This window comes from Arthrobacter sp. R4, assembly GCF_051365025.1.
Lineage (GTDB): Bacteria > Actinomycetota > Actinomycetes > Actinomycetales > Micrococcaceae > Arthrobacter.
On record NZ_JBLWIJ010000043.1, the window covers coordinates 1 to 55821 of the forward strand.

Below are 55821 nucleotides of genomic sequence, written 5' to 3' on the forward strand. Positions count from 1 at the left end.
TCTTCTTCTCCCGGTGCCAGCGGCGGAAGTAGTCCGCGCCGTGGACCGTGTCCAGGACCCAGCTGAAGTCAATGGAGGTGACCTTGCCGATCACGCCGCTCTGGATGATCTCCTTCAGGGCGCTGTTGCGCGGTGAGTAACGGTAGTTGAACGTGACCACCACGTTCCGGCCCGTCTCCTCCACGGCTTTGGTGATCCTGCGGCAGCCTTCGGCGTCGATGGTCAGGGGCTTTTCGACGACGACGTCGGCGCCCGCCTCGAGTGCCTCCACGATGTAGTCCGCGTGGGTGTAGTCCGGCGTGGTCACTACCACGCGGTCGATGTTGTTGGCCTGGATGAAAGCGGTCAGCCCCGCGGGATCGAAGGAGGCAACCGGCCCCGGTGCACCGAGTTCCTGGATGAGCTTCTGGTAGAACTCCACCCGGCCGGGGTTGACGTCGGAGAACGCTACGAGTTCCGCGGTGTCCGAGTGCTTGCCAAAGATCGCGCGGATATACATCTCGGAGCGGCCACCGGTGCCGATCAGGGCAATGCGCGCCTTGGTTCCCACACCGGGCTCCTGGGCAAGTGGCTCCCCGGCAAGTGATTCCTGGGCGGCGACGGCGGCGGTGCCGGACAGCGGGGCGGCGGTAGCAGAACTCGATTCGGCTGTGTTGACCATGAGGGTCCCTTTCAAAGGCTCAATACCCGGCCGGAGGCCGGCCGTTCGTGTGACGCAGTGTGCCGCTTGCTGGACAGTACCGAGAAAGCGTTTTCTCAGAAGCGTTATATGATTTGTACCAAGAGCAACCCGCTTACGTCAACCATTATCCTCCCTACGGGAAAGCGTTTTCTAGGTGGCAGCCCCGTTCGGCGCCTCCGCGGCTTTCCCGGATCGTCCAGCTCAGCAGAGAAATCGCTTTCCGGATGCGTTATATGCTTTTTCTGACGACACCGCCATCTGCCGGAAACATCGCCCGCCCTCGGGCGGCAGAATGGCCCGAGGGACCTACGAAAGGCAGACCATGGTCAGGAGATCGGCAACCGGCAGGATCGGCATCGCGGATGTTGCCGTCAAGGCCGGCGTTTCGCATGCCACGGTTTCGCGGGTGATGAACGGCAACTTCACCGTCGACCCGGAGATTGCAGCCCGCGTGCGGGCCGCAGCAGCGGAACTGAAGTACCAGCCAAACCCGGTCGGCCGCAGTCTTGCCCTGGGAAAGACGGACACCATTGGCATAGTGGTCCCGGACCTCGCCAACCCCACGTTCCAGGCCATCCTGCGCGGGCTCAGCCGAGCCGCGGCACAGGACGGCTACCGCGTCCTGATCGCTGATTCCTTCGAAGTCTCCAGCGAGGAAGCAATCCTGGCCGGAGAGGCCCGACGTCGGTGTGACGGCCTGGTGCTGTGCGCGCCGCGCATGAGCGACGCCGAACTGGAGGAGTTAGTGCCTTCGCTGCACCCGCTGGTGCTGATCAACAGGACTACGGCCGCCGCAGGCGTTCCCAGCCTGGTGGTGGACTACGGGCAGGGCGTCCAGGACCTCGCCGGGCACCTGGTGGAACTCGGCCATACGCGCCTGGCGTTCCTTGCGGGTCCGCCGCGCAGCGCATCCAACGGGCTCAGGCTCCAGGGCCTGGAAGCCTTTAAGGCCGCCCATCCCCATGTGGAGGTCCTGATGCTCGAAGGCGGCTCCGACTTCGATACCGGGCACGGAGCAGTTGACGCCGTGCTGGAAAGCGGCGCCACGGGCATTCTGGCGTTCAACGACCTCGTTGCCATGGGTCTCATGAGCGGACTCCACGAGCGCGGAGTGGACGTGCCCGGCGATATCTCGGTCACGGGCTTCGACGACATCCCGTTCGCCCGGTACACCACCCCCACCCTCACCACCGCCGCAGTGCCCATCACCGAGCTTGGCCAGCACGCCTGGCAGCAGATGCGTGCGCTCATCCGCAAGGAAGAAAACGACGCGCCGGGCAGCCGCTACCAGCCGCGGCTTGAAATCCGGGCCAGCAGCGGGCCGGCCAAAGCTCCACGCACCGCAGCGCACGGCTGAGGTAGTTTAGGAGCGCCTGACCCCGGCTTCGCGGTAGTAGCCCTCGATATGGGCAGCCACAAGCTTTGCCGCCCGTTCGCCGTCGTTATTCCGGATAGCATCCAGGATTTCGCGATGCTCCGTCCGCAGCCGCTTCGCAGTGGCATCCCAGTCAGGCAGGTTGCCCGTGAGCTGTGACGCGTAGCCAGTAATGGATTCGCGCAGGGAACCCATCATGGCGCTGACCACTGCGTTACCTGCGGCATCGGCCAGGGCAAGGTGGAAGCGGACGTCCAGGGCGAGGAAGTCATCCACGGCCATGCCGTCGACATCCATTTCCTCCAGGAGGCGGGCCGCCCCGGTAAGCTCCGGAGATTCCGGGTGGGCATGTGATGCAGCCCAGGATTCCAGCAGGACACGGGTCTGGACAATGTCGGATACCGGCAGGTGCTGCGTGGCCACGTGAAGCCGAAGAGCCGAGCCGAGTGCCGCCGTCGGATCCGAGATCACCACGGTGCCGGCCTCCGGACCGGAACCGACGCCGGCGCGGACTACGCCCATGGCCTCCAGGATGCGGATCGCCTCGCGCACCGAGGTGCGGGAGACCTGCAGCTGCTCGGCGAGGGTCCGTTCAGCGGGCAGCCGCCCGCCCACGGCCAGTTTGCCTTCGGAGAGCTGGCCCTCGATCCAGTGCAGGACAAGCTGGTGGGTACGCATACCGCCATCCTACTTGATGTGGTTGGACCACATGCCCTAGAGTGTGGTTAGACCACACGCGCGTGACCATGAATGCATGTCCGCGAGCTGTCCGGCCCACCAACGGAGGAAGCCATGACCCACACGATCCAGCCGAACAATCCCGAGACCACCCCCGCCCCGGACGCCACCGATACCCCGGCTGCATCCACACCTCGTCCCGCAGCACCGTCGGCTGTACCGGCAGCACTGAAGCGCCGTATTCCGAAATACTCGGACCTGGCGCCGCTGATGCAGTTCAAGAAGCCCGAGTTCAGCAAGGAAGCCCGGCTCAAGCGCGCCAGCACTATCTGGGAACTGCGCGACATCGCCAAACGCCGCACCCCGCAGGCGCCCTTCGACTACACCGACGGTGCCGCCGAAGCCGAGATCACCCTGCGCCGCGCCCGCGAAGCTTTCCTGGACATCGAGTTCCGGCCCGGCATCCTGCGGAACGTCTCCAGGATCGACCTGAGCACCGAAATCCTGGGCAAGTCCTCCCGGCTTCCCGTAGGCATCGCCCCCACCGGCTTCACCCGCATGATGCAGTCCGAAGGCGAATACGCGGGCTCCCAGGCAGCAGAAGCCGCCGGCATCCCCTACACTCTTTCCACCATGGGCACGGCCTCCATCGAGGACGTGGCCGCCGCCGCCCCGAACGGCCGCAACTGGTTCCAGCTGTACCTGTGGACGGACCGTGACCGCTCGCTGGAACTGCTCGAGCGCGCCGCCAAGGCGGGCAACGACACACTCATGGTCACCGTGGATACCGCCGTCGCCGGCGCCCGCCTGCGCGACGTCCGCAACGGCATGACCATCCCACCGGCACTGACAATCAAGACGGTCCTGGACGCGTCCTACCGCCCCGCCTGGTGGTTCAACTTCCTCACGCATGAGCCGCTGACCTTCGCCTCACTGTCCCGCTACACCGGCACTGTGGCGGACCTCATCAACTCGATGTTCGACCCCACCCTGACATTCGAGGACCTGGACTGGCTGCGTGAGACCTGGAAGGGCAAACTCGTGGTCAAGGGCATCCAGACCGTTGAGGACGCCCGCAAGGTGGTGGACCACGGCGCCGACGGCGTGGTGCTCTCCAACCATGGCGGCCGCCAGCTGGACCGCGCGCCCATCCCGTTCCACCTGCTGCCCGGCGTGAAGGAAGCCTTCACGAAGGACAACTCGGATGCGGCCATCATGCTGGACACCGGCATCATGAGCGGTGCGGACATCATCGCGGCCCTGGCCCTGGGCGCGGACTTCACGTTGATCGGCCGGGCGTACCTTTACGGCCTGATGGCCGGCGGCCGGGCCGGCGTGGACCGTGCCCTCCAGATCCTGGAGAAGGACATGGCCCGCACCATGGCCCTGCTGGGTGTCAGCAAGATCTCGGAGCTGACCCCAGACCACGTGCGCCTGCTCAACAAGTAGCCCTCCCGCCCAACTAGGTAGCAGCAGGTGTCGTTTTGAGCCCTCATAACGACATCTGCTGCTACCTAGTTGGGGTTGAAGGGGCTACTTCTTGCGGCCGAACTTCGGGAGGTTCGGCAGGTTTGCCAGCAGGTCGGCGGCCTTGGTGGCGGCGCGGCCCACAGTCCGGCCGATCTGCTGCGGGACGGTGTCGTCGCTGAGCGGGGCTGCGGTACCGCCCGGAATGACGACGGCGGGGCTCAGCTCGGCGTCCTCGCGCGCCAGGACAGCCGCCACGGCTTCATTGTCCGGCACCGGTGTAGCGGCAGCATGCTGTTTGCCGGCTTCCGAAGCCGGCACCTCAGGCGATTTTGAAGCGGCGGCTGCCGGACCGATGTTGAACGTTTCCAGCCAGCTGACGATTCCCTCAAGGGGCTTGGGGTTCAGCGCGTAATAACGCTTCTGGCCCTGCGCGCGCATGCTGACAAGCTGGGCCTCACGGAGGACCTTCAGGTGCTTGGAAATGGTGGGCTGGCTCGCGTCCAGTTCCTCCACCAACTCCCCTACGGCCTTATCCCCGGCACGCAAGGATACGAGGATGTCGCGCCGGGTTGCTTCCGCAATGACGGCAAATACGTCGTCTGTCACCATGCCTCCCACCCTAGCGACATATACGCCGGAAGGCATCAACTATTTCGGCCCGTATCCGAACGCCATTGCCCAAGCTCCCATGCGGTGCTACAACGGTTCCACGGTTGCCCCCGACCAAACAGGGGCAGCCGCTCAGGGATGAGGAGTGGGTGGCTATGGATTTCCTGCGCCAGCAGCTGTTCAACATCATCGCGTTTGTTTTTCTGGGCCTCTTTGTGGCGGTTTGGGGCACCGTTTTGCTGCGCGTCGGGTTCTGGATACCGGACGGCAGGACCGTGGCACCGCCCCTGAATGGAGCGCTGGTCACGGCAGCCGGCGTGCTGGCCACGTCGCTGAGTTCGCTGACGGCGTCGGCGCTGGGATTCACCATCGCCGAAGTCCGCCGCGACGAGCGCGAGCAGGAAGCCCGACGGCCTTCGGGACCCGGGGCTCCCGGCGGCGCCATGGCCTTCAATCCGTCCGAAGTCACCGCCCGGCTGTCCGGACGGATCGTCGCAGCCGTTGTGGTCTACCTCGCGGTGGGACTGCTGGTCCTGCTGCTCTGGCTGATCAAGGGAACGGCGTCCACGGACCTGATCGGGGCATTCGCGCTGTCGCTGCTCGGCTGGCTGATCGGCGCCGCCGGCGTGGTTTTCCAGACGGAGAAGCCAACTACCTGACCAAAGCCGGCGTCAGTCGAACCAGGGGTCCAGGCCGTGCAGCGGGAAAACGGCCTTGCGGGTGGCCATGACCGAGCGGTCCACGGCGTCGTTGGGATCGAATCCTACTTCCCAGGAACGCCACCAGACTTCCACGTCATCCCCCATGAGTCCCGGCGTTGCGGCGCCGAACTTCTCATCAACATAAGTGCGCCAGTCCTCCGGCACGGGCGTCCGCAGCGGCACCGGACGGCCGGCGGCGATGGCGATCAGGTGGCTCCAGGACCGGGGCACCACATCCGTGACGTTGTACCCACCGCCGCCGGTGGCGATCCAGCGGTTGCCGCAGTAGCGCGCGGCGAGATTTCCGACGGCGGTCGCGGCCTCGCGCTGGCCGTCCACGCTGAGGTTGAGGTGGGTCAGCGGATCCGTGCGGTGCGAATCGCAACCGTGCTGGCTCACGATCACTTCGGGTTCGAAGGCCCCCACCAGTTGTGGCACAACGGCATGGAACGCCCGCAGCCAACCGGCGTCTCCGGTGCCTGAGGGCAGCGCAACGTTGACGGCGCTCCCCTCCGCTTGCGGGCCGCCGACCTCGTTCGCGAAGCCGGTTCCCGGGAACAGCGTGAGTCCGCTTTCGTGAAGCGAGATGGTGAGCACCCGGGGGTCGTCCCAGAAGATGCTTTCCGTCCCGTCACCATGGTGGGCATCGACGTCGATATATGCCACGCGCCGGATCCCGCCGTCGAGCAGCCTTTGGACGGCAAGGGCTGAGTCGTTATAGATGCAGAAGCCGCTCGCCCGGTCGCGGGCGGCGTGGTGCAGGCCGCCACCGAAGTTCACCGCGTGAAGCGAGGATCCGTCCAGGATGGCCGTTGCCGCGAGCAGCGAGCCGCCAGCCAAACGCGCAGCAGCCTCGTGCATGCCCGCAAAGGCGGGATCGTCCTCGGTGCCCAGTCCCCTGGATTCGTCCGGCAAGGATGGATCGTCACTGACCCTGTGCACGGCCGCCACGAAGTCCGGGGCGTGGACGGTCTCCAGCTCGGCGTCGGACGCCACTTCCGGGGCCGCCACCGAAACGTGCGGGAGGTCCAGCAAGCCCAGGCTCCGCGCCAGGCGGGCGGTCAGGTCCATCCGTTCGGGAGCCATGGGGTGCCCCGGGCCAAAGTTGTAGGCGGTCATGGCGGAATTCCACACCACCGTCGTTGGCGGCGCGGGCTGGCTAAGACCGGGCAGGTATGTCATCAATCACAGGCTACCTGAGCATGCCGCCCCTCCAGCCCGGCCATTACGCGAGCTTTAGTGGTTTACTACTGGAGGAAACAGTTTCAACCGAGGAAAAGCAACCCATGACGCAACGCCAGTCGAGGCCCCGGAACCCGGCCAGCTGGCACCCCGCCACACCGGAGCGCGAAGGCCTCTGGATCTTCACCCAGCTGCGCGACTTCATTGACGACATCGCCAACACCTCCCCTGCCCGGCTTGCCCTGAGCGCGTTCGCGGCTGTCTGCCTGGTCTTCACGTTCCTCCTGTCACTGCCCATCTCCTCAGCCACCGGCTCGGCCACCCCGTTGCATCAGGCCATGTTCACCGCGGTGTCAGCCGTGTGCGTCACCGGACTGACGGTGGTTTCGACGGCGGTGCACTGGTCCTTCTTCGGCCAACTGGTCATCTTGGTGGGCATCTTCGTGGGCGGCCTGGGAACACTGACCCTCGCCTCGCTGCTGGCCCTGATGGTGAGCAAGAAGCTGGGTGTCCGGGGAAAGCTGATCGCCCAGGAAGCCATGAACAACGCCGGCCGCCTGGGCGAGGTGGGTACGCTGCTTCGGATCGTCATTACTACCTCGGTGGTGATCGAGGGTGTCCTTGCCCTGGCGCTGATTCCCAGGTTCATGACACTCGGTGAACCGTTCTGGCAGTCGGTGTGGCACGGCATCTTCTACGCGATCTCTTCCTTCAACAACGCGGGCTTCACCCCGCACTCGGACGGCATCGTTCCCTACGAGACGGATCTGTGGATCCTGGTTCCCCTGATGCTTGGCGTCTTCCTGGGCAGCCTGGGATTCCCCGTGGTGATGGTGCTGCAGCAGAACGGGCTCAACTGGAAGAAATGGAACCTGCACACCAAGCTGACCATCCAGGTGTCCTTTATCCTGCTGGCCGCCGGAACCGTGCTGTGGGGTCTGATGGAGTGGGACAACGCCCGGACCATCGGCCACATGGACCTCGGCGACAAGATCACGCACTCGCTGTTCGCTTCCGTCATGACCAGGTCCGGCGGCTTCAACCTCGTGGACCAGAACCACATGGAGTCCACCACCATGCTGCTGACGGACGCGCTGATGTTCGCCGGCGGCGGCTCGGCCTCCACGGCTGGCGGCATTAAGGTCACCACGATCGCCGTGATGTTCCTTGCCATCATCGCCGAGGCCCGCGGCGACGCCGACGTCAAGGTCTACGGGCGGACCATCCCCCAGGGCACCATGCGGGTGGCCATCTCGGTGATCGTCGCCGGCGCGACGCTGGTGTCGGTCTCCGCGTTCCTGCTCCTGCAGATCAGCGGAGCATCCCTGGACCGAGTGCTGTTCGAGACCATTTCAGCCTTCGCCACCGTGGGGCTGAGCACCAACCTCAGTGCCGAGCTGCCGCCGTCGGGCGTTTATGTCCTGACTGCCCTGATGTTCGCAGGCCGCGTGGGCACCGTTACGCTTGCAGCTGGCCTGGCCCTGCGCCAGCGCAGCCAGCTGTACCACTACCCGGAAGAGAGGCCCATCATTGGCTAATTCCTCAGGCGCGCCCAACCGGCCCGCGCACAACGCTCCGGTCCTGGTGATCGGCCTGGGCCGCTTCGGCTCCTCCACGGCCGAGCAGCTGGTCAAGCAGGGCCGCGAAGTGCTCGCCATTGAACGCGACCGCAGCCTGGTCCAGAAATGGGCGCCGCTGCTCACGCACGTGGTGGAGGCTGACGCGACCAACATCGATGCGCTGCGGCAGCTGGGCGCGCAGGAGTTCAGCTCTGCCGTGGTGGGTGTGGGAACGTCCATCGAGTCCTCGGTGCTGATCACCGTGAACCTGGTGGACCTGGGCATCGAGCACCTGTGGGTCAAGGCGATCACGCCCTCGCACGGCAAGATCCTTACCAGGATCGGCGCCAACCACGTGATCTACCCCGAGGCCGACGCCGGCGTCCGCGCCGCGCACCTGGTCTCCGGCCGGATGCTGGACTTCATCGAGTTCGACGACGACTTCGCCATCGTCAAGATGTACCCGCCGCGCGAAACAGTCGGCTTCACCCTGGATGAGTCCAAGGTCCGGTCCAAGTATGGGGTCACGATCGTTGGCGTGAAGTCGCCGGGCGAGGACTTCACCTATGCCCGGCCTGAGACCAAGGTTTCCGCCCGCGACATGCTGATCGTGTCCGGCCACGTGGACCTGCTGGAACGGTTCGCCGCGCGGCCTTAATCCCCAACCGCTCACTATCCTCGCAAGCTCGGCTAGGGAACCCTGCGGGTGGGGACTAGCTGAGTTGTCTGGTGATCTCCGCGGCGCGGTCCGCGGCTGCGCGGGCACCGGCGGCGATGATTTCCGGAATGCCGCGCTCGTCAAAAGTGGCAATGGCACGTTCGGTGGTGCCGTTGGGGCTGGTCACAGACTTACGCAGGGCTGAGGGATCAGCGCCAGGCTCGGCAAGCATAAAACCGGCGCCTGCCACGGTCTCCCGGGCCAGCAGCAAGGACAGCTCCGGATCCAGGCCCAGCTCCACCCCGGCAGCGGCCATGGCTTCGGCCAGGTAGAAAGCATACGCAGGGCCGGAGCCGCTGATCGCCGACAATGCATCCACCTGCTCCTCGGGCACCTCTACAACGGTGCCGGCCGGCTTGAGGATCTCCTTAGCCAGCTGGAGCTGCTCTGGTGAGCAGTTGGTTCCCGCGGACACCGACACCACACCGCGCCCCAACTTGGCAGGAACGTTGGGCATGGTCCGGATGACCGGCTGCCCCGCAGGCAGCGCCGCTTCCAGCTGCGCCAGGGATACGCCGGCTGCCACGCTGACCACGATGGTCTGTGGCGACAGCGAGCCGCTGATCTCCCGTGCGAGGTCGGCGATGCCCACCGGCTTGGTGCCCAGGATAACGACGTCGGACCTCTTCGCAGCCTGCTTGTTGTTCTCCGGTTCCTCTTCGCCGGCGATGGCGGTGATTCCATGGTGGCGGGCCGCCAGTTCGGCCGCCCGTTCAGCCCGCCGGACGGTGGCCACAATGTCGGCGGGGTCGGTGCCGCCGTCAATCAGGCCACCCAGGATGGCTTCGTTCATGGACCCACAGCCAAGGAATGCGATTCGGTTGCTCATGGATCCATCATTGCAGTTCGAGCCCTGCGCTGCCGAAACTCCAAGTGAACGGACGACGGCGGAACTCGCCCTCGGCGATTCACAGGCGGCTCCCATGTTCGGCGCAGGAACTTCACAAGTTGGCGCCCTAACGTAGTTATTACCTCATTGAGGGTGCGAGTGATGCGGCAAGCATGGGGATGTTTGCCCGAGGCACCGGTGGTCCGCAGCAGGTTTTCCCCCATTTTCCTGCTGCGGGCGCCGGTGCTTTCGCGTTAAGCGGCGTTCAAGCCCTAAGTCGTCTGCCTGGGGCGCCAGAGCACACTCAGAGGGGCACAGCTGCCTGCGGATCCCCGATGTACGGGGCTCCTACCTGGGGCGCGCTGACGTGCGGTGCCGGCTCCAGCGGCCCGGCAAACACCAGCTGGTCCAGCCGCCGCAGGATCAGACCTTCACGCAAGGCCCACGGGCAGATCCGAATCTTCTTGAATTTGAACAGTTCCAGCGCGGCCTCCGCCACGAGCGCCCCGGCGAGCAACTGGTTGGCCCGGGCCTCGGAGACGCCAGGCAGGTGCAGCCGGTCCTCGGTTTTCATGGCCGAGATGCGCTGCGCCCAGACGCCAAGGTCCGTCCCGTTGAGTTCGCGTTTGACGTAGGGGCCGGCGATGCTGGGCGCCGCACCGGCAATCCTGGCCAGTGACCGGAAGGTCTTGGATGTCCCCGCGACGAGATTGGCACGCCCCAGTCCGTCGAACTGGCGGACCGCTGGCTTGAGGGTTGCACGGATGTACCGGCGCAGTTCCTTCACGCTCTTGGCCGACGGCGGATCCTCAGCCAGCCAATCCCGCGTAAGCCTGCTGGCCCCCAAGGGTACGGAGGTGGCCATCTCCGGCAGCTCATCCTGACCGAAGGCCATTTCGAAGGAGCCACCGCCGATGTCAAGGTTCAGGATTGGTCCGGCTCCCCAGCCGTACCAGCGGCGGACAGCGAAAAACGTCATGGACGCCTCTTCACTGCCCGTCAGTTCCTCCAGGGTCACTGTGGTTTCGTGCTTGACCCGGGCCAGTACTTCCGGGCCGTTGGTGGCTTCGCGGATGGCCGACGTACAAAAGGCCAGCAGGTCCTCGGCCTTGTGCTTGGCCGCAAACTCCCAGGCTTCCAGCACAAACTCGGTCAGTTCGTGCTGGCCGGCATCGGTGATGTTGCCATTGGCATCCAGGTACTGGACCAGGGAGAGCGGCCGCTTGTGCGAAGCAAAAGGTACGGGGCGCGCGCCGGGGTGTGCGTCGACCAAAAGGAGGTGGACAGTGTTGGACCCGATATCGAGGACGCCTAGCCGCATCCTGCCATTATTCACCCGCACTGCCCGTCGGTTATAAACGGCGCGGGAACATGTCAGTTGGCGCTGGGATCCGCCGGGGCGCCGTCCGGGAGCTCATCGGCCCGCTTGAAGTCGCGCTTGATGTTGGCCACACCCTCGGGGTTGATCTCGAAGCCGAATGCAGCGCCGGGGTTGATGACCATTCCCAGTTCCTCGCCGATGTTGGCGATGATGGCCGCGCCCTGGGTTCCGAGGATATTCGGGGCCGCAGCCAGGTACTGCTCGTCTACCCTGCTGGGGTGGGAGAAGACCGCCAGGACGGGGTCGCCGTCGGCATTGGCCAGCACGAGGGGCTCCACCTGGGAATCCTCTCCTTCGATGCCCTCGGTGCTGACAACGTAGACCTCGCTGTTGAGGAACGACAGGATAACGTCCACCGGGCTGGCCTCGGGCTGTCCGCCCTGGGCGAGCTTCTCTTCGAGGTCGTTCAGGGGCGTGGTGTCGGCGGTGCCGGGCTGTTCAGTCATGTATCTACTCGACCACGTTGTGCCCGGCACCGCAAACCACCGATTGCTACTTCTTGGCGGCGGCCTTCTTCTTCGCCGGGGCCTTGCGGGCCGTTGTCGTGCGCTTAACCGGACCCTTGGCGCGCTTCTCGGCGAGCAGTTCCACAGCCTGTTCCCGCGTCAGCTCCTCCAAGGACGTGGCGCGCGGAACGGTGATGTTGGTGATGCCGTCGGTGATGTACGGGCCGAACCGGCCTTCCTTCACCACAATGTTCTTTTCCGATACCGGGTCCGGACCGAACTCGGCCAGCGGCGGCACAGCGGCACGGGCACCGCGCTGCTTGGGCTGTGAGTAGATCTCCAGGGCCTGCTCCAGCGTGATGGTGAAGATTTCCTCTTCCGACCCGATGGAACGGGAGTCAGTGCCCTTCTTCAGGTACGGGCCAAAGCGGCCGTTCTGCACCGTAATAAGGTTTCCTTCGGCGTCCTCGCCCAGGACCCGGGGCAGGCTCATCAGCTGGAGCGCTTCGTCCAGGGTGACGGAGTCCACGGTCATCGACGCGAACAGGGAACCGGTGCGCGGCTTAGCCTTGACGGGCTTCTTCGGTGGCTTGGGCTTGCCGTTCTTGTAGTACTCCACGGGCTGGTTGGCCAACTGTTCGTCGGTCATCTCCGGGATAATTTCGGTGACGTAGGCGCCATACCGGCCATTCTTGGCCACCACGGTGTGCCCGGTGTGCGGGTCCGCACCCAGCACGCGTTCTTCCGGCGCGGCCGTCTCCATCAGCTCGATGGCCTTGGCTGCGGTCAGTTCGTCAGGAGCCAGGTCCTCGGGGACGTTGGCGCGGGAAGACTCCACGATTTCGCCGGTCTTGGCGTCCAAGGTGGGGGTGGTGCTCTCAAGATAGGGGCCGAACTTGCCAACTCGCAGCGTGATCTGGTCCGTGATGGGAATGGAGTTGATCTCGCGGGCATCGATCTCGCCAAGGTTGTTGACGATGCTCAGCAGGCCGGGGTCGGCGTCTTCACCGTAGTAGAAGTGCTTGAGCCAGGCCGACCCAACAGCCTGGCCATTGGCGATCTTGTCCAGGTCGCCTTCCATGTCTGCGGTGAATTCGTAGTCAACGTAGTCCGTGAAGTGCTGTTCCAGCAGGCGGATCACCGAGAAGGCGATCCAGCTGGGCACCAGGGCCGAGCCCTGCTTCCGGACGTAGCCGCGGTCCTGGATGGTGGAGATGGTGGAGGCGTAGGTGGACGGGCGCCCAATGCCCTTCTTCTCCAGCTCGGCCGTCAACGACGCCTCAGTGAAGCGCGGCGGCGGCGAGGTTTCGTGGCCCACAGCGACGATTTCTGACGCCGAGAGAGAGTCGCCCTTGGCCACATTGGGCAGCCGGCGGGCTTCTTCGGTGTCGTCGTCGCCGCGGCTTTCGTCCTTGCCTTCCTCGTAGGCGGCCAGGAAGCCGGGGAAGGTGATGACGGTGCCCGAGGCGGAAAACTCTGCGTCCCGCCCGTCGGTGGCCACTGCGCCGAGGCGGATGGTGGCAGTGGAGCCCTTGGCGTCGCCCATCTGGGATGCGACGGTACGCTTCCAGATCAGTTCGTACAGGCGGAATTCGTCGCCGGAAAGCTGCTTGGCCACCTGCGCCGGGGTGCGGAAGGAGTCACCGGCGGGGCGGATGGCCTCGTGGGCTTCCTGCGCGTTCGCGGCCTTGCTGGAATAGACGCGGGGTGACGCCGGGACGTATTCCGGGCCGTACAACTCAGAGGCCTGCCGGCGGGCGGCCGTGACGGCTTCGTCGCTCAGCGCCGAGGAGTCGGTACGCATATAGGTGATGTAGCCGTTTTCATACAGGCGCTGGGCGATCTGCATGGTGCTCTTGGAGGAGAAGCGCAGCTTGCGGCCGGCCTCCTGCTGCAGCGTGGAAGTGGTGAACGGCGCGGCCGGACGGCGGGTGTACGGCTTGGTTTCGACGGAGCGGACCAGGAAGTCCGCGTCCTGCAGGCCCGCTGCCAACGACGTAGCGAGTTCCTCGTTAAGGTGAACGGCGTTGCGGGCGGTGAGCACGCCGTCGTCGTTGAAGTCCCGGCCGCTGGCCACCTTGGCGCCGTCAACGGCGGCGAGTTTCGCCTTGAACGAGGCGGACCCGGCGCCGAACTGGCCGGTCAGGTCCCAGTAGGAAGCTGCTTTGAACGCCATGCGTTCGCGTTCGCGGTCCACCACCATCCGGGTGACTACGGACTGCACACGGCCGGCGGACAGGCCGCGGGCCACCTTGCGCCAGAGGACCGGGGAAATCTCGTAGCCATAGAGGCGGTCCAGCACGCGACGGGTTTCCTGGGCGTCCACCAGGGCGGCGTCAACATCGCGCAGGTTGTCCATGGCGCGGTGGATGGCTTCCTTGGTGATTTCTCCGAAGGTCATCCGGTACACGGGGACCTTGGGCTTGAGCACTTCCAGCAGGTGCCACGCGATGGCCTCGCCCTCGCGGTCCCCATCGGTTGCGAGATAAAGAGCGTCAGCATCTTTGAGTTGGGCCTTGAGCTCGGCGACCTTTTTCTTCTTGTCGGCCGACACCACGTAGTACGGCTTGAAGTCGTTTTCGATGTCGACGGCAAACTTGCCAACCGAGGTCTTCTTCAGTTCTGCGGGGAGCTCAGACGGCTGCGGCAGGTCGCGGATGTGACCGATGGAGGCCTCTACGATGAAGCCCTCGCCGAGGTACTTGGCGATGGTCTTGCTCTTGGCCGGAGACTCCACAATCACGAGTTTCTTGCCGGTTTTGGCCTTGCTTGGCACGGTGCTCCTACAGAAAAAGGTTGCTCGGGCAGATGAGCCCATATTGGCCTAGTTCACCATATTTTGGACAATCGTGCGCATTCGGCGTGAAAAACGTGCGCCCTCCAACTGCGGTCCTGAGCCCCGGGTTCCCTACGTTTCCGCAGGTCCGGATGCAACTTCAGGGGCCATCCGAGCTACCGTCCGGTCGTCCGGGATCAGCGACCACATAGCGGCCATCCGCTCGGCTCCTTCGGGGATCCGGTGTGGATCGTCCAGTTCGTATTCACCGAGCAGGGCGAACAGGCGCCGGGTCAGATCGGCCTGCTGCTCGCGGGTGAGGTAAAGCAGTTCGCTGGCAAGCACGACGGCAGTGGGGGCCTCGGCAGGTGCGCCGGTGCGGCGGTGCTCATCCCGCGTCCTGGCATACGCGGCAGCGCGGCGGCGGAACGCATCCAGCTCAAGGTCAACGACCGGGCTGGCCGCTCCCCCACCGGAGTTGATGGCGAAGTCTGTGCCGGCAGCCTTCCAGCGCCGTTCCCGGGCATCCCCCTCGGTGGGCGCCGGGACCACAATGCCCCATTTCTGCAGGGCGCGCAGGTGGTAGCTCATGGCGCTGGGAGTCAGGCCTGTCTGCGCGGCCAGTTCGGTGGCCGTCCGGCTGACCTGGGTGGAATACAGCTCGGAAATGACCTCCAGCCGGGCGGCATGGGCCAGGGCCCGGATCGCCCTTGGATCGGTGATTTCCACCTTTTTCTCCAGGCGGGCGCGGCGGCCTGCAGGTTCCGTATTCACGGCTCCAGTGTATCCAGCGCCCTCCAGCTGTGAAGGAACCGTTTGATATCGGCGCCGGTGACTTCACTCGTCCAGGCGAAGGTCAGGCGGGCAGCAGGAAGCCGTCCCGCACCAGGTTCGCCACATCGGCGAGCAGCCCACTGTGGAACGCGCCGGCGTCGAACCCGTCCTCCCCTGACAGGCTGCCGCCCAGGAGGGCCTCCAAGGCGCCCGCGATCTGCCCCACGGTCAGGTCGCCGTCGCACGCGGACACGAATCCGGCAAGTTCCGTGCTTAGCAGGTTGGTCCGGCGCAGTCCGGCGCCTTGGCGGAGCAGGATCACACCCGGGTGCTCGGCTCCGGGGCGCTGGTGGCGTTCCTCCGTGACATCGTCCGCGACCAGCAGGTGCGCGTCCTCCAGGCTGTTGGCGGCCAGCCAGTCTGCACGTTCGACGGCGGCGCCCAGGTGGGGGCCGATGGGTTGTTCGATGGGGTACGTGATTTCCTCGAAACGGCTGATGACCGCGGACTGCGGTTCCGAGTTGAAGGGCCGGCGCAGCCAGACCATGCCGAAGCCGATTCCAGCCACGTTCCGGGACGCGAAGTCGGCGAGGTAGGCGGCGTAGGCGTCCCGGTAGTGCTGCCGGTCGCGCGATTCGGAAGCGTCCTGCAGCCAGGTTTCGGCATACTGCTCCGGCGCCACCAGCTCCCGCTGGATGAACCAGGCGTCCACGTCCGAACCAGCCCAGCTTTGCGGCCTTTCCTGCCACTGCGAGCCCGCCGGGACTTCCCAATTGCCTAAAAGCTGGGCTGTTCCGCCCGGGGCGAGGACCGAGGGAAGTGCCCTGACGAGCGACGCTACTACGTCGTCGCCCGGCAACCCGCCGTCCCGGTATGTGAACTGTCCGGACGCGTCCTCGCCGAGGGTTCGGGGCGTGATGACAAACGGCGGGTTAGATACCACCAACTCGAACTCCTCCCCCTCCACCGGCCCCAGCAACGACCCCCGCCGCAGGCTGACGCGGTCCTCGAGCCGGTCCGGGTCCAGGCGCAGCGCCTCGGCATTCAGGAGCAGGTTGAAGCGGGTGAAGGCCAGTGCCCGCTCTGAGATGTCCGTGGCCGTGACGTGCTCGGCATGGTGCAGTAGGTGGAAGGACTGGATGCCGCAGCCAGTTCCCAGGTCCAGGGCCTTGGCGACCTGGCGGCGGATGGTGGTCTGCACCAACGTGGTGGAGGCCTGCCCGATCCCCAGTACGTGGTCGTGCCGCAGCACGCCGGCCTGCTGGTGCGCGGCGAGGTCGCTGGCCACCCAGAGCTCGGCGCCCTCCCAGCCGTACGGGCGCAGATCGGCCTTGGCCTGGAGCAGGTCCGCAGCTGGCTCCCCCGAGCCGGATTGGCCCGAGCCGGGCACGGGCTCAGCCAGCCCCAGCTCGACCAGGCCTTCGGCACGGATCCCCGGCAGGGCGGCGTCGAGCGTTGCCCGTGTCTGCGGCTCCGCCAGCAGCCAGAGGCGTACGACGGCGGCAAGGGCTGCGTCTGTTGATCCGCCACCGGTGGGGTCACCTTGCGCGGCAGTTTCGGTCGCCAGCAGCGCCGGGATGAGCTGGTCCCGGTTCAGCGCGAGGTAGGCCGACTCGCCCACGAGCCCGGCCACGCCGTCGAGCGTGAACCCCACGCTGCGGAGATCCGCGGCGAGAGTGGTCAGCAGGCCGGGGAGGTCGCTGCGCGGGGCGTCGGGGGTGTTGCCGGCTAGGAAGAGGGTGGAGTCAGTCACCGGTCAAGTCTATTGGCGGGCCCCCACGCTGACGTTTACAGGTTCTGCTCCGCGTAGATCTTCAGCGTGTCACGGACGAAGCTGGCCCCCTCCGTCCCGCCGTAATTCTTGGCAAACCGGGGGTCGGCCACGTACATCTCGCCGAGACCGGTGACGTAGGCCTTGACGTCGTCCTTGCCCGCATCTCCCTTGCCGCGGGCGTCCGCCGCGGGGGTGCCCGGGATGCCGGTCAGCCACTCGACGTGCCGCTTCGCGATCGCCTGCGCCTCAGTACTGTCCGGGGCTACGCCGGCCTGTGCTGCGGCAATCCAGTCCTCGCCCAGTTTCTGCGAGCGCTGTTGCCATGCGGTCTTCTCGCTGGTACTCATGCCGCGCCACCAGGAGTCCCCCTTGGCATAGGCATCCTTGCCCCAGCGTTCTTCGACTTCGTCCTTGTACTGCGTGTGGTCGAAACCGTTGAACATGTCTTCTGCCATGATTTCGCCACCTCCTTTCACTGCTTCGATGGTTTGGGTGACCGACGCGATCTGCCGCGCCAGCCTGTCCTGTTCCTGCTTCAGCCATTCGAGGTGCCCGGTGAGCGCCTTGGCGGCGTCTGCTTCGTCGCCGAGCACTTGGCTGATGACCGGAAGGCCCAGCCCCAGTCCGCGCAGGAGCAGGATGCGCTGGAGCTGCACGAGCGCATCCTGGTTGTAGTAGCGGTAGCCGTTGTGCCCGGTGCGGCTGGGCTTGAGCAGGCCGATGTCGTCATAGTGCCGAAGCGTCCTGCTGGTGGTGCCGGCGATCCGGGCGATGTCCTGGATGGACCAGTCCATGGCGTCCTCCTTTCCGTGACTTCCGTGGGCTTCCATGGGCCTCCGTGGCTGATACTTCGACGATAAAGGTTGACGTAGCGTCAAGGTCAAGGGCTTTGGGCGTGCGGCGTATCATGGACCCATGCAAACGCAGCAGCGATTTATCAGCCCTCGGCCGTTCACTGGCCGCACGGGCTTCCCATCGCGCGCCTGACGCTGCCGGGGTCCGTCCGGCGCAGCGGCTGAGGGTGTAACTCCCCCTCCCGTATCTGATGCATCAAGGACCCCCGACATGAAGAAATACCTTTCCCTGGCCCAACTCAACTCTGCCCTTCCCCTGCGTGACCTGTCCGATCCCGCGGCCGGCCCGCACGCCATGCAACTGCTCCTGGCCGACGTCGTCGCGGCGCTGGAGCGGCTATGGGCCGTGCCGTCCCGGACCCACCGGCTCAACCCCCTCGTGGCCACCGCTGACAATTACGACCGGCTGGGTTACTCGCCCGACGACGTCACCCGGAATTCGCGCTATTCCCGCCACGTGAGCCCTACGGTGATGCTCCGGAGCCACACCTCAGCGGGCATTCCGGCGCTGCTGGATTCGCTCCGGGGCGAGCTGGGGCACTACGACGAACTCCATGTCCTGCCCGGACTCGTCTACCGCCGCGATGCGATCGACCGCACGCACGTGGGCGCCCCGCACCAACTGGACCTGTGGCGGCTCAAGGCGCGCGGGCTACTGGGGACTTCAGACCTCGAGGCGATGATGGCCGCAGTGGTGGAGTCGGTCCTTCCGGCGCCCCTGCACCCTGACGTGCAGTGGCGCGCCACGCCGGCAAGGCACAGCTATACGGCGGCGGGCCGGCAGCTGGACGTGCTCGTGACCCAGCCCGATGGCCGCCGGGAATGGCTCGAACTCGCGGAGTGCGGGCTGGTGGCCGCTCCGGTGCTCCGCGGTTCCGGCCTGGACCCACGGCGCTGGGCCGGCCTGCCCCTGGGCATGGGGCTGGACCGGGCGCTGATGCTGCGGAAGGGGATCACGGACATCCGGCTGCTGCGGTCCGGGGAGCCGGAGGTCCAGTCTCAAATGCTGGACCTGTCTCCGTACCGTCCCGTCTCTTCCCTGCCCGAAATCCGGCGCGACCTCTCCCTGGTGCTGGACTCCGGAGCCGATGCCGACGTCGAACTCCTGGGCGACCTCGCCCGTACCGCCCTGGGCTCAGACGCCGACGTCCTGGCGGCCCTGGAGGTTGTGGCGGTGACCACGACGGCGGAGCTGCCGCCGGCCGCCGTCGAACGCCTCCGGATGGGTGCCGGGCAGGTCAACGTGCTGCTGCGGCTGGTGCTGCAGCCACTGGACCGGACGCTGACTGACCGGGAGGCCAACGTGCTGCGGGACAAGGTCTATCTGGCGTTGCACCGCGGCGAGGTCCTGGAGCTGATTGCGGGGTAAGGATGGCCGCGCCGCCGGGTAAGTTGGAGGTATGGCTGTTCTTCCTCCAACCTTTCCGCGTGCCCTTTCCGCGGCGGCCGCCGCCGCCGCCGTCGTGCTGGGCGCTTCCGGCTGCGCTCAGCAGCTTTCGGTGGAGAACGCGGATGTGCCGGCCTGGAAGGCCACTGCCCTCCCGTCGGCCAGCCGCGTTGTGGCTGAGGACGCCGGAAAGATCCTCAACGCGCAGCCGGTGGACCGTACCGAGAAAGTTCCTGCCGGCAGTTACACCCTGACGCTGGTCTGCGAGGGCGGCGGCAAGGCCTTCCTCGCGGTGCGGTCCGGGGGCAAGGAGCTGGCCGATCTCGGAGCGGCCTGTTACGGCACGCGGGAGTCCGTGAAGCTCACCCTTGCCCAAGACGGTCCGTTGGAACTGAGCGCCTCGAGCGTTGACGCCCCTCTGCTCTACGCCTACCAACTGGTGTCCGCCGGCTAGTTTTGGGGAGCCGGCGTCCGTGTGACTTGCGGCCGCCGCGTGCATCAGTAGGCTCTGGCCATGGCACTTCTTGGGGGAACGTCCGTTGGTAACAGATCCACGTTGCGGCGAGGTAAGGCGCAAGGGCCCGCCCTGCGGGGCGTCAACTTGGCCATGGGAGCGCTGTTGGCCGTGGCCATGCTGGGCGGGTGCGAGTACGCCGGTACTGACCCCCTGCCGGAGGCCAGCTCATCTGGGGCGCCCTCCGTTCCTCCGCTGACAGGCATCAGCGAGGAGGAAGCCGCACGCCAGTCGGAGCTGATGGCGGAAGTTGATGCCCTCATGGGTCCCCAACCAGACACGCATTTCTTTGGCTTTGCAGGTGGGATGCGGGGAGGATCCGGCATCAGCAGCACGGGCCTGGTGCCGGACGCTGGCAATTACCCGGTCCACGCCGCCTGTGTGGATGGACCGGGGGCTACACTTACCATCCGCCAGCACGGGGCGGTACTCCTCACACAGACCCTGGAATGCGGAACGCCCTACAACGCCGTGGTTCAGCTCCGGGCCGGCGAGGTTTCGGCGGCACTTGAGCCGATCGGCGACGGCCTCGTTGGCGGCGCCGCCCGACTGGAGGCTCCCCTGGAACGTAACCTGTCCCCAGGCGTGCCGCGGAACTGACGTCCAGGAACCGGCTGGGCATCGCCGCCGCAGCTTGTCCCGGCTTGGCCCGATGGGGCCTCTGGCTTACCGGTTGGGCTGGGCCTAGAGTCAGAGTATGCCCGCGATGCAGGGGGCGCCGCCTCGCCAAAATGCGGAATCTCTTCCGGGCCCCAACCCGCCCCGGAAGGCGCCACTGCGCACCCGGGCGAGGGCCGCCGTCGTGCTGTGGGCCTCAGCCGTTCTGATGGCGGCCGCTTCACTGACCGGCTGCGAATACACCTACGACGAAGGCTGGCGTCCGCCCGATACCGTCCCCGCTCCGGCCATCACGGACCAGAGCTTCCAGAGGGATCCGCTGCGCAACGAGCCGGTCACCGAAGCCGAACTGGAGGATTGGGTGGAGGAGGAACTTCCCTACACCGAGCGGCCGGTAGTCCACACGGATTTCGGCATCCTCACCGGAGGCGAAATCAAGTCCGATACTGCGGCCGGGCTCCCTGCCGGAACGTATGCGCTGGCTTTGGTGTGCCGGAGCCAACGGCGGGTTACCTTTACCGTGCGCAGCGACGAGTTCACCCTGGTGGAGCTCAGCCTGCGCTGCGGTTCCACCCGGGAGAACGTGATCTACCTGTCCAAGGATTCAGCCCTCAGTTTCCGGGTCGAGCCCAGGTCACTGGCCAACTATGCGTATCGGCTGACCCGGCTTGGCGCTCCGGGCTGAGCATCTTCGGGCGGTGCAGCTTCGGGCGGTGCAGCTTCGGGCGGTGCAGCTTCAGGCAGTGAGTTTCAGGCAGTGCAGCCCTCGGGGCAGCGGAGCGTCTCAGGGCTGGCAGCACATTCGGCGCAATACAGCGTCAGCGTGCGGCAGCTCGGGTTTGAGCAGTTCTCGAACTTGCTGGTGGGGGCGGCGCAACGGACGCATTCACCGATGGTCTTGGCGTCCTCGCTGAACTCCAGGTGCATGCGCTTGTCGAAGACGTAAAGCGAGCCTTCCCAGAGGCCCTGGTCCTTGAACGTTTCGCCATAGCGGACGATGCCGCCGTCGAGCTGGTACACCTCTTTGAAGCCGCGGTTCACCATCAGGCTGGAGAGCACCTCGCACCGGATGCCGCCCGTGCAGTAAGTGACCACTGGCTTGTCCTTAAGTTCGTCATACTTGCCGGAGTCGAGTTCCTTGATGAAGTCGTGCGTGGTTGCTACGTCAGGAACAATCGCGTCCTTGAAACGGCCAATCTGGGCTTCGAAGGCGTTCCGGCCATCGAAGAACACGACGTCGTCCCCTGCCTGCTTCCTGGCTTCGACAAGTTCGTGCAGTTCCTCCGGCTTTAGGTGGGTGCCGCCGCCCACCACGCCCTTTTCATCCACTTTTAGCTCGCCGGGGGCGCCGAAGGAGACGATCTCGTCCCTGACCTTCACGCTCAGGCGGGGGAAATCGTCCGCACCGCCGTCTGACCACTTAACGTCGATGTCGTGGAAGCCTTTGTACTCGCGGGTGGTCTTCACATACTGCTTGACCGCGCCGATCTCGCCACCCACGGTGGCGTTGATGCCGTCTTTGGAGATCAGGATGCGTCCGGTCAGCCCCAGCTTCTCGCAGAGGGCGCGCTGCCAAAGCCGCACTGCGTCCGGATCAGCGAGCGGGGTAAAGCCATAAAAGAGCACAATTCGGTTCAAAGCCACGTATTTAAGGGTACTGGCTTCACCGCGCCAGGCCGTTCCGGCGCTTAGGGGTTGCCTTGCCGGGCTGCCAATGCGGCATCACGCCTGTTCAGTGCGGTTTCGACCGCCCGGTAGCAGAGGACGACGACGGCGAAGCTCACCGCTGTTGCCGTCGCAGCGACGCCGACGGTGTGGGCGCCGCTGCTGGCTGCGACGGCCGCGGCCCCATCTCCCACAAGACGCGGCACCAGGAAAAGGACTAACGCAGCCAGCAGTCCGCCCAGTCCTGGCCGTTCCACGCCTTCCGGATCCGGGCGGGATCCCAGGAAGTCCACGGGCCGCTTCAGTTTCCGGTGGATAAGGGCGCCAGCGACCAGCGGCATGATCCCGCAGGCAAGCCAGGCCCAGTAGCTGAGGCCGGTGGCTGCTTCCCAGTACCGGGCGCTCCCCACAATTGCGATAGTCGCGCCGATGCACACAAGCAGTGAAAGTGGCAGCCTTGACGAGGTGGGGTGGTCTTTCTCCGGCAGCATCCGCTCAGTCTTGTCTCATCACAATTGCATAAGCAAGTCATATCGGGGTACTGCACCCCCTGTTGCTTGTGACAGCGCTGGAATACTCTCATCACATGAGTCCGGACGCCTTGGTTGAAGACATCACACACCTTCTTGAAGTCTGGGTTGCCGGCTGGGCCGGCTGCCGGGGCTACCAGACTGCCACCGAGGGGAGGTTTCCTGCGGCCCTGAGAAAAGACACCACCGGGGACTGGGAATACTTCGCCCACGATCCGTCGGACGATGAGTTTGCGGCTTTGGTGGCCAAGACGGCCGAAGCTCCGGCGAGGATCCTGACCGTCCTGACGAACGACGTCGCGCGCTACACAAACCTGGCGCAAAAACACGGCCTGAACGTGACCTCCGACTCCCAAACCATGATGATCGTGGACATGGAGACCCAGGACGCCGAGGATCCCTGGCTCTCAGATGACGATCTCTCCCTGTCAACGTCCGAACTGGATCGGGTGCACCACGCCGTGGTCCGTTCCGGTGAGAGGGTCGCCGCCAGCGGCAGGGTATTCGTAGTGGGCGACACCGCGGTTTTCGACAAGATCGTGACCGAACCGGCCTTCCAGCGGCGCGGCCTGGGCAGCTTCATCATGAAGGCGCTGGCGGCGCAGGCGTTCGAGCATGACGTGGAGAATGGCCTGCTGCTCGCCTCGCGTGACGGGCAGAAACTGTATTCGCACCTGGGCTGGTCCAACGTGTGCCGGGTCCTGATGCTGTCCAGGTCGAATGAAGGGGCTGACTTGTCGGTCGGGTAATTTTTCCCCGAGTGACAGAATGTTGTGGGTGATCCCCCATGACTCCCTGATTCCCTTACTGGGCCGCGGCCCAGACCCGGAACAGCTGCGTCATGTCCGTACGATTCCTGCCCGGAAGGCTGTCCATGCGCCGTGGCCGGACTGGGCTCATCCGGACTTGGTGGCAGCTTATGGCTCCTTGGGGATTCATGAACCATACCGGCACCAGGTTGAGGCCGCCGACCTCGCCCATGGCGGCGAACACGTTGTTATAGCCACCGGCACAGCCTCCGGGAAATCGCTGGCGTACCAGCTGCCGGCACTGGATGCCATCCACCGCTCCGAACTCCGGGTCCTGTCCGAGCCCGGAAAAATCCACGACGACGGCGCCGTGACGCTCTACCTCTCCCCCACCAAGGCCCTGGCGGCCGACCAATTGGCTGCCATCCGCTCCCTGAAGCTGCCCACCGTCAGGGCTGAAACCTATGACGGCGACACCGACCCCGCGTCCCGCCGCTGGATCCGTGACCATGCGAACGTGATTCTCGCGAACCCGGACATGCTCCACTTCGGGATCCTGCCCAACCACGCCTGGTGGGCAAGCTTCTTCCGGCGGCTGCGGTACGTGATCGTGGACGAAGCCCACAGTTACCGGGGCGTGTTCGGCTCCCACGTGGCCAACCTGATGCGGAGGTTGCGCCGAGTTTGTGCGTACTACGGTGCTGGAACCTCCCAGCCCGAGCCTGTGTTTATCGCCGCTTCCGCCACCGCGTCCGAGCCGGGGACGTCCTTCGGGCGGTTGATCGGGGCCCCGGTCCGAGCCGTCGACCAGGACTGTTCCCCGCACGGCGCCACCACCGTGGCGTTCTGGGAGCCGGCGCTGACGGAACTCAAGGGTGAGAACGGCGCCAGGGAGCGGCGGACCGCTGTTGCCGAAACGGCGGACCTGCTGGCAAACCTCGTCTCGGCACGGATCCGGACCATCGCCTTCATCAAGTCCCGGCGTGGTGCGGAGACCATCTCCTCGATCACGAAACGCCTCCTGGACGAGGTGGACCCCAGCCTCCCGCAGCGTGTGGCGGCGTACCGCTCCGGCTACCTGCCCGAAGAACGGCGTGCCCTGGAGAAGGCCCTCCGCTCCGGAGATCTCCTGGGAGTCTCGAGCACCTCCGCGCTGGAGCTCGGGATCGACATTTCGGGACTGGACGCGGTGCTGGTGGCGGGCTGGCCGGGCACCAGGGCCTCCCTGTTCCAGCAGATCGGCCGGGCTGGCCGCGCGGGCCAGGACGCCATTGCCGCTTTTGTGGCAAGCGACGACCCGCTGGACACCTACCTGGTGAACCATCCCGAGGCAATTTTTGATGTTTCGGTTGAAGCCACGGTTTTCGATCCTTCCAATCCTTACGTGTTGGGGCCGCACCTGTGCGCTGCGGCGGCGGAGCTGCCACTGGGTGTGTCAGAGCTAGGCCTCTTCGGCGGCACGGCGGAGAAACTGCTGGGTCAGCTAGTGACCCAGGGCTACCTGCGGCGCCGGCCCGCAGGCTGGTTCTGGACGCATTCGCAAAGTGCCGCCGCCATGGTGAACCTCCGAGCCGATGGTGGCGGCCCAGTGAGCATTGTCGACGCGGACACCGGCTCCCTTCTGGGAACGATGGACTCCCCGCAAACGCACTACCAAGCACACACCGGGGCCGTGTACGTCCATCAGGGTGACAGTTACGTGGTGGAGGACCTGAACGAGGATGAGCACTGCGTGATTGTCCGGCGTGCAAATCCCGATTACTACACAACCGCCCGTGACGTGACCCAAATCGAAGTGCTGGAGACGCTGCGCACCGCTCAGTGGGGTGACGTGGCCGTGCACTTCGGTGATGTGAAAGTGACAACGCAGGTGGTCTCCTTCCAGCGCAAGGCACTGATCTCGAATGAAATCCTGGGCGAGGAGCCCCTGGAGCTGGGAGCCCGGGACCTGTTCACCAAGGCCGTCTGGTTCGTTGTCGACAACCGCTCCCTAACTGGTGCCGGCCTCATCGAGGCGCAGTTCCCTGGCGCCCTCCACGCTGCCGAACACGCCGCCATCGGGCTCCTGCCGCTGGTGGCTTCCAGCGACCGCTGGGATATCGGCGGGGTTTCCACTGCCATCCACGCCGATACCGGCGTGCCCACCATTTTTGTGTATGACGGGCACCCCGGCGGTGCAGGCTTCGCCGAACGCGGCTTCGACAAGGCCAAGGTGTGGCTCTCCGCTACCCGGGACGCCATCGAGGCCTGCGAATGCGAGGCCGGCTGCCCGTCGTGCGTGCAGTCTCCCAAATGCGGGAACAAGAATAATCCGCTGGACAAGACGGCTGCGATCACTCTCATCGATGTCCTGCTCAAGGACGCCAGCGAGTCGCTTTCCCTCGCCGTGTAGCCCTTCGCCGTAGCCCTTCGCCGTGGAGCGCCCAGCCGCAGGGCCCTCAAGGCCGTGGGCTTTCGGGGCTGTGAGCTTTCGGGATCGTGAGCTTTCGGGGCTGTGAGCTTTCGGGGTTGTGAGTACTCCAAGCGTTGGGTCCTCCCGGCAGTTGCTAGGGCGGCGGCCCCGCCCTCGCGTGGCCGGTGGCCGTCCCGAGCATGGTCCTTGCGATGAGTTCGGTCCTCACTTCGATGGTCTGGCCCGCGCCTTCGCTGCAGCTGACCACTCTGGCGGCGTGCCGGCTGGCCACTTGCTCGGCCACTACGCACGGCTCCCCCACAGTGAGGCCGCGGATGGCGTCGGCCGCGGCCAAAGCGGAAAGGTCCGCCGCTGCTGCGGCCCTGCCGGCCATCACCGCGGACTGGGCCAGCAACAGCACCAATGCCATGGCCATGATCACCACCAGCGCCAGCCCGGCTGCCAGGACCGTTCCGGATCCGCGCTCAGGCTGGTCCAGGAAGCTCCGGCTCATGCCATATCCGCCAACGAACGCGGCTGTTGCCAGAGGGGCGCAGGCCTGTCACGGGCCCGTGGAGGCCGCCCTGGTGCGATCGCCTCCCCTGCAGGCTGCCCAAGGGCGATCACATCCGCTGCAGGCCGCCCAAGTGCGATCACGTCCCGTAAAGTCGACCCTCCTGAGATCACATCCCCCGTAAGCGGCGGCCCAGTTGCGATCACGTCCCGTGAAGTCGACCCTCCGGCAATCACGTCCCGAATAGTCCCGCCCCTTGCAGCCGGACCAGGCGTATCCCACCCAAGGGAGCCAGCCGATTCGTTCCGGGCCGAAGCACGGGCAGTTAATGTCCACGGCACCATTGATCCCAGCGGTCCAGCCACTCTGTCGGCGACGGTAACGCTGACCCATTCGCCGTCGGCAACGATGGCCGCGGTGGCCGAAGCCCCGGCCAGCCGCCTCACCATCGCTTCGGCCGCTGCCGGACTTTCGCCGCGGGCGATTGCCCTGGCGCCGGCAAGCGCTGCCTCTTCAAGCCGCAGTTGGGTGGTCCCCGCGGCTGCACCCGCCAGTAGGAGCGCCAAGAGCAGCAGCACGGCCGGGAGCGCTACGGCAAATTCCGCAGTTACTGCACCCTGGGAGTTCCCCGCACCAGGGAGGCAGCAGCCGAACCACGGATGGGGCCGGAACCGGGGCCGCACGCCGATCATGGCAAGGCCAGCGCCGTACGGATAAGGTTCAGCAAGAAGCCACGCACTTCGTCACTCCGCAGGATGAATACCAGCAGACCGGCGAATCCCACGGCTGCGAGTGTGGCGATGGCGTACTCGGCGGTAGCCATGCCCGCGTCCGATCCGAGGTGGCGCATGCGGCCGCGGCGGTATCCCCTGCCCCTCCCGGCACCCGGGAAAAGCTCAACGACGTTGCTGGTCACCTCGGCCCCGGTATCCGGCTCCTGTGCCGCGGTCCCCGCCTCGACATTGATTTCGTCGGCCGAGACCCTTTGTTCCGTGGCATCAACGGCAGAGCTTTGGTTCATCGACATGGTGTTTTTCCCTTCAGGTTGTCCGGCCCGGTTGCCGGCACTTCTGACTCTTCCGGGCCGGGACGGCGCCGGTAAGGGACCGGCTGCCCTAAGTGGATAAGCAAGAGAGTGTCCCCGTTGTGGAGGAAAGGTTCCGACTGGCGCCACCAGGCCGGGAGCACAATGAGTGACGGTTCAAAAGACGATCGTCCGGCAGGATAGGACGAAGCCCTGTCGTGCCGGGAGGGTGCGATGGCCGGAAAGGCTGGGCGTTCAGGAGGGCACCAGTGCGAGGAGGACTGGAACAACTCCAAGGCAGATGAAAGCGGGCAGGGAGCACAGGCCGAGGGGAATGACCAGTTTCACGCCGAGCGACGCCGCGCGTTTCTCTGCGGCGCGGAAGCGCTCACGCCGGATCCTTGCCGCCTGGGCATAGAGGATGGCCGAGGACGGGGCGCCGGTCAGTGCGGCGAATCCCAGTGCATCCCGCATTTCCAGGATCTCCGGCAGGTGGGCTTGCGAACTGCGCCAGGCCGTTCCCCAGTCCGCCCCAATGGCGAGCGCAGAGACGACGGGCTGTAGTGAAAGGCGGTACGCCGGGGAAGCTGCCGCGGCCACGAGTTCCAGTGAACGTCCCACTCCGGAGCCGGCGTCCAGCATGGCGGCCACCAGTTCCAGCATCATGGCGGTATCCCGCAAGCCATCGCTGCCGCCAACGGAGCTGAAGGAGCCTTCCCGGGGCCTGCCGCCGCCCGTCATTCCACCCGAATTGCCGCCGTTCTCGACGCGTTCACTTCCTCGTCCGTCCAAAGCCGCCGGGCGCGGTCCCGTTCCGGCCACCGGGCCGAGGCTCCTGAGCCGTTTCCCAGCACGCCCCGGCCCGGCGAATGCCAGGACCGCCGCGGCGGCCAGGCATCCCAGCACCACAGCGGCCGGCAAAAAATCGGTCATGACACGCCCGCTCCGGCGGCCGCCCGGACCAGCCTGGCGGACCAGATCCGGCCGGCGACGGTGAGGACCAGTCCGGCCGCCAAGGAGGCCAGGCCCAGAGGTGTCCCTACCAGAATGGCCACCGGGTCCACTCCCAAGGCGGTGCCCAGCCCAAGTCCCATCAGTGGAAGCCAGGTCAACAGGCTCACCGTTGCCCTGGGACCGGCCAGTGCCGTCTGGCGGGCCGCTTCGGCGTCGTCCTCAACCTCCAGTTGGGCGGCAAACCGAGTCATCACGTCAGCGAGCGGGCAACCACTGGCCTCAGCCATGTCAAAGCATGCGGCGAGCTGGACCCAGATTTGTGGTTCCCTGCCTCCTGCGCGCCCAAAGGCCACGGGGACAGCACTCCTGATGGCGTCTGACACGGGCGCGCCGCGCAAGGCGGCTGCGCGTGCCGTACCGAGCACGGCAACGGAGCCTGGGTTGAGGCCGGGGCCCTGGCAAGCACCCGCTTCATTGCCACCGAGACGGGCAGGATCCGGCTGCGCGGAGTACAGGGACCACAGCTCGTCCCAGAGCCGCGCCGGGACCCTGCCGCCTGTGAGCAGCGCCGCCAGCTGCTGAACAAGAAGGGTCATCGAGATACTGCCCGGGGTCTTGCTTTTCCGACGCATGAGCCCCGCCAGCGCACCGCGGCCTGCGTAAAAATCGCTTGCTGACGTTGCACGGCCGCGGACCCTGAACACAACTGCGCCACTCGCAGCCCCGCCGGAAGCGCGGCCTACGGCACGGTGGAACCGGGCTGCTGCAGTCCGGGCCGGCCGCAGGAACAGCCACACAGCCAGGAAGAGGCAGCCGGCAAGGAGGGCAGTCACGCCGGGGTTCCGGTGTGGGGTTCATCCAGCCCCAGCCGGCTGGCCAACAGGCGCCACGCCGGGCCCGGAGTGGCTTCTCCGTGACGTATCTCCAGGGCAGGAAGGACGGTTAGGACGCCCTGGTTCTCTGCCATCAGGCCGATGCACGCCACCCGACGTCCCCGGGGCTGCCTGTCCACGTGGATGACAACGTCGAGGGCGCTGGATGCCTGAAGCCGTACCGCATCCTGCCCCAGCCCGGCCAGCGCCCCCAGTGCAGTCAGGCGGGCAGGGACGGCTGTAGCTGTGTTCGCGTGAATTGTTCCACCGCCGCCGGAGTGGCCGGTGTTCATCGCGGTCAGCAGTTCCCGCACTTCGGCGCCGCGGCATTCGCCTACCACCAGCCTGTCGGGCCGCATCCGTAGCGCCTGGCGGACCAGCTCGCCCAGGTCCACTTCCCCGCCGCCTTCGAGGTTTCCGTGTCGGGACTCCAGGGAAACAATGTGCGGGTGTACGGGGTTCAGCTCGGAGGCGTCCTCGATCAGGACCATGCGCTCGTGGGGGGAGCACAGGCCGAGCATCGTGGACAGCAGCGTGGTCTTGCCTGAGCCGGTGGCGCCGCTGATGAGGAAGCTCAGCCGGTGCTTCACCACGCGTTCCAGTACTTCCTGGACGGTCTCGTCGAACATGCCACCGGACCGCAACTCGTCCATAGTGAACACCTGCTCCCGCCGGATGCGGACGCTCAACAGGGTGCCCGCTGTGGAGATCGGCGGGAGGACCGCGTGGACGCGGTAGCCGCCGTCGAGCCTGACGTCCACACAGGGCGAGCCGTCGTCAAGGCGCCGCCCGCCGGCCGCGACCAGCCTGGACGCCAATGCCCGCACGTGGGTCTCACTGGCGAAGGCCACAGCAGAGCGTTCCAGCCCGTTTCCCCGGTCCAGCCACACGGAGTCGGGTGCGTTGACCAAAATGTCCGTCACGGCCGGGTCCCGGGTGAGCTCCTGAAGCGGGCCCAGGCCGTTGAGCTCGGCGCTGATCCGTTCCGCGGCGGCGAGGGCGCCTGCCGTTCCCAGCATTTTCCCGGTGGCCTGGACAGCTGCGGCCACCCGGGAAGCCGTCAACGGCCCCGACTCCGCCATCACTGATTCTCGTACCGACTCCAGCAGGCCTGAGTCCAGTCCCCGGGAGACGCCGGCCCGTGAATCGAGGACCCGTGAATTCCGGACGCGTGCCTGGCGCCGTGCGCCCGCGGGTGCTGCGGCGGATGCTCTGGACGCGGCGGACGCAGCGGACGCAGCAGAAAAGGAAGACGGCACGCTCACGGCAAACCGCCTGCTGCGAGTTCGCCGTCGAGCAGGTCCAGGACAGAGGCAGCAAAGTGCCTCACGCTGCGGCGTTTGCCCAGCTCAAGGAGGCGTCCGCTCTCTGATGCGCCCGTGACGCCACGGAGGTCAGGGACCCGGCCGTGGACGGGCAGCCCGACGGCATCGGAGATCAGTGCACTGTCCAGGGCCGCGCCGGGTTTTCCGCGGACCAGGAGGGCAGCCTCCACGGGCGGAAGCTCCTGAAGCAGGCGGGCTGAAGCCACCGCAGCCTTCAGCTGGGCAGGGAGCACCACCAGGATCCGGTCACAGTCCCAGGCGAAGGTGTGCAACGGCTCGGCGCCGCGGCCGATGTCCACCACCACCAGCTCGTAGCCGCGCCGGGCGGCATCGACAACTCCGCCGGTGGCTGCGGCGTCCACAGGCGCGGGACGGTCCCGGCTCGCGGGCCAGGACAGGAAGGAGAAACCACCTGTTACGGGAAGGGAATCCGCCAGCTGACCGGGATCGATGCTGCCGCTTGCCTCGGACAAGTCCGGCCAACGGAGTCCCGGCAGTTCCTCGGCAGCCAGTGCCAGCTCAAGGCCCCCGCCCCACGGGTCACCGTCCACCAGAAGCACGCGAACGCCCATTCCGGCGGCCGCCTGGGCGATCCAGACGGCTGCTGTGGTTGCCCCCGCCCCGCCGCATCCGCCGGTGACGCCGAGCACCAGGCCTGCGGCCTGCGGCGAACGTGACCTGCTGAGGTACTCGGCCAGCCAAGCCGCGGCATCGGGCAGGACGGCTACACGTTCCGCGCCGAGGGCCGCCGCCAGGTGCCACAGGCTGTCGCCTTCTCCGCTAAGGCCCACCAACACAGCGGGAGCCCGACGCCTGGGCGGCAGTTCGCGGACATCGCTGCCGACGAGTACGGCAGAGGAGGAATCCCAGTACCTGGCAGCCTCTACGACACCGGCCACCACCCTCAGCCGGGCGCCTGCGGCCGCGACGATGCGCTCCACCTCACCTTGCAGAAAGTCGAATCCAGTCACGAGCAGAACCTCCGCAGCCTCCTCCGGCAGCCATGCGTCCGGAGCGGGGCCGCGGACAGGGGCCGCGTGGCCGTCCGGCCCGGCCCGCTCCCCCGCTGCCTTGCGCCGTGCGGCCGTGACGGCGCTGGCCGAACCTGACGGTGCCGGTGCTTGCTGATGCCTGCTCATAGGGCAACTCTCATGGGCCGCGCGCAAAACCGTAACCAGTGATCGGCCTTATGTGGACAAACGCGCGCTGAAGGCCCCTGTGGAGGACAACCGCGGGCGGCAACAGGACACCCGGCAAAAGTGCAGCCCCGCGACAGGGCAGAATTGTCGTATGTACCTGCTGCTCGCCGCCCACCCCCAAGGCGCAGCCCTCCAGGAACTCACCCAGGCTGGAGACCCTCACCCCAACACCCCGGAACCGCGCGTGATCGGCACGGCCGAGCTCGCCGCCGTCGTACGTCACTTCGAAAGCCGGCCGAACGGCGGTCCACCGCCACGTTGGATCTGGCACCGCACCCGGGACTGGTACCCCGCCCTGTTGGCGTCCGGCGTCGAGCTGGACCGCTGTTACGACCTCAGTCTTTGCGGCAACATCCTCGCCTGTTCCGAGTTCACGGCGCACACGGGCTACGCCCAAAACGCCGAAAAAATCACGCCGGAGGAGGACCTCCAGCCTCCCCGGGCCCTCCAGCCGCCCGTACCGCCCGCAGAGCAGGGCGCGTTGTTCGAAGACCTGGGCCACGGCGCAGCGCCCAGGCACACAACCGAAGAACTCCGGGCCGAATACGCCGCCCAGCAGGCAGCCCTGGCGGCCGCAACCCCCGGTGAGAACCGCCCCAAACGGCTCCAGCTCCTCCTCGCTGCCGAATCCGCCGCCGCGATGATCGCCGCCGAAATGCAGCATGCCGGCGTCCCTTGGCGGGAGGACCTGCACGAGAATATCCTCACCGATTACTTGGGGCCGCGCCCGCCATCCGGCCACCGTCCGGCCAAGCTCGAAGCCCTCAACACCGAGCTGCGGGGCCTGCTCAGCGCACCCGGGCTGAATCCGGATTCGCCGCAGGAACTGATGCGCGCCCTGCACCGTAACGGCATCGAAGTCAAGAGCACACGGCAGTGGGAGCTGAAGGAATCCAGCCACCCCGCCATTGAACCGCTGCTGGCCTACAAGAAGCTCTCCCGCCTGCACACCGCTAACGGCTGGACCTGGCTGGACGCATGGGTGGACAAGGGGCGGTTCCGGCCTGAGTACGTAGTGGGCGGGGTTGTCTCGGGCCGCTGGGCATCGCGCGGCGGCGGGGCGCTCCAGATTCCGCGGCAGATCCGCGGCGCGGTGCATGCCGATCCGGGCTACAAGCTCATTGTGGCGGATGCTTCCCAGCTGGAGCCCCGCGTCCTGGTCGCACTGGCGCAGGATGCCAAAATGGCCGAGGCTGCGCGGGACAAGGATCTGTACGCCGGCATCGCCGCCCAAGGATTCGGCGGTGACCGCGCAAAAGCCAAGGTGGCCCTCCTCGGCGCCATCTACGGTGCCACCACGGGCGAATCCGGGCGGCTGATGCCCCAGCTGGCGAAGACCTATCCGCGCGCCGTGGGCTTCGTGGAACAGGCGGCGCGGGACGGTGAAGCCGGCGGGACGGTCACCACCAGGCTGGGCCGCAGCAGCCCGCCACCCTCACGGCAGTGGTTCCAGAGCCAGCAATCCAGCACGGCAGAGGAACAGCGCCGCGCCGAATCGATCGCCCGCTCCCGCGGCCGGTTCACCCGTAACTTCGTGGTGCAGGGGTCGGCGGCGGACTGGGCAGCCTGCTGGCTCGCGGAATTACGACGGCGGCTGCGAGCCATGCGCGCGGAAGGCTTCGGACACGCGGAGCTGGTGTTCTTCCTGCACGACGAGGTGATGGTCCATGCGCCTGAAGCTCAGGTCAACGCGTGCATCGCGGCAATTGAGGACGCGGCCAGCGCCGCCAAGGAGCTTTTGTTCGGGTCCATCCCGGTGGAGTTCCCGGTCAGCGTGGCCGTGGTGGACTCCTACGACAACGCCAAGTAGGCCGCCCAACGGAATTCCGGCACCCTAGCGGCCTGGTGGCCGCACCTCCAGTCACAGGCCACGGAACCGTCACAGCGCGCCCCGCGGAGTAACCTACCCGGGAGTAGTTGGCCCATGCCCTGTGAGCGGCGTTACAGTCAATTAACTGACTCAAGCAGGCGGGTCAAGCACTACATGCAAAGATGCATTCCCAGGGGAGGTCCGGCACATGGCGGGCAGGTTCGAAATACATCGCGTGGGTGACGAGGCCTACAGGCTCCGTCTCACCGACGCTGACGGCAACATTGTGGCGGTTTCGCCGAATTTCAGGCACGTTGGAGCATTGCTCGAGGGCATCAAGGCCGTCCGCGAGAATGCAGCTACCGGAATCGTGGTGGATCTCCGGCAGCAGCCCCAGTCTTAGTCGATCTGACCGGCGGCAAGGGTGGCGCCGGTCAGATCATGATGTTGTGCAGGCGGGACCGGTCCCAAGGGACGGCCCAGCCCAACTGCTCAAAGAGCCCGTTGAGCACAATGCCTGTGAAGCCCCACACCACCACTCCGTTGACGGTGAAGGCCGGGCTATTGAACGTGTGCCCGCCGCGGCTGACGGTGGACATGACCCGGTTGTCCGGGTCCAGCAGGTCCCGGACCGGGATCCGGAAAACCTGTGCGGATTCCCCGTAGTCCACCACCCGCACCGGCGACGGCGAGGCCCACCAGGCCAGCACCGGCGTCACGAGGAAGTTGCTGCGTGCCAGCCCGAGTTCCTGCAGCGTGCCAAGGACTTCCACCCCTCCGGAGTCCAAGCCGGTTTCTTCCTCGGCTTCGCGCAGCGCCGCCTCCACTGGCGTTTCACCGGGATCGATGCTGCCACCTGGAAACGCGACCTGGCCGGGGTGCGACTCCAGGGTGTGTGCGCGCTCCAGCAGCAGGACGTCGAGGTCGGCCGGGGCGAGTGGCTTGCCGGACGATGCGGGGACGGTGTCCAAAACACCGAAGAGCATCAGTACGGCCGCCTTGCGCGCAATGCGTTCATCCACAGTCAGCGCTGCCCAGAGGGCATCGGGTTCGGGGGCGTTGCCTGCTTCGGTCCGCTGTACGAGGTGGATCAGGTCCTCACGTGCGCTCACGGAACCCGTTTCTGTGATTCCATCCGGATTTCCGCGGCGCGGTGCGTCTCTGCCAGCAACTGGGCGAGAAGCTGTTCGCTGCCGGGAGCAAGCTCGTATTTCAGCAGTTTGGCGGCTTTCGCGGGGTCGGTCTCGCCCAGGCCGTAGCTGGGGCACCAATTGGCCACCGGGCAGGCCCCGCAGGCCGGCTTCCGCGAATGGCAGACCCGCCGCCCGTGGAAGACCACACGGTGCGAGAGCATAGTCCAGTCCCTGGGTTCGAACAGCTCGCCGACGTCGAATTCGATCTGGACAGGATCCTCGGAGCCGGTCCAGCCGAAGCGGCGTGCCAGGCGTCCGAAGTGCGTGTCCACCGTGATGCCTGGGACGCCAAAGGCATTGCCCAGCACCACGTTCGCCGTCTTGCGGCCCACCCCCGGGAGGGTCACAAGGTCCTCAAGCCTGGACGGCACCACACCGTTGTATTCATCCACCAGGCGGGTGCCCAGCGCAATCAGGCTCCGGGTTTTTGCCCGGAAGAACCCGGTGGGTTTGATGATTTCTTCCATGACGGCCGGGTCTGCCTCGGCCATTGCGCGGGCGTCGGGGTACTTGGCGAACAGCACCGGGGTGATCTGGTTGACGGTGACGTCGGTGGTCTGCGCGGACAGGACAGTGGCCACAAGCAGCTCAAAGGGGCTCCGGAAATCGAGCTCCGCGTGAGCGTAGGGGTACTTCTCAGCCAGAGCCTTGTTGATGCGCCGCGCGCGGCGCTTCAGGGCGAGGAGGGACTCGTTCGAGACCTTGGGTCCGGACGCCGCCGCCGCTGGCCCCGGCGCAGCCCCCCGGGCCGCGCCGTTCCTTGAAGTACGTGAAGTGGCCACCGGGCCGGCTAACCGCGCTCGATGTTGCTCAGGTCGCGCAGCACGCCCACGCGGCCGTCGGTGTGCTGGACCAGGAACTCGTGGCCCCGATCCTCGAGTGCCAGGACCCAGCCGCCCGGCTCAATGACGAAGGCGGGGGCACCGGTCCGGGGATCAACGGCCGTCCGGTGCTGTGCGACGGCGAACCAGAAGGCCTCGTGGACGGGGTGCTCCTCGGATTCCTCGGGGCGGCTTGCCGGATCCACCGTGGCGCCAATGGGCTCTTCCTTGCGAACCTGCGGGTGGACGGCCGTGGCAGGAATGGGATCGGACGCCTGGCGTGCCGGCGTGACCGCCGGGGTAACGTTCCCTTGGGCCTCATCTGCTGCGGCAACCACTGCGGGAGGTACGACGTCGGCTGCCTGGGTTGGGGGCCCAAAGTCACCTTCTGAAGGCCATTCGGATACCTCGGGGGCCGACGAGACGGCTGCCGTATCGGCGGGGCGGGTCTGCACAGGCTGTGCTTTCTGCGCGGGCGCCGGCACCTGCTGTGCTGGCTGCGCCTCCTGCGGGGACGGCTGTGCAGGCTCGAATGGCGAGGTTCCCGGCGTCGTCACTGTCTGGGGTCCTGTGTGTCCAATGGAACCGGAAACAGCCGAAGAACCGGCTGGAGCAGCCGGACCGGTGGAAAATCCTGTTGCACCAGCGGCGGCACCGGGCACAGCGGCATGATCCTTGTCCGGTGAAGCGCCTGACACAGGCTTAGCTTCCTCCGGGGCAGTGGGTTCCTTCGGGGCCTTGGGCGTGCGCGGTTTAGGCAGCGGAACGGCAGACTCCCGGGCCACCACGTGGGCCGGGACCTCCTGGCGTCCTTCGAAGTCGCTGGCGAAGTACGGAATGAACCGGCCCAGCACGGTGGCCGCGAACAGGATGACGGAGCCGATCAGTCCTGCCAGCAGGGCGGGGTGGTAGTCGCCGGCTACGGACAGGAAGAAGAACGCAACCGCGAAGGACGCCACCACGGACGCGAACTGGTCGACGGACAGCGATCCGATCCGGACCTTCGTGGCGGGCGCAAGCCTGCGGGCCGCAAAGAGTGCGCTGACGATCAGCGGCAGGACGATTCCCAGCCCGAGGAAGAACAGGTTACCCACGTTCCAGAGATTGAACCGGGTGAGGAAGACCGGCAGCAGGGAGGTGACAAAAAGAATGAGGGTGGCAGCGAAGACGGTGAGGTCACGGACTGTGAAGTGCCCCAGAACTGCCTGGTGCCGGGAGCTGGCCTTCCCGATGGCTGGCTCCGGCTGGCCTTTCCCCGCGCTGCTCCCGGACGAGCCGTCAGGTCCGGCCGCTGTTGCACGGCCGGTTGTCTGGCCGAAGCTCTGCTGGTTCATTCTGTTCTCCTTAGCGTGGCGGCACGGGACCTTGCGGTCCCACAAACCGTGCCGTCTGAAACGGTGTTGCCCGCCGGGTCACCCGCAACGCTGTTACCCGGCCGGACGGTTCCGTCGAAAGTCACAATTCAATCTCAGCCTAGCCAACAGCCTTGGCGATCACTAGCCGAAGGGTTGGCTGCGTGGCGTCCCCAGCGAGTGGGCGAAACCATTCACCGCTTAATAAACGCCGCTCACGGGCACCTCTGTGACAGGGCACACACAGCTGCGGACTCAAGCATTAGTCTTGATTTCGGAACAGCTCTTTGCGGAATGTCCGTGACCGGCCGTTGCCCAATGCCGTGCAAAGCGGTGGGGTGGCGCCCGGGCCACGGCACATGCCGCGCAGCAAAGGTCGATGAATGATGAGGTTCACCATGTCCCAGGACACTCCCGGCTCCACCGCCACCGCTCCCGAAGCTTCCGTGCAGAGCGACCAACAGGGCGATGCCTTCGAAAATCTGCTGCACGAGAACCGCAAGTTTGCGCCAACCCCGGAATTCGCTGCCGACGCCGTGGTCACCGCAGCCGATTACGCCGAGGCCGACGCCGACCGGCCGGCGTTTTGGGCCAAGAAGGCCCGTGAACTGCTCACTTGGTCCAAGGACTTCGATGAGGCCCTGGACTGGTCCAACCCGCCCTTCGCCAAGTGGTTCGTAGGCGGGAAGGTCAACGCCGCCTATAACGCCCTGGACCGGCACGTGGAAAACGGGCTCGGGGACCGGGTGGCCATCTATTTCGAGGGCGAACCCGGCGATACCCGCACCTACACCTACGCCCAGCTCACCGAGGAAGTAAAGAAGGCCGCGAACGCGTTCGAATCCCTCGGCGTGGCCAAGGGCGACCGGGTGGCCGTCTACCTGCCCATGATCCCCGAAGCCGTGATCACCCTGCTGGCCTGCGCCCGCATCGGTGCGGTGCATTCGGTGGTGTTCGGCGGGTTCTCCGCCGACGCACTCCGGTCCCGGATCGACGACGCCGAAGCCAAGCTGGTGGTCACCGCCGACGGCACCTACCGGCGCGGCAAGCCCAGCGCCCTCAAACCGGCGGTCGACGACGCCCTGTCCCGTCCTGGTGACGGCAACGGCCACAGCGTGCAGAACGTGGTGGTGGTCAAGCGCAACGGCCAGGACGTTGACTGGCACGAGGGCCGGGACCACTGGTGGGACGACACCGTGGGTGTGGCATCCACCCAGCACACCGCCGTCGGGCATGACTCCGAGCACCCTTTGTTCATCCTGTACACCTCCGGCACTACCGGAAAGCCCAAGGGCATCCTCCACACCACCGGCGGCTACCTTACCCAGGGCGCCTACACCCACAAGGCAGTCTTCGACCTGCACCCCGAGACGGACGTCTACTGGTGCACGGCCGACGTCGGCTGGGTCACCGGGCACTCGTACGTCGCCTACGCCCCGCTCATCAATGGCGCCACCCAGGTCATGTACGAAGGCACCCCGGACTCCCCGCACCAGGGCCGGTGGTGGGAGATCGTGGAGAAGTACAAGGTGTCCATCCTCTACACCGCGCCCACTGCGATCCGCACGTTCATGAAGTGGGGCCGGGATATCCCGGACAAGTACGACCTCTCCTCCCTCCGGGTCCTCGGGTCGGTGGGTGAATCCATCAACCCCGAGGCCTGGATGTGGTACCGCGACGTCATCGGCTCCAACAAGGCACCGATCGTGGATACCTGGTGGCAGACCGAAACCGGCGCCCAGATGATCGCCCCGCTGCCCGGCGTCACTGCCACCAAACCCGGCTCGGCACAGGTGCCGCTGCCCGGCATCGCCGTGGACGTCGTGGACGAACTCGGCCAGTCCGTCCCGAACGGGCACGGCGGGTTCCTGGTCATCCGTGAGCCCTGGCCCGCCATGCTCCGCGGCATCTGGGGCGACCCCGAACGGTTCAAGGACACTTACTGGTCCCGCTTCGAGACCATGTACTTCGCAGGCGACGGCGCCAAGAAGGATGAGGACGGCGACATCTGGCTCCTGGGCCGCGTGGACGACGTCATGAACGTCTCCGGGCACCGGCTCTCCACCACCGAAATCGAATCCGCCCTCGTCTCGCATCCGTCCGTGGCCGAAGCCGCCGTGGTGGGCGCTGCGGACGAGACAACCGGCCAGGCCGTCGTCGCGTTCGTCATCCTCCGCAGCGACGTGGTGGACTCCGGAGATGACATCGTCCAGGAACTCCGCAACCACGTGGGCAAGGAAATCGGCCCCATCGCCAAACCCAAAACCATCCTCGTGGTACCCGAACTGCCCAAGACCCGCTCCGGGAAAATCATGCGCCGCCTCCTCAAGGACGTCGCAGAAGGGCGTGAAGTAGGTGACGCCACCACCCTGTCAGACCCGACCATCATGAAGCAGATCGCGGCTTCACTGCGGAAGTAGGTGCGTGGCAGGGCGAGGAGCGGCAGTCATCCTCTGCGCGCTGCTCGTTCCTCGCTCTGACGCGCGCTGCCGGATAACTCCCGCTCCTCGTCGACGGCGCTTCCCACCACTGTGGGCGGCGCCGTCGCCGTATGCTTGGTGCAGCCCCTGTCCGCTGGCTTTAAGGATGGTTTTTAGATGCTTCCCGCTGCTCGACATCAGGCGATTGTGGACGCCGTCCAGCGTGAGCGGGTTGTTCGCGTGTCCGACTTGGCGCAGCAGTTGGGCGTTTCGCTGATGACCGTGCGCCGGGACATTGAAGTGCTGGAGGAAGGCGGCCGGCTGGAGCGGATCCACGGCGGCGCCAAGATCCCCGGTGATGTCAGCACCCACGAACCCGGCTTCGAGCTCAAATCCACCCAGCTGACGGCCGAGAAGAAGGCCATCGCCCTGGAGGCAGCCAGCCTGGTGCACGAAGGCATGGCAGTGGGCCTCAGCGCCGGGACCACCACGTGGGCGCTGGCCAAGGAACTGGTCAACGGTCCGCGCATCACCGTGGTCACGAACTCCGTGCGCATCGCGGACCTGTTCCATCACGGCGCATCCGCCGGCTCTGCCCGTTACGGCTCCACGGTGATCCTCATCGGCGGCGAACGCACGCCGTCGGACGCGCTTGTTGGTCCCATCGCGACGGCGGCCCTGAAGCAGCTGCACCTGGATGTGCTGTTCCTGGGTGTGCACGGCATGGACGCGGACGCCGGCTTCACCACCCCCAACCTGCTGGAAGCCGAGACGGACCGAGCCTTCGTGGCCGCGGCGCGCAACGTCGTCGTGCTGGCTGACCACACCAAGTGGGGAATGCTGGGGATCAGCACCATAGCGGCCCTGGACGAGGCCGATGAGGTCATCAGCGATGCTGGCCTCAGCCCCGAAGCTCGTCGGATCCTGGGCGAGCGGACCGGCAGGCTTCGGATCGCGGGTTAGCCGAACTTCCCTAGGGACAGCCGCAGGACTGGCGGACGTGCAATTTAGTAGCGAAGATGCGGTGCCGGGGCTTCTCGCCGCGTCGGGCGGCCACGAGGGCGGCCACGGCGGCCTCTGCCATATCGGCCACGGGCTGCTCGACCGTAGTTAGCGGTGGCCATGAGTATTCGGCCTCAATGGAACCGTCGAACGAGGCGACTGCGATATCGCCCGGCACCGAGAGGCCAGCCTCATGGATCGCCCGCAACAGACCGATCCCCTGCATGTCAGAGGTGGCAAAGATGGCTGTTGGCCGGTTGATCGACGCCAAAAGGCGTTGCCCGGCAACATAACCGCCGGGCCGAGTGAATGAGCTGTACACGATGGGCCCCTCCGGCAGGCCCGCTTCCTGCAAGGCCTCCCGCCAACCGACCTCACGGCCATCTGTGCTGTCGGAAACGTTGGTACCCATTGCCAGGCCGATGTTGGTGTGGCCGTGGCTGATCAGATGCTGGACTGCGATCCGGGCGCCGGCGGCGAGATCAACACCGATGCTGTTGAAACCGGGGGCATCCCGTTCCTGGTTCAGCAGTACGGAGGGGATGTCTGCCGTTTCCAGGACCTCCAGATCGGGTTCAAAGAGGACGCTGGCCAACAGCACCCCGTCCACCTGCCGGGCAGCCAAGTTGCGGATATTTCGCCGCTCCTTGGCGAGGTTCCCGTCTGAGTTGCTCAGCACCAGGGCATAGCCCAAGTCGGCCGCTGCATCCTCCACCGCGTGGGAGAACAGAGCAAAGAAAGGATTTGAAATGTCCGGGACCACAAGCCCCAGGGTCTCGCTGGAGCCCAGCTTGAGGGCACGGGCCGCCGCGTTGGGGCGGTAGCCCAGGACGCGGATGGCGTCCTTGACCTTCGCTTCGGTGACGGGGGCCACCTTCTTTGGCCCGCCGTTCACCACATAGCTGACGACGGCGGTGCTGACGCCGGCGTACCGGGCAACGTCCTTGCGGGTCACCGGGCCGCGCGGGGCCTGCACTGCTGGAGTCGTCATGATGTCAATGCTAGCTATCGAATTTCCGGGGCATCGCCAAAGTCGCGGATGGGCAGCCGTTCCCCACCGCGGAGGGCTGACTCGTGGGCCACAATGCCGGGAAGGGTGAACCGCGCGGCAACCCAGGCATTGACAGGTGGCAGCGTCCCGGTGTTGACGGCCGTCACGAAGTCGTCCACCAGGAAGTGGTGGCTGCCCTCGTGGCCGTTTGGTGCGCCGCGGAACTCCTCAGGGAGCCGTTCGGCGTCGTGGACTGGCGAGAGCCCGGAGACAAACGCGTCCCTCAGTTCCGGGGCAACGTTCGCCAGGGACGGGTCGTCCAGGGACATGCTGGGACGGGTTTCGAACTGCTCGGAAATATCGTGGACGTTTTCCTTGTCCTGCCACACTGTGACTTTGGCGAGTTGCTCGAAGCTGGCCTCCGTACCGAAGAACCGGAACCGGGACTCCCTGATGTGCGAGGGATAGCCCACCCGGCGCATCTCGTTGGTGCGCATCACGCCGCCGTCGTTGAGTTCAAAGAGGGCCGTGGCGTTGGAGAAGTCATTTCCGAACATGCTGACCTCCTTGTCAAAGACGCCGTCATTGCGGTCATCCTTCACTCCTACGCAGCTGACGCTGACCGCATGGGCGGGGACGGCGCCGAGTACTCCGCCGACTGCGTGCGTGGGGTACAGCATGGGTGGGTAGCTGGCGGTTTCCTTCCAACGCTCGCCGCCGCTGTACTGGTAGGCGTCGTAGAACCCTAGATCCATGTCGTGGACGTAGTCCCCTTCGGCGTAGAAGATCCGCCCGAAGCGGCCGGCGGCAAGTTGCTTCCGTGCATAGACGGTGGCGGGGTTGTAGTAACTGGTCTCCCCCATCATGTAAACCAGGCCGGTTTCACGGACGGCGTCGATGATCCGGGCGATTTCGTCCTCGGAAATGGCCATGGGGACGGCCGAGTAGACGTGCTTGCCGGCACGAAGGGCCTGCTCCACCAGGGGACCGTGCGTCCAGCGTTGGGTGAAGATTGCCACGGCATCGACGTCGGAGGCGAGAAGTTCCTCGAAGCTCGCCTTTGCCCCCACCAGGTGGTAGCGCTCCACTGCCTCAGCGGCACGCTCCGGAAGCTCATCCACCACATACACCGAGCTCACGCCGGGGTGGAGATTGAAGAGGTGCGCGAACTGGCCGCCGAACTGGCCGGCTCCTACTACGCCGATTGAAAACGCCATTGTCCCTCTTTCCACGGGTGCTTGCAGGAGCGCCGGGCAAGCGCTGTCCATCAGGATTCCCAGTGTTGCACCGGAATCTACTCGAGTCAATGGGCTAGCGACTGGATTAATCCCTGTCAAATAAGCCAAGAAATACTTCTTGCCACATTCAATCTACTCGTGTAGATTTCTCACCAGTTGTTATCCACATCACAGTCAGGAAAGGGTCGACGATGACCACCCTTGCCAAGCACACGAGATCCGCCCCGCCTAAGCCCGGAGCCCCCATGCCGCGCGGCGGCTACCGCCAGCTGGGCGACCTCAAGATCGCCCTCCTCTTCATCGCCCCGGCCATGATCGGGTTCGTCTTCTTCTACGTTGTCCCGACCATCCGCGGTGTGTACCTGAGCTTCACGGAGTACAACATCCTGGGTGACCCGGAATGGGTGGGGATGGACAATTACACGGCCATCGCCAAAGACCCGCTGTTCTGGAATTCCCTGGCGGTCACGGGCCAATACGTCTTCCTCAACATCGTCCTCCAGACCGCCCTGGCCCTGGGCCTGGCCCTCCTGATGCACCAGGTGGCAAAGTCCACGCTCATCCGCGGCGCACTGCTGTTGCCCTACCTGATGTCAAACGTCATCGCGGCGCTGCTGTGGTTCTGGATGCTCGACTACCAGATCGGTGTGGTCAACCAGTTCATCGAATGGTCCGGCCTCCCCCGGGTCGCCTTCTTCGGAAGCGAGGAGTGGGCCATCCCCACCCAGGCTCTGATCAACACGTGGCGCCACATGGGCTACACAGCCCTGCTGATCTTCGCCGGGCTCCAGGCCATCCCTGGCCACGTCTACGAAGTGGCCAAACTCGACGGCGCGTCACCGTTCCAGACCTTCAGCAAAATCACCATTCCGTTGCTGCGGCCGGTGCTGGTCCTGGTCCTGGTTGTCACGGTGATCGGCTCGTTCCAGGTATTTGACACCGTTGCCGTGACCACCGCCGGCGGGCCGGTCAACGCAACCCGCGTCATCCAGTACTACATCTACCAGCGTGCCTTCACCGAGTCGGACTTCGGCTACGGATCTGCAATTGCCGTCATTCTCTTCCTCATCCTCGCCCTCGTGGCCTTCATCCAAATGAAGTTCCTCAAGGGCAACGAGTCGGACCTGGACTAGGAGCCCCGCATGACCACCACCACCAGCCGCGCACCGCTGCCGGCCTCAACCCGCCGCCGTCGTCCGTTCAACCCCCGCCGGGCAGGTGCCTGGGCCCTCCTGGTCCTGGCCATCGCGGTCTCCGTCCTGCCCTTCCTCTGGGTGCTGCGCACGGCATTGTCCACCAACTCGGCACTGGCTTCCAACTCGGCCAGCCTGCTTCCCGCGGAATTCACTTTCGGCGCCTTTATGCGGGTATTCGGGCTGCAAAGCCCAGCCGACGCCGTCGCGGAAGGCGGTTCCGGTGCCGCCATCGATTTCTGGCTCTACCTGCGGAACTCCATCATCTTCTCCTCCATCACCACCGCCGGAGCCGTGTTCTTCAGTTCGATGGCTGCGTACGCCTTTGCCCGGCTGCGCTGGAAGGGACGGAACCTGGTGTTCAGCCTGTTCCTCGGCACCATGCTGGTCCCGCCGATCTTCACCGCCCTCCCGAACTTCCTGCTCATCAAGAACCTGGACCTGCTCAACACCATGCTCGGCATGGTCCTGCCGTACGTCTTTATGACACCGTTCGCCATCTTCTTCCTGCGCCAGTTCTTCCTGAACATGTCCCGGGAAGTCGAAGAGGCGGCAATGCTCGACGGCGCCAAGCACCTGCGCATCTTCTTCCAGATCGTTCTCCCCAACGCCGCTGCCCCCATCGCCACCCTCGCACTGCTCACCTTCATCGGCCAGTGGAACGAATACTTCTGGCCTTTGCTGGTCGGTTCCCAGGATGACGTGCGGGTCCTGCAGGTGGGCCTCGGTGTCTTCAAATCACAGTCCCCACAGGGAGCCCCGGACTGGTCCGGCCTGATGGCCGCAACCCTCATTTCGGCCCTGCCCGTCCTGATCCTCTTCGCCGCCTTCGGCAAGAAGATCGTCAACTCCATCGGCTTCTCCGGCATCAAGTAAATTTCCCTACCCCAAACAGCCCATCGCATCCCCCGAACGGAAAGTAGAACCATGAAGAAAACCCTCGGCGCCGTTGCCGTCGCCGCAACCGTGGCACTGTCCCTGTCCGCCTGTGGCGGCGGCTCATCGTCCTCGGCAGAGTCTGCCAAGGGCGAGATCAGCTACTGGCTGTGGGACGCCAACCAGCTGCCCGCCTACCAGCAGTGCGCAGACGACTTCACCAAAGCCAACCCGGACATCAAGGTCAAGATCACCCAGCGCGGCTGGGACGACTACTGGAGCACCCTGACCAACGGCTTTGTCGGCGGCACAGCCCCGGACGTCTTCACCAACCACCTCGGACGCTACGGTGAGCTCGCCGAAAACAAACAGCTGCTGCCCATCGACGACGCCGTCGAGAAAGACAACGTAGACCTCACCGCCTACAACGAGGGCCTCGCGGACCTCTGGGTCGGCCAGGACGGCAAGCGCTACGGCCTGCCGAAGGACTGGGACACCATCGGCCTGTTCTACAACAAGGCCATGCTCGCCAGCGCCGGCATTACCGAAGACCAGATGAAAGACCTCACCTGGAACCCCGAAGATGGCGGAAGCTACGAAAAGGTCATCGCCCACCTGACCGTTGACAAGAACGGCAAGCGCGGCGACGAGGCCGGCTTCGACAAGGACAATGTCGCCGTCTACGGCCTGGGCCTCAATGGCGGAGGAGATTCCTCCGGCCAGACGGAGTGGAGCTACCTCACCAACACCACAGGCTGGTCCCACACGGACAAGAACCCGTGGGGCACACACTACAACTACGACGACCCCAAGTTCCAGGAAAGCATGGGCTGGTTCGCCGGACTGGCCCAGAAGGGCTACATGCCCAAGCTGGAGACCACGGTCGGCGCCGCGATGGCAGACACCTTCGCAGCCGGCAAGTCTGCCATCAACGCCCACGGGTCATGGATGACCGGCCAGTACATCGGTTACAAGGGCATCGAGGTGGGCATCGCCCCGACTCCCGTTGGTCCGGAAGGCGAGCGCGCCTCCATGTTCAACGGCCTGGCTGACTCGATCTGGGCAGGCACCAAGAAGAAGGACGCCTCCATCAAGTGGGTGGAGTACCTCGCTTCCGCTGACTGCCAGGACGTTGTGGCCTCGAAGGCCGTGGTCTTCCCGGCGCTGAAGACCTCCTCCGAGAAAGCCGCCGAAGCCTTCAAGGCCAAGGGTGTGGACGTGACGGCCTTCACCGAGCACGTCAAGAACAAGACCACTTTCCTGTACCCGATCACCGATAACACAGCCAAGGTCAAGGGCATCATGGAGCCCGCCATGGACGCCGTGGTGTCCGGCAAGGCGCCCGCCAGCTCCCTGACCCAGGCCAACGAACAGGTCAACGCGCTCTTCAAGTAGGCCTGGTCCACCAAAAAACGTGCCTGCGGATGTGGCCGCAGTCATCGGCTCCGGATGCCGCCGTTCCCTCCTCGCGGCGGCGGCATCCGGACACCACACACCCAACACAGCACCACCACCGTCCTGCGTCAGTGAACGCACACCATGATTACCGAAAGAGATATATCTATGGATTCGCTCCACCTCCGTACCGCCGGCACCAGCCTGGTGATCAGCTTCGACAGCGGGGAGGCCGAGATTATCCATTGGGGCGCCGATTTGGGTGACGCCCCACTTCCGGACCTCGCCATCCTCGGCGAACCGATCCCGCACTCCGCCATCGACGCCACCGTACCCGCCGGCCTCCTGCCGCAGGCGTCCTCCAGCTGGCGTGGCCGTCCCGCCCTCCGCGGTCACCGCGTCGCCGACGGCGTCTCCGGCCTCGACTTCTCAGCCCGCCTCCGCGTCGTCACAACGACCGCCGAGGGTAACTCCGCTGCCATCGTCCAGTCCGATCCCGAGGCCGGCCTCAGCGTCCTGTCCTCGGTGACATTGCACGACGGCGGCCTGCTGGAGCTGCGTCACACCGTCACCAACGACGGCACCACGCCCTATCAGCTCGACGAACTGGCAACTGTCCTCCCGGTGGCCCCGGACGCCGTCGAACTCCTTGACCTGACCGGGCGCTGGTGCCGGGAACGCCACCCGCAGCGCCGCCCCATCCAGCAAGGCACCTGGGTCCGCACCGGCCGGCATGGCCGCACCGGACACGACTCCTCGCTGCTCTTCGCCGCCGGCACCGCTGGATTCGGCAACCGCCACGGGAAGGTCTGGGCCACGCACCTTGCCTGGAGCGGCAACCACGAGCAGTTCGCAGACAGCATCGGCGACGGCCGCACCATGATCGGCGGCTCGGAGCTCCTCGGCCCTGCCGAAGTGATCCTCCAGCCAGGTGCCAGCTACACCACTCCCGCACTGTTCGCCGCTTACTCCGACCGCGGCCTGGACGGCATCAGCGAAGCGTTCTACAGCTGGTTCCGCTCCCGCCCCCACCACGTGCTCCCCGCCGCGGGCGGCGGCAAGCCCCGCCCCGTGGTACTCAACACCTGGGAAGCTGTCTACTTCGACCACAACCTGCCCACCCTGATCGAGCTCGCCGATTCCGCCGCCGAGCTCGGGGTGGAACGATTTGTCCTCGACGACGGCTGGTTCCGCGGGCGGCGCCACGACAACGCCGGGCTTGGCGACTGGTACGTGGACGAGGCGCTGTGGCCGGACGGGTTCACACCGCTGATCGACGCCGTGACATCCCGCGGAATGGAATTTGGGCTCTGGGTTGAGCCGGAGATGATCAACCTCGACTCCGACATAGCCCGCGCCCACCCCGAATGGATCGTCGGTCCGGCCGCCATATCGCACAAGGACGGCGGCCGCCTGCCGATCGAGTGGCGGAACCAGCATGTGATCGACCTCGTGAACCCCGAAGCGTGGCAGTACATCTTCGACCGCGTGGACGCGCTCCTACGCGAGAACAACATCAGCTACCTCAAATGGGACCAGAACCGGGACCTGCTGGAGCACGGCCACGCCGGACGCTCCTCCGTCCACGAGCAAACCCTGGCCGCCTACCGGCTCTTTGACGAACTCAAGAAGGCCCATCCCGGCGTCGAGATTGAAAGCTGTTCCTCCGGCGGCGCCCGCGTTGACCTGGGGATCCTGGAACGCACGGACCGGATCTGGGCCTCGGACTGCAACGACGCCCTGGAACGGCAGACCATCCAACGCTGGACCGGGCTGGTGGTCCCGCCCGAACTGGTGGGTGGCCACGTTGGCCCCACCACCTCGCACACCACAGCCCGCACCCACGACCTGTCCTTCCGTGCCATCACGGCCTTGTTTGGCCACTTCGGCATGGAGTGGGACGTCCGGGAGGTGCAGGGTGCGCAGCGGGACGAGCTCAAGCGCTTCATTGGGTTGTACAAAGAACACCGCGACCTCATCCACTCCGGGCGCATGGTGCGCGCGGACGTTGCCGACGGCTCCCTGCTCCTGCACGGCGTAGTGGCCTCCGGAACCGATTCGGCCCGACCCGCACAGGGCACGACGGCGGCACTGTTCGCGCTGGTCAGCACGCGCACCGCGTTCGCTGAGCAGACCGGCCGCATCACCATCCCGGGGCTGGAACCTGAAAGCACCTACCGGGTGGAGGCCGTCTTCCCAACACCTGGAGACGCTGACTACGCCCACACCTACACGCAAGTCAGGCCGCCGTCATGGCTGGCCGACGGAGCAGTTGCCGGCGGCCGCTTCCTGGCCGAAGTGGGCCTGCCGATGCCCATCCTGAACCCGGAACATGCCCTCGTGCTGAGGTTCACCGCACTATAGTGTCGGATTCTGCTCCATCATTTGCTGGCCGAGTCCCACGCCTCCTGGAATGGCGGCACGGTGGAACCACACCGGACGAATGATGGTGCAGAATCCGGCGCTCAGGCTGGTGCCAACGGGTCGCCAGCCGTCCTCACCTAAAGTTGGCAGCATGAACGAATCCGATCAGAGCCTCCCAGACAGCAGTACGAAGACCGCCGGGCGTGGCACCATCCTCGTGATCAACGGCCCCAACCTCAACCTGTTGGGGACCCGAGAGCCGGAAAAGTACGGCACCTCCACCCTCGCCGACGTCGAGAAGCTGGCCGGTGCCACCGCTGAGGCCCATGGATTCACGGTGGAATGCGTCCAGTCCAACCATGAGGGCGTGCTCCTTGACGCCATCCACGCAGCCCGCGGCACCGCCGTCGGCATTGTGCTGAACGCCGGTGCCTTCACCCACACGTCCGTGGCCCTGCGTGACGCCCTCGCAGCGGTTCAGCTTCCCGCCGTCGAGGTCCACATCACCAACGTGCACCAGCGCGAGGAGTTCCGGCACCATTCCTTCCTATCCCCCGTCTGCGCTGCTGTCATCGTGGGCGCCGGAGTGTTCGGCTACAAGCTCGCCATCGACTACCTGGCCGAAGCGCTGTAGCCATGACCGCCGCGTGGTACCGGCACTTTGGCAGCGTGGAAGCGCCCGGGTCCTCTCCCTGCTACGCCGAATGGACGCTGGGGATCGCCGACGACCCGGAGATCATCGCCCGCATTGACCGGTGGCCGCACGACAAACGCCAGCCCAACCTGCTCCTGGCCGCCGCCCGGTACCTCGGCGCTGTGCCGGGCCCCTTTGAACAGTTCCGCGACTTCCTCAACGCCCGCTGGGACGATGTCAGCAGGATTGTGCTCTCACGGTCCACGCAGACCAACGAGGCAGGCCGCTGCGCCACGCTGCTGCCGTCGCTGGCGGCCATCTCGGAGGCTGAGGGTAAGCCGCTGGCTTTGCTGGAGGTGGGCGCCTCAGCGGGCCTGGTGCTGTACCCGGACCGGTACGGCTACGAGTACGACGACGGCACCACAGTCACGCGGTTATCTCCCCGCCCGGACGTTGGAGCCCCGGCCGGGGTCCCCACCCTGAACTGCGCCACCACCGGCCCGGTACCTTTGCCGGCCTCGCTCCCGTCCGTGGTGTGGCGGGCTGGCATCGACCTGAATCCCTTGGACGTGGGGGATCCTGGGGACGTCGCGTGGCTGGAGGCACTGGTGTGGCCGGAACAGGAGTTTCGCCGCGTCCGACTCCAGCAGGCCGTCGCCATCGCCCGGCAGGATCCGCCACACCTCGTTGCCGGCGACCTGAACGAGCGGTTACTGGAACTCGCCGCCCAGGCGCCGGACGATACAGCACTGGTGGTCTTCCACAGCGCGGTGATGGGCTATCTGACCGCCGCCGGCCGGACCGAATTCCGGCGGACCATGCAGCACCTAGCCGCCAGCCGGGGCGTCCATTGGCTCAGCAACGAGGGGCACATGGTCATCTACCAGGAGGATGGTTCAAACGTGGTCCCCGAGATTGACGCGCAGCGGATCCTTGGCAGGTTCCTGCTGACTCATAACGGCAGCCCGGTGGCCATCACCGGCCCGCACGGCCAAAGCCTCGAGTGGCTCTGACCCTTGCAGCTACCGGATGCACTGTTACTTCTGGATGCACTGCCCGGAGGATACCGGCGCACTGAGGCCGGGAGCCTGGGACGCCACCGGGTTGAGGTCATCCATAGTGATGGCGAAACCCAGTTCTGTGTCTGATGTCGCCTTGGCAAAGATCACACCGGCCACCAAGCCCTCCGTGGTCAGCAGCGGCCCGCCGGAGTTGCCGGGCTGGATGTCCCCGGCGAGCCGGTAGATCTCCTCGGGTGCCGGGCTGTTTCCATAAATGTCCGGCACCAGCACCGTGGTGATGTCCTGCACGGTGGCCGGTTTGGACAGGAATGGACCGCCGTGCGGATAGCCGGCGAAGGCCGCCGGGCTGCCGTTGGGAAGGTCCGGGCTCAGGGCCAGCGGCTCGGCGGGAAGTCCATCAACTGCCAGGACAGCGAGGTCGTGCCTGGTATCGAAATAGACCACCCGTCCAGGCATGGCACTGCCGCCAGGGACCTCCACAACGGGTTGCGACACGCCCGCCACGACGTGGGCATTGGTCACAACCCTTCCGGGTGAGACGACAAATCCGGTCCCGGTCTGGTTCTGGCCGCATTCGAAGGCGGTCCCGGCGATTTTAAGGACTGATTCCGCGGCGCGGTTCAGGGCGGGCGTGTCCGTGCTGGCGTCGGGCACTACCACCGGCTGGCCCTGGTCGAGGCCTTCCAGGAGGGTGGGGATGCCGTTGCCGATCACCGTTGAACGCAGTTGCGCCATGGTGGCTTTGACCGGGGTGGGCGTCATCCCGTCGATGAACCGGATGACTTTCGATTCAGCCAACTGCTGGGACACCAAGGGGACGCCGAGGGAGCTGACGCTAAAGGCGAGCATGGACATGATCAGCGCTGAGACCGCAACGTTCACGGCCCCGCCGATCAGCCGGTCGACGGCACGAAGCGGCCTGATCCGTACGGTGCCGCGGATTTTCCGTCCGATCATGGTGCCCGCTCCGTGCCCCACGGCGATCAGGACGACGGCGGCGGCTACGATGGCGGTCAGCCTCCACCCGGAATCATCAACGAAGCCGCTGACCAGGGGTACGGCGAAAAAGGCGGCCACGGCGCCAGCGGCGAACCCGGCGATTCCGCCCAACGTCACCAGGAACCCGTTGCGCAGGCCGTAGCCCAGATACGACAGCAGGGCCAGGATCAGTACCAGGTCCAGAACAGTCAGGCCAAACACTAAGGCTCCTTATAAACAGTTGAAACCCAATTCTAGTGGCGCCGGCTGACATTATTCTGTGCGTCCCCACCGGCTCGGATTCTGCTTCCGCATTATCCGCAGATCCTCCGGATACGCTCCGGAAGAATACGGCTTCACTTGCCTTGCACGGCTCAAATGGGCTCCCGGCCCAGCGGTTCAGGGCGTTTCGGCTGCCAAGTACGTCACAGAACGTTGAAAATTCTGAAACAATGGCACAAGCGCCACAGCCGACACTTTTTATTCAGGAGATTTTATGGACATCGAGGTACTGCGCCGAGCACCCCTTTTCGCCACGCTCGACGACGAAGCATTCCGTCTGCTGACGGACGAGCTGACCGAGGTGGACCTTTCCCGCGGAGCCTCGGTTTTCCGCGAAGGTGACCAGGGTGACCAGCTCTACTTCATCGTCTCCGGCAAGGTGAAGCTGGGCCGCACGTCTCCGGACGGCAGGGAATCCCTCCTGGCCATCCTTGGCCCGGGCGAGCTCTTCGGCGAAATGGCCCTCTTTGATCCGAGCCCGCGTACCGCGACAGCCACGGCCGTCTCCGAAACCCGCCTGGCCGGACTGAAGAACGAGAGTCTGAACACACTGCTCCGCACCCGCCCCGAGGTTTCGGCCCAGCTGCTGCAGGCACTGGCCCGCCGCCTGCGCCGCACCAACGACTCCCTCTCGGACCTGGTCTTCTCCGACGTTCCCGGCCGCGTCGCCAAGGCCCTTCTGGACCTGGCCGACCGCTTTGGCCGCCCGGCCACGGACGGCGTCCTGGTGGCGCACGAACTCACCCAGGAAGAACTGGCCCAGCTGGTGGGCGCATCCCGCGAAACGGTTAACAAGGCCCTGGCCGAGTTCGTCCAGCGCGGCTGGCTCCGCCTGGAGGCCCGCGCCGTGGTGATTCTGGACATGCAGCGACTCCGCCAGCGCTCCCGCTAAACCCGCAAAGTCCTAAGAAGCGTCCGGCCCGCGGCCGGCATCCTCCCCACCGTCACCCCATCCTCGCAAGCTCGGCCGCGGGGATCCCTGACGGCGTGGGCCCACGCGTGCTGCTCCTTCGTCGCTCTGACGCACGCTTCCGGATGCCGGACCTCGGGCCTTTTTGCGCCGTCAAACCCACTCTCACAGCCATCGCCGCGCCCAAGCCACGGCGGTAAAATTAAGTGGCGAGGTGCATGGCGATGTCTGTGGCTACGGCTGTTGTGTTGATCCTGCTGGGCTGGGCTTGTGTGGCGGCCATGATCGGTACGGTCGCCCTGGTGATCCGTGACGGCCGCGGCCAGATACCGCTGGAGCCCTCGGACGAGTCCTGGACGGCGGGTAATCTCCCCAGCCGCCCGTATGCCGACATCCGGTTGCAGGGCCGGCGCTAAAACACCCTAGCGCTCCCGCTGGGGGTCGCCCGCCACCGTCTTCGCGGCCTCGACTTCGAGCATGAGCTTGCCGTCCTCTTCAACAAGCCGGGGCTGGTACACGTGGGCTTTGCGCTTATAGCTGAGGTACGCGATGCAGCCGTTGGCGGCGGCCATCTTTTCGAGCATGATCTCGGAACCGGGGACGAGGAGCTGGCCGAGGGTGAGGCCCACAGTGTTCTCCACCCCCACTTCGTCGCCCAGTGCGGTGGTGTCCCGATCAGCGATAACTGTGGCTGCGTTGACCCATCGGCCCCAGACCCCCTTGCTTTCCAGGAGGGTGGGCTGCTGGTTCATCGGTACGGTCGCCGCAAAGTAGCGGGTGTCGAACCGATGGTGCGCGAAGTCCGGACTGCGCCAGTTCACCAGCGGCTTCAGGAGGTCCGTTCGGAGCGAGAGTCCCCGCTTGGCCAGGACGTCGCCGAACGACTTCTCCTGGTTCGCCACCAGTTCCCGGGCCCGCATCCACTCCGGAGTGGACGTGGCCTCCACCGTGCTGGTGGGGTCGGGTCCGGCCAAAAGCACACCGGTCTCCTCAAAAAGCTCGCGGATGGCGCCCACCACGTGGCGCCGCGCCAGCCCGACGTCGTCCGTCCCCAACTGCTCAGCCCAATGCTGGGGTGAGGGGCCCAGCCAACCCAGGGCGTCGTCGTCGGACGCGTCCAGGGAACCTCCCGGGAAGGCGAGGACCCCCAGCGGCGAGGAGCCCGGACGGTAGCCGAGCCAGGTCTCCAGGCCGGTGGGTGAATCGCGCAGCAGAACCACGGATGAGGCGAAGCGGGCAGCACGTGGCGTCCGCTCGCCGTGATCGAGCCAGCTTCGTGCCGCCCCTTCGAGATCAGGGGGAAGGACAAACAGGCGTCGGGCGAGTTGAGGCAAAGAGGTGACCGGTCCTTAGCTGAATTCAGCGATCAGTTCGACCTCGACCGGCGAGTCGAGCGGCAGCACTGAAACGCCGACGGCGGAACGGGCGTGCTTTCCGGCGTCGCCCAGGACGCGTCCCAGCAGGTCCGAGGCACCATTGATGACACCCGGCTGGCCGGTGAAGGAGGGGTCCGAGGACACGAAGCCCACTACTTTCACGATCCGGGTAATGCGGTCAAGATCGCCAATGACACTCTTGACGGCGGCCAGGGCGTTGACGGCGCAAATGGCCGCAAAGCGCTGGGCGTCCTCGGGGGACACCGTGGCTTCGTCGGCGTATCCTTCGGTGCCGGTGGACACCTTGCCGGTAGCTTCGAGTTTGCCGTTAATAAACGGCAGCTGACCGGAGGTGTAAACGTAGTTGCCGGAGATCACTGCCGGCACGTAGCTGGCCACGGGAGCGGCCACCTCTGGAAGCGTCAGCCCGAGCTCGGATAGGCGCTGTTCAACGGCGGAAATCGGCGCAGTTTCCGCACCGGACGTGGTGTTTGCGGGGGTGCTCACGTTACTGCTTCTCCCTCTTGAGGTAGGCAACAAGGCCGTTGCCGTCGGGACCTGTGACGACCTGGACGAGCTCCCAGCCGTCCTCTCCCCATTGGTCCAGGATCTGCTTGGTGGCGTGAATAATGAGCGGAATCGTCGCGTACTCCCATTTGGTCATGAGAGAAAGACTAGTCCTTGCCGGTAAAGTGGAAAACATGGTGACTCGTAAGAACCCCATTTTCGACACAGCCACTACCCTCGGAAAGATTTTAGGTTTCCTTGGCGTGAGCGCTATTTGCGGTGTCCTGGTGGCTGGCCTGCTGGTTCCCGCTGCCGCCGTCTCGGGCAGCGCAGCAAGCGGTTCGATCGAGTTCTTCGACACCCTCCCGGCGGAGCTGAAAGTGGACCCGCCCAGCCAGTCCACCAAGATCCTGGCCGCGGACGGCAGCCTCATCGCCAACCTCTTTGAGGAGAACCGGACCAAGGTCTCCCTGGACCAGATCTCCCCCTTCATGAAAGAAGCGGTCATCGCCGTTGAGGACAGCCGGTTCTACGATCACGGCGGCGTGGACACCACCGGTATCCTCCGGGCCCTGGTGAGCACCGCCCGCGGCAACAAGCAGGGTGCCTCCACCATCACCCAGCAGTATGTCAACAACGTCCTCAACGCGAACCTCGCCGCTGAGGGCAACGAGGAGCAGATCAAGCTCAACGGCGTCAACAAAGGCGTGGGCGACAAGCTCCGCGAAATGAAGCTGGCCATCGCCCTGGAGAAGGAGTTCTCGAAGGAGCAGATCCTTGAGGGCTACCTCAACATCGTCTTCTTCAACCGGGACGCCTACGGCATTGAAGCCGCCTCCAAATTCTTCTTCAGCACCACTGCCAAAGACCTGACCCTCCCCCAGGCCGCCCTGCTGGCAGGCCTGGTCAACAGCCCCTCCGCCTTTGACCCGATCTCCAACCCGGACAACGCCAAGCAGCGCCGCGACCTGGTGCTCGGCCTCATGCTGAGCCAGAACAAGATCACCCAGGCTGACCACGACGCCGCCGTGGCCACGCCAGTGGAGCCGAAGGTCACGCCCGCCCGCCAGGGCTGTGCCTACGCCGCCACCGCGCCCTACTTCTGCGATTACGTCCTGCACCTGCTGCTGAACAACCCTGCCTACGGCGCCACCTCCCAGGAGCGCATCAACAGTGTCTTCCGCGGCGGCCTGACCATCACCACAACCCTTGATCCCAACGCACAGAACGCGGCGCAGGCCGAGTCCGACGCGGCGGCAGGCGCCAACCCGGACAAATGGGGCTCGGCGATCGTCTCGGTGCAGCCCAACACCGGCAAGATCATCAACATGGCCCAGAACACCTCGTTCCTGCCCGCTGACGGCAAGTTCGATACCCAAATCAACTTCAACGTGGACAAGCTGGACAAGGACGGCAACGACCTCAACGGCATGGGCGGCGCCCAGCCTGGTTCCACCATGAAGCCGTTCACCTTCGCTGAATGGCTCAACGAGGGCAAGTCCATGAACACGAACATCAACGCCGCGGTTCGGAAGTATCCGCAGAACTTCCCCTGGAGGAACACCTGCCCGGACCCCACGGTCGGCTGGTATGACGCCGGGATTCCCGGCAGCTTCGACCTGCAGAACTCGGACGAGGGCTACTACCGGAACATGACCGTCCTCTACGGTCTGATGAACTCCATCAACACGGCAACGTTCGCGTCCGCGGCCCAGGTTGACCTGTGCGGCATCCAGAAGATCGTGGACGCCGTGGGCATCCACGGCGGCCTGCCCACGGCTGAGGACCCCAACCCGCAGGTCAAGATGACCACGTTGGCCAACCTCATCGGTTCCACCCAGACGGCCCCGCTGACCATGGCCGCCGCATTTGCTACGTTCGCCAACGACGGTAAGTACTGCGAGCC

At 65.8% G+C, this 55821-nt stretch carries 53 protein-coding genes (1 of these 53 only partly in view); 24 read left to right on the forward strand and 29 right to left on the reverse strand.

The window, feature by feature from the left end:
• The coding region (locus ACLKOZ_RS21110) for a Gfo/Idh/MocA family protein (RefSeq protein WP_436478094.1) at nucleotides 1–661 on the reverse strand (661 nt) is incomplete at its 3' end.
• Between the two features lie 343 nt (nucleotides 662–1004).
• On the opposite strand from ACLKOZ_RS21110, the gene ACLKOZ_RS21115 reads away from it, so the two are divergent.
• On the forward strand, nucleotides 1005–2039 hold the full coding sequence (locus ACLKOZ_RS21115) for a LacI family DNA-binding transcriptional regulator (protein WP_436478096.1): 1035 nt from the start codon (nucleotides 1005–1007) through the stop codon (nucleotides 2037–2039).
• Nucleotides 2040–2045: 6 nt separating this feature from the next.
• Here ACLKOZ_RS21115 and ACLKOZ_RS21120 read toward each other — a convergent pair whose 3' ends face one another.
• Complete coding sequence (locus ACLKOZ_RS21120; RefSeq protein ID WP_436478098.1) at nucleotides 2046–2735, reverse strand: FadR/GntR family transcriptional regulator; 690 nt, start codon at nucleotides 2733–2735, stop codon at nucleotides 2046–2048.
• Nucleotides 2736–2849: 114 nt separating this feature from the next.
• On the opposite strand from ACLKOZ_RS21120, the gene ACLKOZ_RS21125 reads away from it, so the two are divergent.
• Complete coding sequence (locus tag ACLKOZ_RS21125; RefSeq protein WP_436478100.1) at nucleotides 2850–4184, forward strand: alpha-hydroxy acid oxidase; 1335 nt, start codon at nucleotides 2850–2852, stop codon at nucleotides 4182–4184.
• 84 nt (nucleotides 4185–4268) lie between these two features.
• Here the strand turns inward: ACLKOZ_RS21125 and ACLKOZ_RS21130 are convergent, their stop codons facing one another.
• Nucleotides 4269–4814 (reverse strand): ArsR/SmtB family transcription factor, encoded by a 546-nt coding sequence (locus ACLKOZ_RS21130; protein WP_436478102.1) that lies wholly within the window; start codon nucleotides 4812–4814, stop codon nucleotides 4269–4271.
• A gap of 155 nt (nucleotides 4815–4969) precedes the next feature.
• Between ACLKOZ_RS21130 and ACLKOZ_RS21135 the strand changes: the two genes are divergently transcribed.
• Nucleotides 4970–5473, forward strand: coding sequence for a hypothetical protein (locus ACLKOZ_RS21135; RefSeq protein ID WP_436478174.1), 504 nt, complete (start codon nucleotides 4970–4972; stop codon nucleotides 5471–5473).
• A gap of 12 nt (nucleotides 5474–5485) precedes the next feature.
• On the opposite strand, the gene ACLKOZ_RS21140 is transcribed toward ACLKOZ_RS21135, so the two are convergent.
• Nucleotides 5486–6697 (reverse strand): acetoin utilization protein AcuC, encoded by a 1212-nt coding sequence (locus ACLKOZ_RS21140; protein ID WP_436478104.1) that lies wholly within the window; start codon nucleotides 6695–6697, stop codon nucleotides 5486–5488.
• A 104-nt stretch (nucleotides 6698–6801) separates the two neighbouring features.
• Here ACLKOZ_RS21140 and ACLKOZ_RS21145 point away from each other — a divergent pair, with 104 nt between their 5' ends.
• On the forward strand, nucleotides 6802–8235 hold the full coding sequence (locus ACLKOZ_RS21145; RefSeq protein ID WP_436478106.1) for a TrkH family potassium uptake protein: 1434 nt from the start codon (nucleotides 6802–6804) through the stop codon (nucleotides 8233–8235).
• Nucleotides 8228–8914: a potassium channel family protein gene (locus ACLKOZ_RS21150; RefSeq protein ID WP_310167996.1), complete on the forward strand. Its 687-nt coding sequence runs from the start codon at nucleotides 8228–8230 to the stop codon at nucleotides 8912–8914. Before ACLKOZ_RS21145 ends, ACLKOZ_RS21150 begins: the two co-directional genes overlap by 8 nt.
• Nucleotides 8915–8969: 55 nt before the next feature.
• On the opposite strand, the gene proC is transcribed toward ACLKOZ_RS21150, so the two are convergent.
• From proC to ACLKOZ_RS21185, 7 genes are all read right to left on the reverse strand, one after another.
• Nucleotides 8970–9803 carry a pyrroline-5-carboxylate reductase gene (gene proC / locus ACLKOZ_RS21155; RefSeq protein WP_436478108.1) on the reverse strand — a complete coding sequence of 278 codons (834 nt, stop codon included), beginning with the start codon at nucleotides 9801–9803 and terminating at the stop codon, nucleotides 8970–8972.
• Between the two features lie 304 nt (nucleotides 9804–10107).
• Entirely contained in the window at nucleotides 10108–11124 is a 1017-nt protein-coding gene (locus ACLKOZ_RS21160; RefSeq protein WP_436478110.1) for a Ppx/GppA phosphatase family protein, read from the reverse strand.
• A gap of 53 nt (nucleotides 11125–11177) precedes the next feature.
• Nucleotides 11178–11630: an SseB family protein gene (locus tag ACLKOZ_RS21165; protein ID WP_337346000.1), complete on the reverse strand. Its 453-nt coding sequence runs from the start codon at nucleotides 11628–11630 to the stop codon at nucleotides 11178–11180.
• Nucleotides 11631–11676: 46 nt separating this feature from the next.
• Nucleotides 11677–14406: a type I DNA topoisomerase gene (gene topA, locus ACLKOZ_RS21170; RefSeq protein WP_436478112.1), complete on the reverse strand. Its 2730-nt coding sequence runs from the start codon at nucleotides 14404–14406 to the stop codon at nucleotides 11677–11679.
• Nucleotides 14407–14538: 132 nt separating this feature from the next.
• Nucleotides 14539–15180: an ArsR/SmtB family transcription factor gene (locus ACLKOZ_RS21175; protein WP_436478114.1), complete on the reverse strand. Its 642-nt coding sequence runs from the start codon at nucleotides 15178–15180 to the stop codon at nucleotides 14539–14541.
• 82 nt (nucleotides 15181–15262) lie between these two features.
• The gene (locus tag ACLKOZ_RS21180; RefSeq protein ID WP_436478116.1) at nucleotides 15263–16933 is read right to left on the reverse strand and encodes a DUF7059 domain-containing protein; all 1671 of its coding nucleotides are present in this window, start codon (nucleotides 16931–16933) and stop codon (nucleotides 15263–15265) included.
• A 35-nt stretch (nucleotides 16934–16968) separates the two neighbouring features.
• On the reverse strand, nucleotides 16969–17748 hold the full coding sequence (locus tag ACLKOZ_RS21185) for a MerR family transcriptional regulator (protein ID WP_436478118.1): 780 nt from the start codon (nucleotides 17746–17748) through the stop codon (nucleotides 16969–16971).
• A gap of 271 nt (nucleotides 17749–18019) precedes the next feature.
• On the opposite strand from ACLKOZ_RS21185, the gene ACLKOZ_RS21190 reads away from it, so the two are divergent.
• The 4 genes from ACLKOZ_RS21190 to ACLKOZ_RS21205 all read left to right on the forward strand — a co-directional run bounded on the left by ACLKOZ_RS21190 (nucleotide 18020) and on the right by ACLKOZ_RS21205 (nucleotide 21012).
• Nucleotides 18020–19177 carry a hypothetical protein gene (locus tag ACLKOZ_RS21190; RefSeq protein ID WP_436478120.1) on the forward strand — a complete coding sequence of 386 codons (1158 nt, stop codon included), beginning with the start codon at nucleotides 18020–18022 and terminating at the stop codon, nucleotides 19175–19177.
• Nucleotides 19178–19208: 31 nt separating this feature from the next.
• Nucleotides 19209–19649, forward strand: a complete 441-nt coding sequence (locus tag ACLKOZ_RS21195; RefSeq protein WP_436478122.1) for a hypothetical protein — start codon at nucleotides 19209–19211, stop codon at nucleotides 19647–19649.
• A 60-nt stretch (nucleotides 19650–19709) separates the two neighbouring features.
• Nucleotides 19710–20309 carry a hypothetical protein gene (locus tag ACLKOZ_RS21200; protein WP_436478124.1) on the forward strand — a complete coding sequence of 200 codons (600 nt, stop codon included), beginning with the start codon at nucleotides 19710–19712 and terminating at the stop codon, nucleotides 20307–20309.
• Between the two features lie 97 nt (nucleotides 20310–20406).
• A complete protein-coding gene (locus tag ACLKOZ_RS21205) occupies nucleotides 20407–21012 on the forward strand; it encodes a hypothetical protein (RefSeq protein WP_436478126.1) in 606 nt (201 codons plus the stop codon).
• Nucleotides 21013–21077: 65 nt separating this feature from the next.
• Here the strand turns inward: ACLKOZ_RS21205 and trhO are convergent, their stop codons facing one another.
• Together trhO and ACLKOZ_RS21215 are read right to left on the reverse strand one after the other, a co-directional pair.
• On the reverse strand, nucleotides 21078–21971 hold the full coding sequence (trhO, locus tag ACLKOZ_RS21210; RefSeq protein ID WP_337345991.1) for an oxygen-dependent tRNA uridine(34) hydroxylase TrhO: 894 nt from the start codon (nucleotides 21969–21971) through the stop codon (nucleotides 21078–21080).
• Nucleotides 21972–22015: 44 nt separating this feature from the next.
• Nucleotides 22016–22483 carry a hypothetical protein gene (locus tag ACLKOZ_RS21215; protein WP_436478127.1) on the reverse strand — a complete coding sequence of 156 codons (468 nt, stop codon included), beginning with the start codon at nucleotides 22481–22483 and terminating at the stop codon, nucleotides 22016–22018.
• A gap of 95 nt (nucleotides 22484–22578) precedes the next feature.
• Here ACLKOZ_RS21215 and ACLKOZ_RS21220 point away from each other — a divergent pair, with 95 nt between their 5' ends.
• Nucleotides 22579–23271, forward strand: coding sequence for a GNAT family N-acetyltransferase (locus ACLKOZ_RS21220; RefSeq protein WP_337345989.1), 693 nt, complete (start codon nucleotides 22579–22581; stop codon nucleotides 23269–23271).
• Between the two features lie 28 nt (nucleotides 23272–23299).
• Nucleotides 23300–25663, forward strand: a complete 2364-nt coding sequence (locus ACLKOZ_RS21225; RefSeq protein WP_436478128.1) for a DEAD/DEAH box helicase — start codon at nucleotides 23300–23302, stop codon at nucleotides 25661–25663.
• A gap of 154 nt (nucleotides 25664–25817) precedes the next feature.
• Here ACLKOZ_RS21225 and ACLKOZ_RS21230 read toward each other — a convergent pair whose 3' ends face one another.
• From ACLKOZ_RS21230 to ssd, 7 genes are all read right to left on the reverse strand, one after another.
• Complete coding sequence (locus ACLKOZ_RS21230; RefSeq protein WP_436478129.1) at nucleotides 25818–26177, reverse strand: Rv3654c family TadE-like protein; 360 nt, start codon at nucleotides 26175–26177, stop codon at nucleotides 25818–25820.
• On the reverse strand, nucleotides 26174–26869 hold the full coding sequence (locus ACLKOZ_RS21235; protein ID WP_436478130.1) for a TadE family type IV pilus minor pilin: 696 nt from the start codon (nucleotides 26867–26869) through the stop codon (nucleotides 26174–26176). The genes ACLKOZ_RS21230 and ACLKOZ_RS21235 overlap by 4 nt, the downstream gene beginning before the upstream one ends.
• Entirely contained in the window at nucleotides 26866–27204 is a 339-nt protein-coding gene (locus ACLKOZ_RS21240; RefSeq protein ID WP_436478131.1) for a DUF4244 domain-containing protein, read from the reverse strand. The genes ACLKOZ_RS21235 and ACLKOZ_RS21240 overlap by 4 nt, the downstream gene beginning before the upstream one ends.
• A gap of 252 nt (nucleotides 27205–27456) precedes the next feature.
• A complete protein-coding gene (locus ACLKOZ_RS21245; RefSeq protein ID WP_337351553.1) occupies nucleotides 27457–28134 on the reverse strand; it encodes a type II secretion system F family protein in 678 nt (225 codons plus the stop codon).
• Nucleotides 28131–28988: a type II secretion system F family protein gene (locus tag ACLKOZ_RS21250; RefSeq protein WP_337351552.1), complete on the reverse strand. Its 858-nt coding sequence runs from the start codon at nucleotides 28986–28988 to the stop codon at nucleotides 28131–28133. The genes ACLKOZ_RS21245 and ACLKOZ_RS21250 overlap by 4 nt, the downstream gene beginning before the upstream one ends.
• The gene (locus tag ACLKOZ_RS21255) at nucleotides 28985–30292 is read right to left on the reverse strand and encodes a TadA family conjugal transfer-associated ATPase (protein ID WP_436478132.1); all 1308 of its coding nucleotides are present in this window, start codon (nucleotides 30290–30292) and stop codon (nucleotides 28985–28987) included. The genes ACLKOZ_RS21250 and ACLKOZ_RS21255 overlap by 4 nt, the downstream gene beginning before the upstream one ends.
• Nucleotides 30289–31491, reverse strand: a complete 1203-nt coding sequence (gene ssd, locus ACLKOZ_RS21260; protein WP_436478133.1) for a septum site-determining protein Ssd — start codon at nucleotides 31489–31491, stop codon at nucleotides 30289–30291. Before ssd ends, ACLKOZ_RS21255 begins: the two co-directional genes overlap by 4 nt.
• A 151-nt stretch (nucleotides 31492–31642) precedes the next feature.
• Between ssd and ACLKOZ_RS21265 the strand changes: the two genes are divergently transcribed.
• Complete coding sequence (locus ACLKOZ_RS21265; protein WP_436478134.1) at nucleotides 31643–33361, forward strand: bifunctional 3'-5' exonuclease/DNA polymerase; 1719 nt, start codon at nucleotides 31643–31645, stop codon at nucleotides 33359–33361.
• 208 nt (nucleotides 33362–33569) lie between these two features.
• The gene (locus tag ACLKOZ_RS21270) at nucleotides 33570–33764 is read left to right on the forward strand and encodes a YegP family protein (protein WP_337345980.1); all 195 of its coding nucleotides are present in this window, start codon (nucleotides 33570–33572) and stop codon (nucleotides 33762–33764) included.
• 31 nt (nucleotides 33765–33795) lie between these two features.
• On the opposite strand, the gene ACLKOZ_RS21275 is transcribed toward ACLKOZ_RS21270, so the two are convergent.
• The 3 genes from ACLKOZ_RS21275 to ACLKOZ_RS21285 form a co-directional block, all read right to left on the reverse strand.
• Nucleotides 33796–34473, reverse strand: a complete 678-nt coding sequence (locus ACLKOZ_RS21275) for an NUDIX hydrolase (RefSeq protein WP_337351549.1) — start codon at nucleotides 34471–34473, stop codon at nucleotides 33796–33798.
• Entirely contained in the window at nucleotides 34470–35231 is a 762-nt protein-coding gene (nth, locus tag ACLKOZ_RS21280; RefSeq protein WP_436478176.1) for an endonuclease III, read from the reverse strand. Before nth ends, ACLKOZ_RS21275 begins: the two co-directional genes overlap by 4 nt.
• Nucleotides 35232–35344: 113 nt before the next feature.
• Nucleotides 35345–36709, reverse strand: coding sequence for a hypothetical protein (locus ACLKOZ_RS21285; RefSeq protein WP_436478135.1), 1365 nt, complete (start codon nucleotides 36707–36709; stop codon nucleotides 35345–35347).
• A gap of 416 nt (nucleotides 36710–37125) precedes the next feature.
• Between ACLKOZ_RS21285 and acs the strand changes: the two genes are divergently transcribed.
• Nucleotides 37126–39147 carry an acetate--CoA ligase gene (gene acs / locus ACLKOZ_RS21290; protein WP_436478178.1) on the forward strand — a complete coding sequence of 674 codons (2022 nt, stop codon included), beginning with the start codon at nucleotides 37126–37128 and terminating at the stop codon, nucleotides 39145–39147.
• Nucleotides 39148–39324: 177 nt separating this feature from the next.
• The gene (locus ACLKOZ_RS21295) at nucleotides 39325–40110 is read left to right on the forward strand and encodes a DeoR/GlpR family DNA-binding transcription regulator (protein WP_337351547.1); all 786 of its coding nucleotides are present in this window, start codon (nucleotides 39325–39327) and stop codon (nucleotides 40108–40110) included.
• A 10-nt stretch (nucleotides 40111–40120) separates the two neighbouring features.
• Here the strand turns inward: ACLKOZ_RS21295 and ACLKOZ_RS21300 are convergent, their stop codons facing one another.
• Nucleotides 40121–41140, reverse strand: coding sequence for a LacI family DNA-binding transcriptional regulator (locus tag ACLKOZ_RS21300; RefSeq protein ID WP_337345976.1), 1020 nt, complete (start codon nucleotides 41138–41140; stop codon nucleotides 40121–40123).
• Between the two features lie 14 nt (nucleotides 41141–41154).
• The gene (locus ACLKOZ_RS21305; RefSeq protein WP_337345975.1) at nucleotides 41155–42357 is read right to left on the reverse strand and encodes a Gfo/Idh/MocA family protein; all 1203 of its coding nucleotides are present in this window, start codon (nucleotides 42355–42357) and stop codon (nucleotides 41155–41157) included.
• Between the two features lie 212 nt (nucleotides 42358–42569).
• Here ACLKOZ_RS21305 and ACLKOZ_RS21310 point away from each other — a divergent pair, with 212 nt between their 5' ends.
• From ACLKOZ_RS21310 to ACLKOZ_RS21335, 6 genes are all read left to right on the forward strand, one after another.
• The gene (locus ACLKOZ_RS21310) at nucleotides 42570–43511 is read left to right on the forward strand and encodes a carbohydrate ABC transporter permease (protein ID WP_436478137.1); all 942 of its coding nucleotides are present in this window, start codon (nucleotides 42570–42572) and stop codon (nucleotides 43509–43511) included.
• A 9-nt stretch (nucleotides 43512–43520) separates the two neighbouring features.
• On the forward strand, nucleotides 43521–44447 hold the full coding sequence (locus tag ACLKOZ_RS21315) for a carbohydrate ABC transporter permease (protein ID WP_337351545.1): 927 nt from the start codon (nucleotides 43521–43523) through the stop codon (nucleotides 44445–44447).
• A gap of 51 nt (nucleotides 44448–44498) precedes the next feature.
• A complete protein-coding gene (locus tag ACLKOZ_RS21320) occupies nucleotides 44499–45842 on the forward strand; it encodes an ABC transporter substrate-binding protein (RefSeq protein WP_436478139.1) in 1344 nt (447 codons plus the stop codon).
• Nucleotides 45843–46010: 168 nt separating this feature from the next.
• The gene (locus ACLKOZ_RS21325; protein WP_436478141.1) at nucleotides 46011–48206 is read left to right on the forward strand and encodes an alpha-galactosidase; all 2196 of its coding nucleotides are present in this window, start codon (nucleotides 46011–46013) and stop codon (nucleotides 48204–48206) included.
• Nucleotides 48207–48357: 151 nt separating this feature from the next.
• Nucleotides 48358–48840: a type II 3-dehydroquinate dehydratase gene (gene aroQ, locus ACLKOZ_RS21330; RefSeq protein ID WP_436478143.1), complete on the forward strand. Its 483-nt coding sequence runs from the start codon at nucleotides 48358–48360 to the stop codon at nucleotides 48838–48840.
• A 2-nt stretch (nucleotides 48841–48842) separates the two neighbouring features.
• On the forward strand, nucleotides 48843–49853 hold the full coding sequence (locus ACLKOZ_RS21335; RefSeq protein ID WP_436478145.1) for a DUF2332 domain-containing protein: 1011 nt from the start codon (nucleotides 48843–48845) through the stop codon (nucleotides 49851–49853).
• A gap of 24 nt (nucleotides 49854–49877) precedes the next feature.
• Here ACLKOZ_RS21335 and ACLKOZ_RS21340 read toward each other — a convergent pair whose 3' ends face one another.
• The gene (locus ACLKOZ_RS21340; RefSeq protein WP_337351540.1) at nucleotides 49878–51062 is read right to left on the reverse strand and encodes a MarP family serine protease; all 1185 of its coding nucleotides are present in this window, start codon (nucleotides 51060–51062) and stop codon (nucleotides 49878–49880) included.
• Nucleotides 51063–51336: 274 nt separating this feature from the next.
• Between ACLKOZ_RS21340 and ACLKOZ_RS21345 the strand changes: the two genes are divergently transcribed.
• Both ACLKOZ_RS21345 and ACLKOZ_RS21350 read left to right on the forward strand, forming a co-directional pair.
• Complete coding sequence (locus ACLKOZ_RS21345; RefSeq protein WP_131135058.1) at nucleotides 51337–52014, forward strand: Crp/Fnr family transcriptional regulator; 678 nt, start codon at nucleotides 51337–51339, stop codon at nucleotides 52012–52014.
• A 236-nt stretch (nucleotides 52015–52250) separates the two neighbouring features.
• Complete coding sequence (locus ACLKOZ_RS21350; protein WP_436478147.1) at nucleotides 52251–52448, forward strand: hypothetical protein; 198 nt, start codon at nucleotides 52251–52253, stop codon at nucleotides 52446–52448.
• A 6-nt stretch (nucleotides 52449–52454) separates the two neighbouring features.
• Here the strand turns inward: ACLKOZ_RS21350 and ACLKOZ_RS21355 are convergent, their stop codons facing one another.
• From ACLKOZ_RS21355 to ACLKOZ_RS21365, 3 genes are read right to left on the reverse strand one after another with little or no spacing between them, the layout of a single operon-like run.
• On the reverse strand, nucleotides 52455–53366 hold the full coding sequence (locus ACLKOZ_RS21355) for an NUDIX hydrolase (protein WP_337345967.1): 912 nt from the start codon (nucleotides 53364–53366) through the stop codon (nucleotides 52455–52457).
• Nucleotides 53367–53381: 15 nt separating this feature from the next.
• The gene (locus tag ACLKOZ_RS21360) at nucleotides 53382–53915 is read right to left on the reverse strand and encodes a RidA family protein (RefSeq protein ID WP_337345966.1); all 534 of its coding nucleotides are present in this window, start codon (nucleotides 53913–53915) and stop codon (nucleotides 53382–53384) included.
• A gap of 1 nt (nucleotide 53916) precedes the next feature.
• The gene (locus ACLKOZ_RS21365; protein ID WP_011693223.1) at nucleotides 53917–54072 is read right to left on the reverse strand and encodes a DUF4177 domain-containing protein; all 156 of its coding nucleotides are present in this window, start codon (nucleotides 54070–54072) and stop codon (nucleotides 53917–53919) included.
• 37 nt (nucleotides 54073–54109) lie between these two features.
• Here ACLKOZ_RS21365 and ACLKOZ_RS21370 point away from each other — a divergent pair, with 37 nt between their 5' ends.
• Nucleotides 54110–55821: the 5' portion of a transglycosylase domain-containing protein gene (locus tag ACLKOZ_RS21370; RefSeq protein ID WP_436478149.1), read on the forward strand. 556 nt of this gene lie beyond the right edge of the window; 1712 of the gene's 2268 nt are visible here — the first part of the coding sequence; it begins with the start codon at nucleotides 54110–54112; the stop codon falls past the right edge of the window.

What these genes read in the sequence shown, in the direction of transcription:
- ACLKOZ_RS21270 (WP_337345980.1), top strand. Translation starts at nt 33,570, where the DNA reads ATGGCGGGCAGGTTCGAAATACATCGCGTGGGTGACGAGGCCTACAGG.
- ACLKOZ_RS21315 (WP_337351545.1), top strand. Translation starts at nt 43,521, where the DNA reads ATGACCACCACCACCAGCCGCGCACCGCTGCCGGCCTCAACCCGCCGC.
- ACLKOZ_RS21125 (WP_436478100.1), top strand. Translation starts at nt 2,850, where the DNA reads ATGACCCACACGATCCAGCCGAACAATCCCGAGACCACCCCCGCCCCG.
- ssd (WP_436478133.1), bottom strand. Translation starts at nt 31,491, where the DNA reads ATGAGCAGGCATCAGCAAGCACCGGCACCGTCAGGTTCGGCCAGCGCC.
- ACLKOZ_RS21195 (WP_436478122.1), top strand. Translation starts at nt 19,209, where the DNA reads ATGGCTGTTCTTCCTCCAACCTTTCCGCGTGCCCTTTCCGCGGCGGCC.
- aroQ (WP_436478143.1), top strand. Translation starts at nt 48,358, where the DNA reads ATGAACGAATCCGATCAGAGCCTCCCAGACAGCAGTACGAAGACCGCC.
- ACLKOZ_RS21200 (WP_436478124.1), top strand. Translation starts at nt 19,710, where the DNA reads ATGGCACTTCTTGGGGGAACGTCCGTTGGTAACAGATCCACGTTGCGG.
- proC (WP_436478108.1), bottom strand. Translation starts at nt 9,803, where the DNA reads ATGAGCAACCGAATCGCATTCCTTGGCTGTGGGTCCATGAACGAAGCC.
- ACLKOZ_RS21215 (WP_436478127.1), bottom strand. Translation starts at nt 22,483, where the DNA reads ATGCTGCCGGAGAAAGACCACCCCACCTCGTCAAGGCTGCCACTTTCA.
- ACLKOZ_RS21245 (WP_337351553.1), bottom strand. Translation starts at nt 28,134, where the DNA reads ATGACCGATTTTTTGCCGGCCGCTGTGGTGCTGGGATGCCTGGCCGCC.
- ACLKOZ_RS21120 (WP_436478098.1), bottom strand. Translation starts at nt 2,735, where the DNA reads ATGCGTACCCACCAGCTTGTCCTGCACTGGATCGAGGGCCAGCTCTCC.
- ACLKOZ_RS21300 (WP_337345976.1), bottom strand. Translation starts at nt 41,140, where the DNA reads ATGACGACTCCAGCAGTGCAGGCCCCGCGCGGCCCGGTGACCCGCAAG.
- ACLKOZ_RS21115 (WP_436478096.1), top strand. Translation starts at nt 1,005, where the DNA reads ATGGTCAGGAGATCGGCAACCGGCAGGATCGGCATCGCGGATGTTGCC.
- ACLKOZ_RS21165 (WP_337346000.1), bottom strand. Translation starts at nt 11,630, where the DNA reads ATGACTGAACAGCCCGGCACCGCCGACACCACGCCCCTGAACGACCTC.
- ACLKOZ_RS21190 (WP_436478120.1), top strand. Translation starts at nt 18,020, where the DNA reads ATGAAGAAATACCTTTCCCTGGCCCAACTCAACTCTGCCCTTCCCCTG.
- ACLKOZ_RS21235 (WP_436478130.1), bottom strand. Translation starts at nt 26,869, where the DNA reads ATGATCGGCGTGCGGCCCCGGTTCCGGCCCCATCCGTGGTTCGGCTGC.
- ACLKOZ_RS21325 (WP_436478141.1), top strand. Translation starts at nt 46,011, where the DNA reads ATGGATTCGCTCCACCTCCGTACCGCCGGCACCAGCCTGGTGATCAGC.
- acs (WP_436478178.1), top strand. Translation starts at nt 37,126, where the DNA reads ATGTCCCAGGACACTCCCGGCTCCACCGCCACCGCTCCCGAAGCTTCC.
- ACLKOZ_RS21230 (WP_436478129.1), bottom strand. Translation starts at nt 26,177, where the DNA reads ATGAGCCGGAGCTTCCTGGACCAGCCTGAGCGCGGATCCGGAACGGTC.
- ACLKOZ_RS21295 (WP_337351547.1), top strand. Translation starts at nt 39,325, where the DNA reads ATGCTTCCCGCTGCTCGACATCAGGCGATTGTGGACGCCGTCCAGCGT.
- ACLKOZ_RS21185 (WP_436478118.1), bottom strand. Translation starts at nt 17,748, where the DNA reads ATGGACTGGTCCATCCAGGACATCGCCCGGATCGCCGGCACCACCAGC.
- ACLKOZ_RS21305 (WP_337345975.1), bottom strand. Translation starts at nt 42,357, where the DNA reads ATGGCGTTTTCAATCGGCGTAGTAGGAGCCGGCCAGTTCGGCGGCCAG.
- ACLKOZ_RS21160 (WP_436478110.1), bottom strand. Translation starts at nt 11,124, where the DNA reads ATGCGGCTAGGCGTCCTCGATATCGGGTCCAACACTGTCCACCTCCTT.
- ACLKOZ_RS21205 (WP_436478126.1), top strand. Translation starts at nt 20,407, where the DNA reads ATGCCCGCGATGCAGGGGGCGCCGCCTCGCCAAAATGCGGAATCTCTT.
- ACLKOZ_RS21140 (WP_436478104.1), bottom strand. Translation starts at nt 6,697, where the DNA reads ATGACATACCTGCCCGGTCTTAGCCAGCCCGCGCCGCCAACGACGGTG.
- ACLKOZ_RS21335 (WP_436478145.1), top strand. Translation starts at nt 48,843, where the DNA reads ATGACCGCCGCGTGGTACCGGCACTTTGGCAGCGTGGAAGCGCCCGGG.
- ACLKOZ_RS21285 (WP_436478135.1), bottom strand. Translation starts at nt 36,709, where the DNA reads ATGAACCAGCAGAGCTTCGGCCAGACAACCGGCCGTGCAACAGCGGCC.
- ACLKOZ_RS21345 (WP_131135058.1), top strand. Translation starts at nt 51,337, where the DNA reads ATGGACATCGAGGTACTGCGCCGAGCACCCCTTTTCGCCACGCTCGAC.
- ACLKOZ_RS21135 (WP_436478174.1), top strand. Translation starts at nt 4,970, where the DNA reads ATGGATTTCCTGCGCCAGCAGCTGTTCAACATCATCGCGTTTGTTTTT.
- ACLKOZ_RS21145 (WP_436478106.1), top strand. Translation starts at nt 6,802, where the DNA reads ATGACGCAACGCCAGTCGAGGCCCCGGAACCCGGCCAGCTGGCACCCC.
- ACLKOZ_RS21240 (WP_436478131.1), bottom strand. Translation starts at nt 27,204, where the DNA reads ATGTCGATGAACCAAAGCTCTGCCGTTGATGCCACGGAACAAAGGGTC.
- ACLKOZ_RS21320 (WP_436478139.1), top strand. Translation starts at nt 44,499, where the DNA reads ATGAAGAAAACCCTCGGCGCCGTTGCCGTCGCCGCAACCGTGGCACTG.
- ACLKOZ_RS21130 (WP_436478102.1), bottom strand. Translation starts at nt 4,814, where the DNA reads ATGGTGACAGACGACGTATTTGCCGTCATTGCGGAAGCAACCCGGCGC.
- ACLKOZ_RS21365 (WP_011693223.1), bottom strand. Translation starts at nt 54,072, where the DNA reads ATGACCAAATGGGAGTACGCGACGATTCCGCTCATTATTCACGCCACC.
- ACLKOZ_RS21220 (WP_337345989.1), top strand. Translation starts at nt 22,579, where the DNA reads ATGAGTCCGGACGCCTTGGTTGAAGACATCACACACCTTCTTGAAGTC.
- ACLKOZ_RS21265 (WP_436478134.1), top strand. Translation starts at nt 31,643, where the DNA reads ATGTACCTGCTGCTCGCCGCCCACCCCCAAGGCGCAGCCCTCCAGGAA.
- ACLKOZ_RS21350 (WP_436478147.1), top strand. Translation starts at nt 52,251, where the DNA reads ATGGCGATGTCTGTGGCTACGGCTGTTGTGTTGATCCTGCTGGGCTGG.
- ACLKOZ_RS21310 (WP_436478137.1), top strand. Translation starts at nt 42,570, where the DNA reads ATGACCACCCTTGCCAAGCACACGAGATCCGCCCCGCCTAAGCCCGGA.